We start from the raw sequence: 57,136 nt of genomic DNA, 5'->3' as shown, positions 1-57,136 counted from the left end.
ACCGAATACGTCCCGACCAGGAACTTGCCCATGGCGTCGCCGAACGAGAACATGAAGATCGACAGCACCATGAGGGCGATGCCGGCCAGCCGTGCCGAGCGGTCGTCATAAGCGGAGAGATTTTTGAAGAAGGGCATCGAGCGCCGTTTTAATGGAGCAGACGTCCGCGACAAGCCCGCGCAAGCCGAATTGAACGGATTGTCGCACTCTTCGCGCCGCGGTAGCGATAGGCCGCCTACGAACAGCGAGCCAAGAAAGAGCTAAGTCATGACCGACTTCGACCCGGCCCAGCACCGCATGATCCCCACGCAACGCTGGTTTGAGGATTTCGTGGTCGGCGAGCGTTTTGTGCTGCCGAGCCGCACCCAGACCTCGGCGGTGTTCGCGGCATTCCAGACCGCGAGCGGCGACACTCACCCGGTGCACTATGACGTCGAATATTGCCGCAGCCGCGGCATCCCGCACCTGCTGGCGCACGGTTTTCAGACGCTGATTCACACCGCGCCGGGCGCCGGGCTATTTCCGTTCATGGTCGAAGACTCCCTGGTCGGCTTCCTCGAGCAGTCGAGCCGGTTCCTCAAACCGGTGTTCGCCGACGACACGATCTATCCCGCGCTCGAGGTCACCGAGCTCACGCCGGGCCGTACGACCGGTGCGGTGACGCTCAAGAGCACCGTGTTCAACCAGCGCAAGGAGCTGGTGCTGGAGGGAATGCAGAAATTCCTGATCCGGCGCCGTCCGGCTGGTTAAGCACTGGGCCAAATTCGCCGAAATTCGGCCGATTTGCGGGTAAGTCCGGGTTGCCGCGGGGGACCGGCTGGCCTACCTATGGCCCATGAAATTCCTCGACGAAGCAAAGGTCTATATCCGCTCCGGTGACGGCGGAAACGGCTGCGTGGCGTTCCGCCGCGAAAAATTCATTGAATTCGGCGGTCCCTCCGGAGGCAATGGCGGCCGCGGAGGCAACGTCATCCTCGAGGTCGCCGACGGTCTCAACACGCTGATCGACTACCGCTACCAGCAGCATTTCAAGGCCCAGAAGGGCGAGAACGGTTCTGGCTCGGACCGCCATGGTGCCAACGGCAAGAACATCGTGCTGAAGGTGCCCGTGGGCACGCAGATCTTCGACGAAGATCGCGAGACCCTGATCCACGACTTCACCAATGTCGGCGAAAAGTTCGTGCTCGCCGAGGGCGGCAATGGCGGCTTCGGCAACGCGCATTTCAAGACCTCGACCAACCGCGCGCCGCGCAACGCCAATCCCGGCCAGCCCGGCGAAGAGCGCTGGATCTGGCTGCGGCTGAAGCTGATCGCGGACGCCGGTCTCGTCGGCATGCCCAATGCCGGCAAGTCGACCTTCCTCAGCAAGGTCAGCGCAGCGCGGCCCAAGATCGCCGACTATCCCTTCACTACGCTGCATCCGCAGCTCGGTGTCGTGAACGCCGACGGTCGCGAATTCGTGCTCGCCGACATTCCCGGCCTGATCGAAGGCGCGCATGAAGGCACCGGGCTCGGCGACCGCTTCCTCGGCCATGTCGAGCGCTGCCGCGTGCTGCTGCATCTGATCGATGCCACCTGCGAGCACGCCGGCAAGGCTTACAAAACGGTGCGCAAGGAGCTCGACGCCTATGGCGGGTTGCTCACCGACAAGATCGAGATCGTCGCGCTGAACAAGATCGATGCGGTCGAGCCGGACGAGTTGAAGAAGCAGAAGGATCGGCTGAAGCGCGCCGCCAAGAAGACGCCGCTGCTGCTCTCGGGCATCACCGGCGACGGCGTCAAGGAAGCGCTCCGCGCGCTCGTGGATGTGATCGGCGAGGCCCCGGTCTCGGCCAAGGCGAAGAGCGCGGCCGAAGCGGAGCCGTGGTCCGCCTAAGGGCCGCCCGCTTGTCTTGGCGCCCTCGATAGCGCAGCATCCAGCAATCAAGAAGCAGCAGGGATGACGCATGGCGCGCGCAAAAAACGTTCTCTGGATCATGTGCGACCAGCTTCGCTATGATTATCTCGGCTGCACCGGCCATCCCACGCTGAAGACGCCGAACATCGACGCCATGGCCAAGCGTGGCGTGCTGTTCTCGAAGGCCTATGTGCAATCGCCGATCTGCGGCCCGTCGCGGATGTCGTTCTACACCGGACGCTACATGCGCTCGCACGGCTCGCACTGGAACGGCTGGCCGCTGCGCGTTGGCGAGCCCACACTCGGCGATCACCTCAAGAAAATCGGCGTGCGCAACGTGCTGGTCGGCAAGACCCATATGGCACCCGACCTCGAGGGCATGAAGGCGCTCGGCATCCCGCCGGAATCGATGATCGGCGTGCACGTCGCCGAGTGCGGCTTTGAGCCTTATGAGCGCGACGACGGCCTGCATCCGACCGGCCGGCCTCGCCCGAAATACGACGAATATCTGCGCCAGCAGGGCTTTGACGCCGCCAACCCGTGGGAGCACTGGGCCAATTCAGGCGCAGCCGAAGACGGCTCGTTGCAGAACGGCTGGCTGCTGGTGCACGCCGACAAGGCCGCGCGCGTGCCGGACGAGCATTCCGAGACGCCCTACATGACGCGTCGCGCCATGGACTTCATCGGCGAGGCCGAGACCGACGGCCGGCCGTGGTGCCTGCATCTGTCCTACATCAAGCCGCACTGGCCCTACATCGCGCCGGAACCCTATGCGAGCATGTATTCGACATCAGACATGATCCCGCCGATCCGCTCGGAGCGCGAGCGGCAGAATCCGCACCCCGTGTTCGGCGCCTATATGGACATGCGCTACTCCCGCAACATGGCGCGCGACGATGCCCGCGAGAAGGTGATCCCGACCTATATGGGCCTGATCACCCAGATCGACGACCAGATGGGCGTGCTGATGAAATTCCTGGAGGAACGCGGCCTCACGGAAACCACCATGATCGTGTTCACCTCCGATCATGGCGATTATCTCGGCGATCACTGGATGGGCGAGAAGGATCTGTTCCACGAGCAATCGGCAAAGATCCCGCTGATCATCATCGATCCTTCGAAGGAGGCCGACGCCACACGCGGCACCCGCAGCGACGCGCTGGTGGAAGGCATCGATCTCGCCCCGACCTTCGTCGATTATTTTGGCGGCAAGGTGCCGGGCCACATCCTCGAAGGACGTTCGCTGCTGCCGCTGCTGCGCGGCCCGACCCCGGGCGATTGGCGCAAGGTGGCGTTCTCCGAATACGACTATTCCATGCAGGATGTGCGGCTGAAGCTGAACCAGCCGATCGAGCGCTGCCGCCTGTTCATGGTGTTCGATGGCCGCTGGAAATACATCCACGCCTCCGGCTTCCGCCCGATGCTGTACGATCTCGAAACCGATCCGGACGAATTTCTGGATCGCGGCGACGATCCCGAATGCGCCGGCATCATCGCCCGGCTCCAGGCCGAGCTGTTCGACTGGGCGCTGCATCCCAACGACCACATCACCACGCCGCGCGAGAAGATCGCGAACTACGCTGACAACCAGCTGCAGGTGAAGGGCGGGATCTTGATCGGCGTCTGGGATGAAGCCGAACTCGCGGCGATCAAGGACGGCATCGCACAGCGCGCGAAGATGTGAGTCGCGCTTCGTCGAGACAATCGAAAGTCCATCCACGCCGTCATTGTTGTGAGCGCAGCGAAGCAATCCAGAATCCGTCTGCGGAGAAACGCTGGATTGCTTCGTCGCATCAGCGCAAAATTGCTTCGCAATTTTGTCGCGAGCTCCTCGCAATGACGGGAGGAGAGACTCAATTCTCGATCTTATACCCCGTCGCCTTCACGATCGGTTGCCAGAACGCCGTATTTGCAGCGAGCTCCTTGCTCAGTCCATCCGCGCTGCTGCCGACCGGGATCAGTCCGATCGCCGTCAGCTTCTCCTTCACCTCGGGCTTGGCGAGCGCGGCTCTTGCGGCCGCACCGAGCTTGCTGGCGAATTCCGGCGGACTGCCGGCGGGCAGCCACATGCCGTACCAGGCGTCCGCAACGAGATCGATGCCGCTCTCCTTCAGCGTCGGAACGTCGGCTGCGAACGGCGAACGCTCCGCGCTCGACACCGCAATGATCTTCACGCCTTTGGCGCGATGCTGCGGCAGTGCATCCGCCAGTGTCACGATGCCGAACGAGATATGGCCGCCGATGATGTCGTTGAGGATCGGCGCGCTGCCGCGATAGGGCACGCGGGTCAGGGGAATGCCAAGATCCTTCTCGAGCTTGGAGCCCGTGAAGTGCGGAATGGTGCCGTTGCTCGGCACCCCGAACGAGGCCTTGTCCGGATGTGCTCTCAGCCATGCCACGAATCCCTTGAGATCGGAGGCATCGATCTCCGGGCCGACCACGACGGCGAATTCGAACCGCGCCAGCAGCGACACCGGCATGAAATCCTTCGCGGTATCGAAGCTTGGCGTCGTCTCCACCATCGGCAGCAGGTACATGGTCGGCCCCGTCGTCACCAGCACCATGCCGCCGTCGGGGCTTGCACCCTTCACGGATTTGATGCCGATCAGGCCGTCACCGCCGGTGCGGTTCTCGACCACGATGGTCCGTTGCAGCACCGGCGCCATTTCCTGCGCGATCAGCCGGCACAGCGTGTCGCCGCCGGCCCCCGCCGCGAACGGGAAGATGACTTTCGTCAGCCCGGCCTGCGCATGCACCTCACCCATCTGCGCCAGCAGCGGCAAGCCGAGACATCCGGCCATGAATTTACGGCGATCCATTCGTTTCCTCTTCCAGCCCGTTATTGGTTGGCGGCATTAGAACCGGGCTGGCGTGCAAGACAAGACCGACCTTCGCCATTTACCATCCCGCCCGCCTTGCGCCGGCCATCGTCCTGCTGCAAAAGCAGGCCTTAACCGGCGCCGCTCTCCGGTCCGCCATTTCCAGAGCGATTCGTCACACGCGCCAACACATACGCACATGGCCAGCCCCGAACTCAGTCAATTCCGCCGCATCGTCGTCAAGGTCGGCTCCGCACTGCTGGTCGATTCCGACAGAGGCGAGGTGCGGGCGTCGTGGCTGGCCGCGCTCGCCGACGACATGGCCAAGCTGCATCGCGAGGGCCGCGACGTCCTCGTGGTCTCCTCAGGCTCGATCGCGCTCGGCCGCAGCCGGCTTAAGCTGCCGCGCGGGCCGCTGAAGCTGGAGGAGAGCCAGGCTGCCGCCGCCGTCGGCCAGATCGAACTCGCCCGGATCTGGTCCGAGGTGCTCGGCGCGCACGGCATCGGCGCCGGCCAGATTTTGGTGACGCTCCAGGACACCGAGGAGCGCCGCCGCTATCTCAATGCCCGCTCCACCATCGGCAAGCTGCTGGAATGGCGCGCGATCCCCGTGATCAACGAGAACGACACGGTCGCGACCAACGAGATTCGCTACGGCGACAATGACCGCCTCGCCGCACGTGTCGCCACCATGGCGAGCGCCGATCTGCTGGTGCTGCTGTCCGACATCGACGGACTTTACGACGCGCCGCCGAAGAACAATCCGAACGCCAAGCTCATTCCTGTCGTCGAAAGCATCTCCTCCGAGATCGAGGCGGTGGCGGGCGACGCCGAGTCCGAGCTGTCGCGCGGCGGCATGCGCACCAAGGTCGAGGCGGCAAAGATCGCCACCACCGGCGGCACGCATATGCTGATCGCGTCCGGCAAGATCGAACATCCCCTGCACGCGATCGCCAATGGCGGCCGCTGCACCTGGTTCCTGACGCCGGCGAATCCCATCACCTCGCGAAAACGCTGGATCGCGGGCACGCTGGAGCCGAAGGGCACGCTGACCATCGACGCCGGCGCCGTGACGGCGCTGCGTGCCGGCGCCAGCCTGCTGCCGGCCGGCGTGATCAAGGTGGAGGGCCAGTTCGCCCGAGGCGACGCCGTGATTGTCCGCGGCCCCGACACCAGCGAGGTCGGCCGCGGCCTGATCGCCTATGACGCCGAGGTCGCCGAGCGGATCAAGGGCCGCTCCTCCCCGGACGTAATGACGATCCTCGGCATCAGTGGCCGCTCGGAGATGATCCACCGTGACGATCTGGTGGTGGGCGGGTAAGGCCCGTCGCGGCCCTTTTGCTAGGCCACTGACCTAGCCCGCCCGCCGCCAGGAGACCTGCCATACCCGCCCCGCCCTTCGCAGACGCAGGATTTCCGTGCTAGGACACTGCCTTAGCAGAAGGTTCGACTTCCATGGCCGCCCCCCTCAAAGCCGTTGACGGCAATGCCGATCTTCAGGCGCTGATGTCCGATCTCGCCACCCGTGCGCGCGCCGCCGCGCGCGTGCTGGCGCTGGCCCCGCCGGAGCAGAAGAACCGGGCGCTGGAGGCCATGGAGCGGGCGATCCGCAGCAATGTTGCAACGATCCTCGCCGCCAATGCCGAGGACGTCGCAGAGGCGCGCGCGTCCGGCAATGCCACCTCCTCCTTCATCGACCGCCTGACGCTGACGCCGGCGCGTGTCGAAGGCATGGCCGAAGGCATCGCCGTCGTGCGCGGCATCGCCGATCCCGTCGGCATCGTCACCGAGAGCTGGCGGCGGCCGAACGGCATGACCATCGAGCGCGTGCGTGTGCCGCTCGGCGTCGTCGGCGTGATTTTTGAGAGCAGGCCCAATGTCGCGGCGGATGCCGGCGTGCTCTGTTTGAAGTCCGGCAATGCCGTGATCCTGCGCGGCGGCTCCGACAGTTTCCGCTCCTGCCGCGCGATCCATGAGTGCCTGGTGCAAGGCCTGCGCGAAGCCGGATTGCCCGAAGCCGCGATCACGCTGGTGCCGACGCGCGACCGCGCGGCGGTCGGCATGATGCTGTCGGGCCTCAACGGCGCGGTCGACGTGATCGTGCCGCGCGGCGGCAAGAGCCTCGTCGCGCGCGTCGAGCAGGAAGCGCGCGTGCCCGTGTTTGCGCATCTCGAAGGCGTCAATCACGTTTACATCGATGGCAGTGCCGATCTCGCCATGGCGAAGTCGATCGTGCTCAATGCCAAGATGCGCCGCACCGGCGTCTGCGGCGCGGCCGAAACGCTGCTGATCGATCGCGCAGCGGCTGGGAAGACCCTGAAGCCGCTGGTCGAGATGTTGATCGAGGCCGGCTGTGAGGTGCGCGGTGACGACGTCGTGCAGAAGACCGATTCGCGCGTAAAGTCTGCCAGCGAAGACGATTGGGACACCGAATATCTCGACGCGATCATTGCGGCGAAGGTGGTCGATGGCGTCGACGGCGCGATCGCGCACATCCATGACCACGGATCGCATCACACCGACGCGATCGTGAGCGAGAACGATGCTGTAGCGAAGAAATTCCTCAGCGAGGTCGATTCCGCGATCGTGCTGCACAACGCCTCGACGCAGTTCGCCGATGGCGGCGAGTTCGGCTTCGGCGCCGAGATCGGCATCGCCACCGGCCGCTTCCATGCTCGCGGTCCGGTTGGTGCCGAGCAGCTGACCAGCTTCAAATATCGCGTTCACGGCACAGGGCAGACGCGGCCGTAAGGCATGGCGCGAGGCGCGGGGCATTGAGTAACAATTTCGTCGCGCCACGTTTCTTCGCGCAGGCAATCCCGCCCTACACCGAAGGCATGCGGATCGGCCTGCTCGGCGGCTCGTTCAATCCACCGCACCAGGCCCATCGCGCGATCAGCCAATTCGCACTGAAACGCCTTCAGCTCGATCGCGTGTGGTGGCTGGTGACGCCGGGCAATCCGCTGAAGGAGAACGGCAATCTGCATGAGCTCGGCGAGCGCATGCAGGCGGCGCGCGACGTCGCCAACGATTCCCGGATCGAGGTGAGCTGTCTCGAATCCGTCATTCGTACCCGCTATACTATCGACACGATCAACACCTTGCGCCGCCGTCTCAGTGGCTTGCGCTTTGTCTGGATTATGGGCGCCGACAACCTCGCTCAATTCCATCGTTGGCAGCACTGGCGGCGCATCGCCGACCATGTGCCGATGGCGGTCATCGATCGCCCGCCGCAGAGTTTTCGCGCCCTAGCCTCGCCCGCTGCCCAGGCGCTTGCGCGCTATCGCCTGCCCGAGAATAAGGCAGCATTACTAGCGGATCAGCCGGCGCCGGCCTGGGTCTTTCTGACCGGATTGAAGCTCAACCTCTCCTCGACCCGGTTACGGAACCCGGACGGGAGCTGGAAAGGTACGAAGTGAGACAGAATGTGCCGTTTGAGAGGCTCTCTGGCATATTGAAACCCTTAACCCCACATGATGTAGTGTAACCCGTGAGGGGTGGATTCGGCCCTCGCGATACAGTGAAAGGAATGGTCCCTGGCCACGTCTGTATTGTCCAAGTCAGCTTCAACGAAGTCTGTTTTACCCAAGGCTACGAAACCGGCGCGTAAAACATCGACCAAAGCTGCGGCCTTGAAGGCGCAACCCGACGCCGACAAGACGCTGAGCCTGATCCTCTCCCGCCTCGAGGACATGAAGGCGGAAGAGACGGTCACCATCGACCTTCGCGGCAAATCGGCATACTCCGACTACATGATCGTCACCACCGGCCGGGTGAACCGGCATGTTGGCGCGATCGCGGAGAACGTCAGCAAGAGCCTCAAGGAAAACGGCATCAAGAACATCCACGTCGAGGGCTTGCCCAATTGCGACTGGGTGCTGATCGATTCCGGCGATGTGATCGTGCACGTGTTCAGACCCGAGGTCCGTGAGTTCTACAATCTCGAGAGATTGTACACGCAGGGCCCAGGGGCGGCGAAGGCGATCTAAACGCGATCTTGGAGGGCTGGCCGATTTCGAATCGGCCGACGCGCATGCTAGCGTCGTGCGCGCGCGGAATGCGCGCGGTCTGGAAACGCGACCCTAAAACCTCATGCGTGTTGCTGTCATTGCCGTGGGCCGGCTGAAGCAGGGCCCCGAACGGGAGCTTGCCGACCGCTATTTCGAGCGGTTCGACGAGGCCGGCCGCAAGCTCGGATTCCGCGAGCTCACCATCCACGAAATCCCCGAAAGCCGCGCGCGCGACACCGCGACGCGAATGACCGAGGAGGCCGCGGCGATCTCGGCGCATATTCCCGAAAAATCGATCCTGGTGGCGATGGACGAGCGCGGGCAAAATCTCGATTCCACCGTATTCGCACGGAATCTCGGGCGCTGGCGCGACGAGGGCGCCGGTCATACTGTCTTCGTGATCGGAGGGGCGGACGGACTTTCGCCCGAATTGCGCCGTAAGGCCAAGCTCGCGATCGCGTTCGGCTCTGCGACCTGGCCGCATCAAATGGTTCGCGTCATGCTTCTGGAGCAGCTGTATCGGGCCGCCACCATTCTGGCCGGCCATCCCTATCATCGCGCGTGATTCGCGCCACAACGAGCACCTTGCCGACAAGATGCGAGCGCCGATCCTCAATTTGCTGCTGATTGCGAGCTGCGCCGGCGCAAGCCTCTTCGCCGACGAAAGCCTCGCGCAAGCTCAGACGGCGGCACCGGCGCCACAGACCGCGGCCATCTCGCCCGACGCCATCAAGCAGCGCGAGCAAGAGCTGGAAGCCGCGCGCGCGAGCAAGAAGAGCGCGGAGGAAGCGCAGGCCAAGTTGAAGGCCGAGATCTCCTCGCTCGGCCAGGACCGCACCCAGCTCAATCAGCAATTGATCGACACCGCCGCCAATGTCCGCACCGTCGAGACCAAGATCGACGAGGCCGAAGCGCGGCTGAAGACGCTGAACGGCCGCGAGCAGCAGGCGCGCGCCTCGCTGGATTCGCGCCGCGCCGACATCATCGAGGTGCTGGCGGCCCTGCAGCGCGCCGGACGACGCACCCCGCCTGCGCTGCTGGTGCGGCCAGAAGATGCGCTGCAGTCGCTGCGCACAGCGATGCTGCTCGGCGCGGTTGTGCCTGAACTCCGCGGTCGCGCGGAAAAGATCGCGGGCGAGCTCGGCGAGCTCGTGGCCCTGCGCAAGACCATCGCCGCCGAGCGCGACCAGCTCGCCTCCGACCGCGACAAGATCCGCAACGACCAGACCCGGCTCACCGCCTTGGTCGACGAACGGCAGCGCCAGCAGTCCTCGCGTGAAAAGGACCTAGACGCCGAGAATTCGCGCGCCATCACGCTGTCAAAGCAGGTCGGCGATCTCCAGGGGCTGATCGCCAAGATGGAGCAGGACCTGCAAAGCGCGGCCAGGGCGGCTGAGAAGGCGGCCGAGGCCGCAAAGCAGGCCGAGGCCAAGGCCGCGGCGAACGCGGCAGCCAGCGCCAAGCCCGGCCCGGCCACGTTCAAGGACCGCTCCCGGACCACCCCGGCCATCCTGTTCGCCTCAGCCAAGGGGATCCTGCCGTTGCCGGTTAACGGTAACAAGATCAGGGACTTTGGCGGTTCCGACGGAGTCGGCGGGGTCCAGAAGGGCATTTCGCTGGCAACCAAGCCCGGTTCGCAGGTCACAACGCCGTGCGACGGCTGGGTGGTCTATGCCGGCCCGTTCCGCAGCTATGGACAACTCTTGATCCTCAATGCCGGGGGCGGGTATCATGTCCTGATCGCCGGGATGGAGCGCATTTCGGTAAACATCGGACAGTTTGTGCTCACGGGGGAGCCGGTCGCGACCATGGGGTCGACCTCTCAAGTCGCCTCCATTCTCGCCACCAACGCGAGTCAACCTGTGTTGTATGTCGAGTTCCGCAAAGACGGCACTCCAATCGATCCAGGCCCATGGTGGGCCGCAAATGAAGGCGAGAAGGTTCGCGGATGATGCGCAAGACTTCAGTTATCCTCCTCAGCGCGGCCACCGGTGCGGCGCTGACGCTGTTCGTGACCCAGCCGCGCGCAGTGTTCATGGGCTCCAGCGCGCGAGCCGCGACCGCCGACACCTATCGGCAGCTCAATCTGTTCGGCGACGTCTTCGAGCGCGTGCGCTCCGACTATGTCGAGAAGCCCGACGATACCAAGCTGATCGAATCCGCCATCAGCGGCATGCTCACGGGCCTCGATCCGCACTCGAGCTACATGGACGCCAAGAGCTTCCGCGACATGCAGGTGCAGACCCGCGGCGAGTTCGGCGGTCTCGGCATCGAGGTCACCATGGAAGACGGCCTGATCAAGGTGGTCTCGCCGATCGACGATACGCCCGCCTCGCGTGCCGGCGTCATGGCCAACGACATCATCACCAATCTCGACGATGAAGCGGTACAGGGCCTGACCCTGAACCAGGCGGTCGAGAAGATGCGCGGCCCCGTCAACACCAAGATCAAGCTCAAGATCATCCGCAAGGGCCAGGACAATCCGATCGACGTCACGCTGGTGCGCGACAACATCCGCGTCCGTTCGGTGCGCGCGCGCGTCGAGGCCGACGACATCGCCTATATCCGCATCACCACCTTCAACGAGCAGACCACCGAAGGTCTGAAGAAGGAGGTTGCCAACCTCTCGACCCAGATCGGCGACAAGCTTAAGGGCTACGTCATCGACCTCCGCAACAATCCGGGCGGCCTGCTCGAGGAAGCCGTCACCGTCTCCGACTCGTTCCTGGAAAAGGGCGAGATCGTGTCGACCCGCGGCCGCAACGCCGAGGAAACCCAGCGCCGCACCGCGCATGCCGGCGACCTTACCAAGGGCAAGCCGGTCATCGTGCTCGTCAACGGCGGTTCGGCTTCGGCGTCGGAAATCGTCGCCGGCGCGCTGCAGGACCACAAGCGCGCGACCATCGTCGGCACGCGCTCGTTCGGCAAGGGCTCGGTGCAGACCATCATCCCGCTCGGCTCGGGCAACGGCGCGCTGCGCCTGACCACGGCGCGCTACTACACGCCGTCGGGCAAGTCGATCCAGGCCAAGGGTATCGTGCCCGACATCGAAGTGCTGCAGGACGTGCCGGACGAGCTGAAGTCGCGTACCGACACCAAGGGCGAGGCTTCGCTGCGGGGCCATCTCAAGAACGATGGCGACGAGAAGACCGGCTCGCAGTCCTATGTTCCGCCGGATGCCAAGGACGACAAGGCGCTCAAGCTCGCCGACGATTTGCTCCACGGCATCAAGAACAGCGCCTCTGCGGCGCCGACGCCGGGCACCACCGACAAGGCGGCAGCCGACAAGCCCAAGGCAGCCAACTAGGCGCAACCTCGGGGCAACGTATTGAAAAGGGCGGCTCCAGGAGCCGCCCTTTTTGCTTGGCACTCCGCCACCCCGGCCTATCCCGGCCTGCCGTCGCTTGACCCCGGCGTGGTATCGTCGGTGGAGTGATTCGGGATCTCGCATGACTGAAACGGTCGATGATCTGAGCGCCCCGCTCGGACAGGACAAGCCGCGCCGAGAACGGCGGCTGCGGCTGCCGTTCACGGCCATGCAGGCGCTGGCCGTGATGCTCGGCCTGTTCCTGGTCGCCTTTGCCGGCTTCGCCGTCTTCAACAAGGACCCGCTCGGCGGCGAACCGATGGCACGGCTCGCGATCCGCGATCCCAATGCCTCTGGCGAGAAGCCCGCGGCCGAGGCGGCTGCGGCCGGCCATGGTCAGGAGAGCAAGCAAGCAACCAGGGATGCGCCGAAAGAGGCCGCCTCCAGCGAGCACAAGACCGTCACCATGATCGACGGCTCGACCGGCGCGCGCCACGATGTGGTGATCGGCGCGAGCGACGCCGCCGACAAAGGCGAGGCGGCGTCCGCTGCACCGGCCGTCATGGCCGGGATCGATCCAAAGCTGCTGGAGAAATCCCGCTACGGCATGATCCCCGCGGTCTCAGGCGATCTCAAGCCGTTCAACGTCTACGCAGCCGAAGCCGACCGCGCCAAGGCCGCGAAAATGCCGGTGGTGGCGATCGTGATCGGCGGCCTCGGCGTCGGCGCCGCCAAGACCACCGATGCGATCATGAAGCTGCCGGGCGCGGTCACCCTGGCCTTCACGCCCTATGGATCTGATCCCGGAAAGCTTGCCGAGCGCGCCCGCGCCCAGCGCCACGAGATCTTCCTCCAGATCCCGATGGAGCCCTACGACTTCCCGGACAACGATCCCGGCCCGCAGACGCTGCTGACCTCGCTGACCGCCGACCAGAACACCGACCGCCTGTATTGGCACCTGAGCCGGATGCAGGGCTATGCCGGCATCACCAATTTCATGGGCGCCCGCTTCGTGGCGACCGAGCCGGCGATGCAGCCGATCATCCGCGAGGCCTCCAGGCGCGGGCTGGGCTTCTTCGACGATGGTTCCTCGCCGCGCAGCATCGCGCCGCAGGCTGCAGGAAGCCTCGCCGTGCCGTTCGGCAAGGGCGACATCGCGCTCGACGCAGTGCCGACCTCGACCGAGATCGACCGCGCCCTGAACAAGCTGGAATCGATGGCGAGGGAACGCGGCGTTGCCGTCGGCACCGCCTCTGCGCTGCCCGTCTCGATCGAGCGGGTCGGCGCCTGGATCAAGACATTGAGCGACCGGGGTATCCTTTTGGTGCCATTGACAACCGCGATGCTGAAATCAAAATCCAGCTAAATCAAAGAATTGGTACGGCACGGGCCCGACAGCCCTGCCGGCAGCACGCGAGGGGTTTGGCGGAATGGCGCGTTATGAGGATCTGCCCTACCGAACCTGCGTCGGTGTGATGCTGATCAATGCCAAGGGCCTGGTGTTCATCGGTCGTCGTGCCGGCGGTATTGAGGACGTCGAGGACAGCCATGTCTGGCAGATGCCGCAGGGCGGGGTCGATCCCGGCGAGGACAATTGGGACGCCGCGAAACGCGAGCTCTATGAAGAGACCAGCGTGCGCTCGATCGAGCGACTCGGCGAAGTTCCGGACTGGCTGATCTACGACATCCCGCGCACGGTGGCGGGGCGCGCCTGGAAGGGCCGCTACCGCGGCCAGCGCCAGAAATGGTTCGCGGTCCGCTTCACCGGCAAGGACAGCGAGATCAACGTCGAGAAACCCGGCGGCGGCGGCCACAAGGCCGAATTCGTCAGCTGGCGCTGGGAACCGATGAAGAACCTGACCGGGCTGATCATCCCGTTCAAGCGCCCGGTCTATGAGCGCGTGGTGAAGGAATTTTCTGCGCTCGCGGATGACTAAATCAAATTGTCACCCCGGCTTTGATGCTAAGGCACGGCCCGGACTGACAACGAGAGATCCACGCGTGGCGAACGAAAAACCCTACCGTCCCAATGTCGGGATCGCGCTGTTCAACGCCGACGGCCGTGTGCTGATCGGCCACCGCTTCAAGGGCGACGGCCCCGAGATCATTTTGCCGGGGCTCGACTGGCAGATGCCGCAGGGCGGCGTCGACGAGGGCGAAATCTTGCGTGATGCCGCGATGCGCGAGCTCTGGGAGGAGACCAGCGTCAAAAGCGCCGACTATCTCGGCGAGACCGACTGGCTCACCTACGAATTCCCGCCCTATGACGGCCCGCAGACGCATCGGCTGGCAAAATTTCGCGGCCAGCGCCAAAAATGGTTCGCGCTGCGCTTCACCGGCAACGAAGACGAGATCGATCCGCTGACGCCGCGCAACGATCAGCCTGCGGAGTTCGACGCATGGCGCTGGGAGCGGCTCGACCGCGTCGCCGACGTCGTGGTGCCGTTCCGCCGCGAGGTCTATCGCGCGGTGGCGCGAGAGTTTGCGCCCTTCGCCAACTGAAATCGCGAAAACAACCCCATGCACAGTAAAATGGGGATTGAAATCATGAGGGGATTTTCGCCGAAAGAGGCGGACCTCAGCACACCTCGCTAATTCGTCGGCCCGACCGTAAACGGGCCGATCGCGATCACGTGGCAGTCGCTGTCATGCTTGACGCAATCGGCGAGCGCGCCGTTGACGGCGTTTTGCTCGTCCGCGGCCTTCAGGCCGAGGCCGGGACGGCCCGCGGTGCCGACGGCGACCGCGTTCCAGCCCATGCCATCGCCGAGCTTGCGCACCACGTCGTCGCGCGCATCGGCCACGATCGAGGAATTGGTCGCGGCGTGGAAGAAGCCGTTGGGCTTCAGTAAGGTCGGGATCGGCACGACGAAAACGTCGTCAGCCGCCACGATCATGCAGGCTGTGCCCGCGATCGCGCCGCAGGATTCCAGCGAACGCCGCGCGGCCTCGTCGACCGACGACGCGCCCAGCACCATGAAATATTGCCCGCCCGGTCCGAGCGCGACCGAGCGCGATTTCGCCGCCGGCGCGTAAATGTTTTCGACGCGCGTCCTGGCCTGATCGCGCAGCATCGGAAAGTCCTTCGACACGAACGGGCGCTCGGTCATGGCGTCGTGCCGCACCCAGGGCTGCGGCGGCATCGGCGGACTGCCGTGGCTGTAGACGACCTTGTTGCCGACCGCATAGAGCTCGCAGCGCCGCGGCGATTGCGCGGCGTCCGCGCGCTTCTGGCACTGGTCGAGCGCGGTATTGCGCGCGGCCTCCTCGTTGGGCTGATTGAGCGCGGAGCCGTTGAAGCCGCCGATGTTCAAGGCGAAGGCCTTGTAATCGCCGGCGGCGGCATATTCGTTGCTGAGAAAGGCACGCTGGCGCTCGCCGAGGAACGGCACCGCGTCCACGGCAATCTTGCCACCCGACGCGGCCGGCGGCGCGGGAACGGGTACCAGTGGCGGCGTCACCGCAGCCGTTTGTGTCGGCGTCGACGTCGGCACGGGCGAAGGCGCCACCGCGGTCGATGACAGCTGCGTGGTCTCGAGCTTGGTGAAATAGAGGAAGCCGCCGACGCCGATGGCGACGACGGAGACCACGCCGACCACCAGCGGCCACATCCAGTTCGGCCCGGGCTCAGCCTTGGCGACCTTCTTCACCTGGGGCGTCGCATAAGTCCCGTCCTCGCGCCGCATCGCCACCATATAGGCGTGCACCGGCGTCGGGATGTTCTTCACTTCCTGCGCGCCGATATCGGCGAACTGCACCGACAGCTTGTTGGCGACCTGCTCATGCACGGCACGCGAGACGCAGATGCCGCCGACCTCGGCCAGCCCCTCGAGCCGTGCTGCGATGTTGACGCCGTCACCGAGAAGATCGCCGTCGCGCTCGACCACGTCGCCGATGGTGATGCCGATGCGGAACGACATCTGCCGGCTTGGCGGATAGGCCATGTTGCGGGTTCGCAAGGATTCCTGGATGTCGATCGCGCAGCGCACCGCGTCGACCGCGCTCGGAAATTCCGCGAGCACGGCATCGCCGGCGGTGTTGAAGATGCGACCGTTCGCTTTCGCGATGAAATCGTCGATGACTTCGCGGTAGGACGCCAGGCGCCGCAGCGTCTCTTCCTCGTCTTCCGCGACCAGCCTCGAGTAACCGGCAATATCGGCTGCAAAGATCGCTGCGATCTTGCGTTTCATCTGCAATAGCCCCGGAACAAAACCCGCGAGCGCAGAATGCCGCTATCGGCGGCGCGGTGCAACAAAGTTTCAGCGCCCGCCACAACCGTGACGCGCGCTGAACTTATTCAGGAATTTCGTGTGAGCCCCGAAGCCGCGCCCCGGGGCTTAGTGCATGGCCGTCGAATTGAGCTGCTGCTGGATGCTCTTGTAGTGATCGAGCCGCTCGATGGCCTGATCGAGCTCGTTGCCTTCGTGCTCCTTCAGCCCTTCTTCCATCTCCGAGATGGTCTCGGCGAACTGGGCGCGGTCGAGCTCGGCCAGCGACGTCGCGACGTCGGCGAGCACGGTGAGGCCCTTCTCCGAGACTTCGGCAAGACCGCCGAGCACGATGATCTTCTCGTGCTTGCCACCGGTGGTGACGGTGAGGATGCCGGGGCGGATTGCAGCCACGACCGGTGCATGACCTGCCAGCACGCCGAAATCACCCTCGACGCCGGGAATGTCGACCTGGTCGACCTCGCCCGAGAACGCGAGCTTTTCCGGAGAGACGAGATCGAAGTGGAAGGTGGCCATGGGAAACCTGCGAGTAGCGAGTGGCGAATAGCGAGTGGCGGTCGGGAGCAGCGGACTATTCGCTACTCGCCATTCGCCATTCGCCTCTTAGGCCGCTTCAGCGGCGAGCTTCTTGCCCTTCTCGACCGCCTCTTCGATGGTGCCGACCATGTAGAAAGCGGCTTCCGGCAGGTGGTCATACTTGCCTTCCACCAGGCCCTTGAAGCCCTTGATGGTGTCGGCGAGGTCGACGAACTTGCCCGGCGAACCCGTGAAGATTTCGGCGACGTGGAACGGCTGCGACATGAAGCGCTCGACCTTGCGGGCGCGGGCCACGGTCAGCTTGTCCTCTTCCGAAAGCTCGTCCATGCCGAGAATGGCGATGATGTCCTGGAGCGCCTTGTAGCGCTGCAGCACCTGCTGGACCTGACGGGCGACCGCGTAGTGCTCCTCGCCGACGACCAGCGGAGAGAGCATGCGCGAGGTCGAGTCGAGCGGGTCCACCGCCGGATAGATGCCCTTTTCGGCGATCGAGCGCGACAGCGTGGTGGTCGCGTCCAAGTGCGCGAACGAGGTCGCGGGCGCCGGGTCGGTCAAGTCGTCGGCCGGAACGTAGATGGCCTGCACCGAGGTGATCGAGCCCTTCTGGGTGGTGGTGATGCGCTCCTGCAGCGCGCCCATGTCGGTCGCGAGCGTCGGCTGATAACCCACGGCGCTCGGAATACGACCGAGCAGCGCCGACACTTCCGAGCCGGCCTGGGTGAAGCGGAAGATGTTGTCGACGAAGAACAGCACGTCCTGGCCCTTGTCGCGGAAGTCTTCCGCGATGGTCAGGCCGGTGAGCGCGACGCGGGCGCGGGCGCCCGGGGGCTCGTTCATCTGGCCGAACACCAGCGCGCACTTCGACTTCACGCTCGGATCCGGATTGTGCGGATCGGCGTTGACCTTGGACTCGATGAACTCGTGATAGAGGTCGTTGCCCTCGCGGGTACGCTCGCCGACGCCGGCGAACACGGAATAACCACCGTGCGCCTTCGCGACGTTGTTGATCAGCTCCTGAATCAGCACGGTCTTGCCGACGCCGGCGCCGCCGAACAGGCCGATCTTGCCGCCCTTGGCGTAGGGCGCGAGGAGGTCGACGACCTTGATGCCGGTGACGAGAATTTCGGCTTCGGTCGACTGGTCGGTGTAGGTCGGCGCTTCCTGATGGATCGCGCGGAGGCCTTCGGTCTTGACCGGGCCGGCTTCGTCGATCGGCTCACCGATGACGTTGATGATGCGGCCGAGCGTGCCTTCACCGACGGGAACGCGGATCGGCGAACCGGTGTCCGTCACTTCCTGGCCGCGGACCAGACCTTCGGTGGTGTCCATCGAGATGGTGCGGACGGTCGACTCACCGAGATGCTGGGCGACTTCGAGCACCAGGCGATTGCCGCCGTTCTTGGTCTCGAGCGCGTTGAGAATGGCGGGGAGGTGGCCTTCGAACTGCACGTCGACGACGGCGCCGATGACCTGGGTGACGCGACCGGTGGCTGCAGCCATTGAGTGTCTCCTTCGATCCGAATTTGTAAACCGCGGTCAGCGTGACCGGGATGTTGCGTTTGACGGGTACTGAAGCGCCTTGGTCAGACGGCCTCGGCACCCGAGATGATTTCGATCAGTTCCTTGGTGATCTGCGCCTGACGCGTGCGGTTGTAGACCAGCGTCTGCTTGCGGATCATTTCGCCGGCGTTGCGCGTCGCGTTGTCCATCGCGCTCATCTGAGCGCCGTAGAACGAGGCGTTGTTCTCGAGCAGCGCGCGGAAGATCTGGACCGCGAGGTTGCGCGGCAGAAGACGCGTGAGAATCTCGTCCTCTTCCGGCTCGTATTCGTAAGACGTCGTGTTGGCGGCTGCCCCTTCCTCGACGACCAGCGGGATGATCTGCTGGGCGGTCGGGATCTGCGCGATCACCGAGCGGAAGCGCGAATAGAACAGCGTGCAAACGTCGAACTCGCCGTTGTCGAACCGCGCCAGAATCTTCTTGGCGATGTCCTCGGCATTGACGAAGCCGATCTGCCGCACGCTGCGCAAATCGAGGTGCTCGACGATCTGCCTGTCGAACAGGCGACGGAGCTGCTCGTATCCCTTGCGGCCGACGCAGAAGAATTTCACTTCCTTGCCCTGCGCCATCAGCGCCTGGGCGCGCTCGCGGGCGAGACGCACGATCGACGAGTTGAATGCACCGGACAGACCGCGCTCGCCGGTGCAGACCAGCAGCAGGTGAACCTGATCCCGGCCGGTGCCGGCCAGCAGCGTCGGCGCGCCGGGAGAACCCGCAGCCGCACTGGCGATGTTGGAGATCACCGCGCTCATCTTGTCGGCATAGGGACGCGCAGCTTCCGCGGCAGTCTGCGCGCGGCGTAGCTTCGAGGCCGCGACCATCTGCATGGCCTTGGTGATCTTTTGCGTCGCCTTGGTGGAGGCGATGCGGACGCGCATGTCTTTAAGTGACGCCATTCTTCGTTCACCCCGGCGGTTCGACGCTTATGATCGAGCCGCTAGCCTATCCCAGTCGTCATGCCCGGGCTCGTCCCGGGCATCCACGTGTTAGTCACTCACGCCGCGAGGCGTGGACGGCCGGGACATCAAATGCGAAGACGCGCTTCGCGATTTAACCCGGCCGTGACGGTTGTTTCCTACGCGAAGCTCTTCGCAAAACCCTCGACGACCGACTTCAGCTTGGCGGCGGTGTCGTCGGTGAGGTCGCGGGTGTCGCGGATCGAGTTGAGGATCTCGGCGTTCTTGCCGCGCAGCAGCGACAACAGACCGTCCTCGAACGCGCGCACCTTGTTGACCGGGAGCGGATCGAGATAGCCGTTGGTGCCGGCCCAGATCACGCAAACCTGCTCTTCCATCTTCAGCGGCGAGAACTGCGGCTGCTTCAGGAGCTCGGTCAGGCGCGAGCCGCGGTTCAGCAGGCGCTGGGTCGAGGCGTCGAGGTCGGAGCCGAACTGCGCGAACGCGGCCATTTCGCGGTACTGCGCGAGCTCGCCCTTGATCTTGCCGGCGACCTTCTTGGTGGCCTTGGTCTGCGCCGAAGAACCGACGCGCGAGACCGACAGACCGACGTTCACCGCGGGACGGATGCCCTGGAAGAACAGGTCGGTTTCCAGGAAGATCTGACCGTCGGTGATCGAGATGACGTTGGTCGGGATGTAGGCCGACACGTCGTTGGCCTGGGTTTCGATGACCGGCAGCGCCGTCAGCGAGCCGGAGCCCTGGTCCTTGTTCAGCTTCGCCGCGCGCTCGAGCAGGCGGGAGTGCAGATAGAACACGTCGCCGGGATAAGCTTCGCGGCCCGGCGGGCGGCGCAGCAGCAGCGACATCTGGCGGTAGGCGACGGCCTGCTTGGACAGATCGTCATAGATGATGACCGCGTGCATGCCGTTGTCGCGGAAGTACTCGCCCATGGTGCAGCCGGTGAAGGGCGCGATGTACTGCATCGGCGCCGGATCCGACGCGGTGGCGGCGACGATGATCGAGTATTCGAGCGCGCCCTGCTCTTCCAGCACCTTCACGAACTGGGCAACCGTGGAGCGCTTCTGACCGACTGCGACGTAGACGCAGTACAGCTTGATGTTCTCGTCGGGCTGCGCGTTGAGCGGCTTCTGGTTCAGAATGGTGTCGAGCGCAATCGCGGTCTTGCCGGTCTGACGGTCACCGATGATCAGCTCGCGCTGGCCGCGGCCGATCGGGATCAGGGCGTCGATCGCCTTGAGGCCGGTCGCCATCGGCTCGTTCACCGACTTGCGCGGAATGATGCCGGGCGCCTTGACGTCGACGCGCATGCGCTTGTCGGCCTGAATCGGACCCTTGCCGTCGATCGGGTTGCCGAGTCCGTCGACAACGCGGCCGAGCAGGCCCTTGCCGACCGGCGCGTCCACGATGGCGCGGGTGCGCTTGACGGTCTGGCCTTCCTTGATCTCGCGGTCGGCACCGAAAATAACGACGCCGACGTTGTCGGTTTCGAGGTTCAGCGCCATGCCGCGGGTGCCGTTCTCGAACTCGACCATTTCACCGGCCTGGACGTTGTCCAGACCGTAGACGCGGGCGATGCCGTCGCCGACGGACAGCACCTGTCCGACTTCGGAGACTTCAGCTTCCTGGCCGAAATTCTTGATCTGGTCCTTGAGGATCGCGGAAATTTCCGCGGCGCGGATGTCCATCAGCCTGCCTCTTTCATCGCGTGCTTAATCGAATTGAGTTTGGTGCGAAGCGAACTATCGATCATGCGGCTGCCAAGCTTCACGACGAGGCCACCGATGATCGAGGGATCAATCTTCACGTTGAGCGCGACGTCCTTGCCGGTCACCGACTTCAGGGCAACCTTGAGGGCGTCGAGATTCTTGTCCGAGAGCGTTTCCGCGACCGTGACATCCGCGGTCGCCTCGCCTTTGAACCTGGCGACGAGGGCGCGGTAGGCGCGGATGACGTCAGCCACCGCGAACAGGCGGCGGTTGGCGGTCAGCACTTTCAGGAAATTGGCGGAGATGCCGGCAATGCCCGCCTTGTCCAGCACGGCCGCGAGGGCCTTGGACTGGGCGTCAGCCGCGAAAACCGGACTGCGGACGAGGCGCTTGAGATCCGCGCTTTCGTTCAGCAGACCCTCGAACCTGTCGAGATCGGCTTTGACCTCATCGACCACCTTCTGGTCGCGGGCCAGTTCAAACAAGGCCGTTGCATAACGGCCCGACACACCTGAAACGGACGTATCTTCTGCAGCCACAGACGCGCTCTTTTAGCTGTCAAATTCGCAAGGGAAAAACCGTCGCCACAACGCGGCGCCTAGCGATCCAAGCCCTTGGAATTCAAGCGGGACTTTGATTCTCGGCCGGCACGGGACGTGCCGGGTCCGTTAAAATCGCGGCTTTGCTAACATAGCAGGCGCGCACGTGCAACATGACGGCAACTTAAAGGCTCGGCTGTTTCTCGCCAGTTCGTCGCACGCCGTGATCAGAGATCGCCGACCCGCCTGGAGCCTGCCGCGAACCTGCCATGCCGCGGAATTGCCACGACCGTTGCGTCGACAACTGGCTCATTGGTTCCTGCCCTCAGCGCATAGCGGCCATGAACACAGCTCGCTGAGGCGTGACCGAAGCCGCGCTGCCCTCGGCCACCGAATACTTACCCAATTCTAAACGCAAAGAATAACAACTTCGCTTTACAGTATTCGATAGTAATCGATTAATTAACAAATCGTTAAAGCGAAAGATTCCGGAACTTCCGCTGAATATCGATTCAGATCACAAGATATTTCAGCATGACACCGAATGGATTTACTGCCCAATTCACGCCTCATTAGGAATCGAAACGCCAACCCGCTCACAAATTGATGGGGGCTCCACTAGCCACATATGTGGCAATACTAGCGTAGGGACCACTAAATGCTGTCTTTGACCCGGCCGCGCACGGCGATCGCTTTTGTCGCCGCAACTCTCCTCGTTGGGGGAACTGCCACCGAAGCTTCCGCCAAATCCAGACATCACCACCGCTATTCTCACCATCACCACCACCCCGCCCAGGACGTCTCCAACGCGACCTCTGATTGGCGCAACGCCAATGCGTCGATGACGCCGTCGTCGGGCACGGGCCGCAGCTTCTCCGGCATGGCCTCCTATTACGGCAACGAGTCCGGCAGCCGCACCGCGTCGGGCCAGCGCTTCAACCAGAACGCCATGACCGCGGCGCACCGTTCGCTACCGTTCGGCACTAAGCTGCGCGTCACCCATGGCGGCTCGAGCGTCATCGTCACCATCAATGACCGTGGCCCGTTCGTGCGCGGCCGCGTGCTCGACCTCTCCACGGGCGCTGCCCGCGCCATCGGCCTCACCGGCGCCGGCGTCGGCCGCGTCACCGCGGAAGTCGTCTCCTAACGGCGCGGTCAGCGCCTCACCTACAAGCGCAGTTCTCGTCATTGTCCGCCGACATGTGAGCGGCGGGAACAGCGCGGGCGAAACAAGCCCGCCGTCTTGGGGGACGGCGGGTTTTTTGTTGGCTTTTCGTAGCCCTCTCCCGTCATTGCGAGCGAAGCGAAGCAATCCAGAGTTCTTCCGCGGAGGGATTCTGGATTGCTTCGTCGCTGCGCTCCTCGCAATGACGGGGAGAGAGCGGTGGGCCCTACAAAAAGCTCTGCGGATCGACATCCACTTCGAGCTTTTGGTTTCCCTTCGGCTTCGGGCACACCGCGAGCCAATTCCGCAGATAATCAGAGAGATCAAAACCGCGCGCCGACTTCACCAGGATGCGAAAGCGGTAGCGGCCCTTGATGACGGCGAGCGGGGCTTCGGCCGGGCCGAGCACCACCACGCGCTCGTCACGCGGCGCGAGCGCAACGAGACGGCGGCCCAGGCCTTCCGCGCTCGGACGGTCGCCAGCCGAAATGATCAGGCTCGCGAGCCGGCCGAACGGTGGATAGAGCGTGCGCTCGCGCAGATCGATCTCGCTGTCGTAGAAAGCCTCGCGGTCGCAGGCGATCAGCGCCTTCATCACGGGATGATCGGGTTGATGGGTCTGGAGATAGCCGACGCCGCGGCCCTGCTCGCGCCCGGCGCGGCCGATCACCTGGTTGAGCAATTGCCAGGTCCGTTCCGCCGCGCGCGGATCGCCGTTGCTTAAGCCCAGATCCGCATCGACCACGCCGACCAGATTGAGCCGCGGAAAATTGTGGCCCTTGGCGACGAGCTGCGTGCCGATGATGATGTCGACCCGGCCCTCCGCGATCTCGGCAAGCTCGCTGCGCATGGTCTCGATCGAGGTGATGAGGTCGCTCGACAGCACCATGGTCCGCGCGTTCGGAAACAGCGCGGCCGCCTCCTCCTGCAAGCGCTCGACGCCGGGCCCGACCGCGACCAGCGATTCCTCCGCCGCGCAATGCGGGCAGGCGTGCGGACGCGGCATCGAGAAGCCGCAATGGTGACAAACCAGGCGCTGGCGAAAGCGGTGATCGACCAGCCAGGCATCGCAGATGGTGCAGGCGAAGCGATGGCCGCAGGCCCGGCAGAGAGTCAGCGGCGCATAGCCGCGGCGATTGAGGAACAGCAGCGCCTGCTCGTGCTTTTCGATCGCTTTTCTGATCTCGCCCGCGAGCCGCGGCGAGATGAAGCGGCCGCGCGCGGGCGGCTCGCGGCGCATGTCGATCGCCTCGATATGCGGCATATGCTGGCCGCCGAAGCGCGACGGCAGCGCGACGCGCTGATAGCGGTTCTTGCGCGCATTGACCTCGGACTCGACCGACGGCGTCGCGGACGCCAGCACGATCGGGATCTTGGCGATATGCGCGCGCACCACCGCCATGTCGCGGGCGTGGTAATGCACGCCCTCGTCCTGCTTGTAGGCCTGGTCGTGCTCTTCATCGACGACGATCAGGCCGAGATTGGCGTAAGGCAGAAACAGCGCCGAGCGCGCGCCGACCACAACCGGCGCGGTCCCGTCCGAAATCGCGGCCCAGTTGCGCGCGCGGGTGCGCGGCGTCAGCTCGGAGTGCCACTCGATCGGCCGCACGCCGAAACGTTGCGCGAAACGGTCGAGGAACTGGCCGGTGAGCGCGATCTCCGGCATCAGGATCAGCGTCTGCTTGCCGCGGCGGATCGATTCCGCGATCGCCTCGAAATAGACCTCGGTCTTGCCCGAGCCGGTGACGCCGTCGAGCAGCGCGACGTGGAAGGTGCCATTGGCCGCAAGCGCCCGCATCGCATCCACGCCGGCACGCTGCAGCGGCGAAAAATCCGGCCGCCCGAACTCCGGATCGGGCGCCGGCGGCGGAGGCGGCGGCGGCATCGGCTCGACCGTGAGCGTGCCTTCGTCGACGAGGCCGTCGATCACGCCGGCCGACACGCCGGCTTCCTTGGCGGCCTCGGATTTGCCGTGCAGCAGCCGGTCCGACAGCACCTGCATCACGCGCTGCCGTGCCGGCGTCAGCCGCTTCGGGGGATCGCCGACCAGGCGCACGCCGGCGCGTACGCGCTCGGGGCCGAGGTTCTCGCCCATGCGCAGGCACATGCGCAACACCATGCCGCGCGGGCTCAGCGTGTAATTGGCGACCCAGTCGACGACGGAACGCAGCTCCGGCTTCAGTGGGGGCAGATCGAGCTTCTCGTTGACCTCCTTGAGGCGGTTGTGCAGGCGCGGATCGGGATTGGCGTTTTCCGCCCAGACCACGGCGAGCACTTCGCGCGGTCCGAGCGGCACGCCGACGAGATCGCCCGCCTTCAGCTCCATGCCGCGCGGCACCTTGTAGGAATAGGTCTGGTCGAGCGCGACCGGCACCAGCACGTCGACCATGCGGGTCGCGCTGGCGGGGGCGGTTTGGCTGCGCGACGAATGATCCATGGCGGGAGAATCGGAACCTGGGGGCCTTGAAGCTAGCGCCCCGTGGCGGCCTTAGCGAACAGTAAACGGGTGTGATGCGATATACTGTGCGGAATCATTCCGTCCAGAGCGCATGAGCAAAGCCGCCGCCCCACCTATCGAGCTCGCCAGCGCCGATCCCTCGATCGCGCAGGAGATGGCGCGCTGGCTCGCGCATCTCGGCGCCGAGCGGCGGCTGTCGCCGAAGACGCTGGAGGCCTATGGCCGCGACCTGCGGCAGTGCCTGGATTTCCTGTGCAGCCATTGGGGCGAACGCGTGACGCTGGCGCGTTTTGCGTCGCTGGAAGCCACCGATATCCGAGCCTTCATGGCGATGCGGCGTGCCGACGATATTGCGGGACGTTCATTGATGCGCGCGCTCGCGGGCCTGCGCTCGTTCGGCCGCTTCCTCGAGCGCGAGGGCAAGGGCAAGGTCGGCGCACTCTCCGCCATCCGCGCACCGAAGGTCGCAAAAACCTTGCCGAAGCCGCTGCCGATGGCATCGGCAAAGCGCCTGGCCGACGCCGACGAGCGCGCCGGCGAGGATCGCGAGACCTGGATCCTGGCGCGCGACGCCGCCGTAATGGCGCTGCTCTATGGATCGGGCCTGCGCATTTCCGAAGCGCTCGGCCTGAAGCGCCGCGAGGTGCCGAAGCCAGGCGAGGGCGACGTGCTTATCGTCACCGGCAAGGGCAACAAGACCCGCATGGTGCCGGTGCTGCAAAACGTGCTCGCGCTGGTGCAGGACTATGTCGCGATGTGCCCGCATACGCTACCGCAGGACGGGCCGATCTTCGTCGGCGCGCGTGGCGGTCCGCTGAGCCCGCGCATCATCCAGCTCGCGATGGAGCGGCTGCGCGGTGCGCTTGGGCTACCCGACAGCGCTACGCCGCACGCGCTGCGGCATTCTTTCGCCACGCATTTGCTGTCGCGCGGCGGCGACCTGCGCGCGATCCAGGAATTGCTCGGCCACTCCTCGCTCTCGACCACGCAGATCTATACCGGCATCGATTCTGAACGGCTGCTGGAAGTCTATGCGAGCGCGCATCCGCGCCGGTGATTCCTGACATCAAGCTGTCATCGCTAGCATGCCTCTTGCGCGACGCCCGCGGTTCGGTCAATCGTTGGGAACCGACACAGGAGGGGACTCATGAGCGCACATGAAAGCATGGAGCACGCCGAGCATGCCGAGCACGCATCGGGCGAGAACAAGAAGATCGCGCTTCTGATCGCGGTGCTGGCGTTGTTCCTGGCGATCTCGGAAACGCTCGGCAAGGGCGCCCAGACCGAGTCCATTGCCAAGAACGTCGAGGCCTCCAATCTCTGGGCGTTCTTCCAGGCCAAGAGCATCCGCCGCACCGTCGTCCAGACCGCTGCCGACCAGGGCAAGCTGACGCTGGGCGCCGCCACCGATGACGCCATGAAGGCCGCCGTGCAGAAGCAGATCGACGACTGGCAGAAGACCGCGGCGCGCTACCGCTCGGAGCCCGAGACCGGCGAAGGCACCGAGCAGCTCGCCGAGAAGGCCAAGGAAGCCGAGCATCAACGCGACGAGGCGACCGCGAAGTATCACCACTTCGAGCTGGCGTCCGCCGCCTTCCAGATCGGCATCGTGCTGGCGTCGGCCACCATCATCACCGGCATGCTGCCGCTCGCCTGGATCGCCGGCCTGCTGACGCTCGCCGGGCTCGGCATGACCGTACTCGGCGCGTGGGCACCGCATTTGTTGCATCTGCACGGGTGAGGGGCTGCGGCCAGCGCTCTCACCGCGTCATTGCGAGGCGCGAAGCGACGAAGCAATCCAGACCGTCACCGCGGAAAGATTCTGGATTGCTTCCCTGCGCTCGCAATGACGAAGGATAAAGGCGAGCCCGCCGCCCTCAGCGCGCCTCGTGCACGCTCTTGCGAAAGCGCTGGATCAGACGGAGCGTGCGCGAGGACCAGCCTTCGCCGTTGCCCTTGATCAGCTCGCGGATGCGGCGCTTGACCGGTTCGACCAGCTCGGTCGCCTTGGCGCGCACTTTCAACACGAGCTCATAGAGCCGCTCGAACCAGTGCATCTCCAGAAGCTTGTCGCGCGTGACGTCAAACACGAAAGCGGTCACACCGACGCCGAGCATCTTTGCGAACAGGATCGTGAAGACCGCGCTGGTCCAGTATTCATGCGTGAGCAGCCACAGGCCGACCAGCTTGAGCGGAAACAGCGGGATGATCGGGACGGCGAAGACGATCAACGTCATCGCAGGCGATAGTGCGTCAACGCGCTCCGACAACCACTCCTTGAACCGGGCGAGCGGGATCAACGCGACAACACGCGCGACGATCGGCTCGCAATGGTCCCAAAGCCAGGCCTCGATCAAAAAGATGATCGCCAGCAGGACCCAGACCGGTTGAAGTAGGCGGCGCAGCATGTGTTTCCCGCCCGATTCAGCGCTGGGCGCGATGCTACATATGGATGGCCCGCTTGCCGACTGCAAGCGCGGCTTCCTTGACTGCCTCGGAGCGGGTCGGATGCGCGTGGCAGGTGCGGGCGAGATCTTCCGCACTGCCACCAAACTCCATGAGAACGCAGGCCTCATGGATCATTTCGCCGGCCTCGATGCCGATGATGTGCACGCCGAGCACACGATCCGTCTTCGCATCTGCGAGAATCTTCACAAAACCGTCGGTGGTCTGATTGACCTTGGAGCGGCCGTTGGCGGTAAAGGGAAACTTCCCGACGGTATAAGCCACGCCCGCCTGCTTGAGCTCGTCCTCGGTCTTGCCGACAGAGGACACTTCCGGGGTGGTATACACGACGCCTGGGATAACGTCGTAATTCACGTGGCCGGCCTGGCCCGCAATGATCTCCGCAACCGCCACGCCTTCATCCTCGGCCTTGTGCGCGAGCATGGGGCCGGCGACGACATCGCCGATGGCATAGACGCTCTTGAGGCTGGTGGCGAAATGCGGATCGATCTGCACCCGGCCGCGGGGATCGAGCGCAACGCCGGCTTCCTTCAGACCCAGGCCATCCGTGTACGGCACGCGGCCGATGCAGACGAGCACGACGTCGGCCTCGAGCGTCTCGGCGGCGCCGCCGGCGGCGGGCTCGATCGTCGCCTTCAGCGTCTTGCCTGAGGAGTCGACCGCGGTGACCTTGGCGCCGAGCTTGAACGCAAAACCCTGCTTCTCGAGAATGCGCTGGAACTGCTTGGCGATCTCGCCGTCCATGCCGGGCAGGATGCGATCCAAAAATTCGACGACGACGACTTCGGCACCGAGCCGCTTCCACACCGAGCCGAGCTCGAGGCCGATCACGCCGGCGCCGACGATGAGAAGCTTGCCGGGGACCTTGTCCAGCGACAGCGCGCCGGTCGACGACACAATGCGCTTCTCGTCGATCTCGATGCCCTTGAGGCGCGCGATGTCGGAGCCGGTCGCAATCACGATGTTCCTGGTCTCGATCACCTGCGACTTGCCGTCGGCGGAGACTTCGACCTTGCCGGTGCCCAATATCTTGCCGGTACCCTTGAGCACGTCGACCTTGTTCTTCTTCATCAGGAACTCGACGCCCTTGACGTTGCCGTCGATGCCCTGCTGCTTGAAGTTCATCATCGTCGGCAGATCGAGCTTCGGCGCGGAGACGCTGACGCCCATCTTGGCGAAGGAGTGGCCCGCTTCCTCGAACATCTCGGACGCGTGCAGCAGCGCCTTTGACGGCATGCAGCCGACATTGAGACAGGTGCCGCCGAGTGTGGCGTTCTTTTCGACCACGGCGACTTTCATGCCGAGCTGGCTTGCGCGCACCGCGCAGACATAACCGCCAGGTCCGGTGCCGATGACGACGAGATCGTAGGTAGCCATGAGAGAAAGTCCCGTAAGTTTAGCGTTGTGAGGATGTGTCAGCGTCCGCCGGACACATCGAGAGTAGCTGCGGTAACGTAAGAGGCCTCGTCCGACATCAGCCAGACGATGGCGTTGGCGATTTCATCGGCGGTGCCGACGCGCTTCATCGGCACCATATGGGCCAGACGATGGTGCCGATCGGGCTCACCGCCGGAGGCGTGAATATCGGTGTCGATCAGGCCGGGACGAATACCGGCGACGCGAATACCTTCGCTTGCGACCTCATAACCGAGGCCGGTGGTGAAGGAATCGATCGCGCCCTTCGACGCCGCGTAGTCGACATAGGTGTTGGGCGCGCCGAGCTTGGCAGCAACCGATGACAGATTGACGATGACGCCGCCCTTGCCGCCATGCCTGGTCGACATCCGTTTCACCGCCTCGCGCGCGCAGAGGATCGAGCCGGTGACGTTGACCGCCAGCACGCGCTGGATACGCTCGGCCGACATCTCGTCGACGCGCACGCCGCTCTTGCCGACGATGCCGCCATTGTTGACGAGCGCGGCAAGCGTGCCGAACTTGTCGGCGGCCTTGAACAGGTCGAGGATGTCGCTTTCCTCGGCGACATCGCATTTCACTGCGATCGCCTTGCCGTTGCCGGCCTCGATCTCGGCGACCACCTCGTCGGCGGCCTTCTTGTTGCTGGCATAGCCGACCACGACGCGGTAGCCGCGCGCGGCCGTCGCAAGCGCGGTCGCCCGCCCGATGCCGCGGCTGCCGCCGGTGATGACAACGACCTTATCCGTCACGCGCGCCTCCATGGTTCGACATACGCCGTCGCGCATCATGGCGACGGCGCTTGCAGAGCATCAGGGATCAGAGGTCCAGCACCAGCCGCGCCGGATCTTCCAGGCTCTCCTTGACGCGAACCAGGAAGGTGACGGCTTCCTTGCCGTCGATGACACGGTGATCGTAGGACAGCGCCAGATACATCATCGGGCGGACCTCGACCTTGCCGCCGACGACCATCGGGCGATCCTGGATCTTGTGCATGCCGAGGATGCCGGACTGCGGCGCGTTCAGGATCGGGGTCGACATCAGCGAGCCGTAAATGCCGCCATTGGTGATGGTGAAGGTGCCGCCCTGCATCTCGTCGATCTTGAGCTGGCCGTCACGGGCGCGGCGGCCGAAATCGGCGATGCCCTTCTCGATGTCGGCGATCGACTTGTTGTCGCAATCGCGCACGACCGGCACGACGAGGCCCTTGTCGGTGCCGACGGCGACGCCGATGTGGTAGTAATTCTTGTAGATCAAATCGGTGCCGTCGATCTCGGCGTTGACCGCCGGGATGTCCTTCAGTGCCTGCACGACGGCCTTGGTGAAGAAGCCCATGAAGCCGAGCTTCGAGCCATGCTTCTTCTCGAACGCATCCTTGTAGTGCGCGCGCAGCGCCATCACGTTGGTCATGTCGACCTCGTTGAAGGTCGTCAGCATGGCCGCGGTGTTCTGCACGTCCTTGAGGCGGCGCGCGATGGTCTGGCGCAGCCGGGTCATCTTGACGCGCTCTTCGCGGGCGGCGTCATCGGCAGGCGAGGCGCTGCGCACCTGCACGGCGGCGGCAGGCTGGTTGACCGGGGTCGGCGCAGAGGCCGCACGCTCGATCGCGGCGAGCATGTCGCCCTTGGTGACGCGGCCGTCCTTGCCGGAGCCCGGAACGGTCGAGGCATCGACGCCGGTCTCGGCGGAGAGTTTTCGCACGGACGGGGCGAGCGGCGCATCGGCAGGCGGCGCCTTCGGCGCGGCGGGAGCAGCAGCCGGAGCCGCAGCGGCGGGCGCCGGAGCCGCAGCGGGCTTGGCGGGCGCGGCGGCGGGCTTTGCACCGGCAGCACCATCGGTGATCTGGCCGAGCAGCGCGCCGACCGCAACGGTCGTCCCGTCAGCAGCGACGATCTCGCTCAGCGTGCCTGCGGACGGCGCCGGGACTTCGATGGTGACCTTGTCGGTCTCGAGCTCCACCAAGGGCTCGTCGACGGCGACGGCATCGCCGGCCTTCTTGAACCAGCGGCCGATGGTGGCCTCGGTGACGGATTCGCCGAGCGTCGGCACACGAATTTCAGTCATGGTCTTTTCCTTAAGGAGATCGCGAGTGGCGGTCATGAATTCCGGATGTCACGGCCGACGAAAAGCAGGCCATCCAGCAAAGCGGGACGCATCGCATTCACGAGAACGTCGCGACTTACTGGATGCCCCGCTTTTTTGAGCGGGGCATGACGCAGTTTGAAAGAGTTCAGCTCAGTGCTTCGTCCAGGAACGCCTTCAGCTGCGCCTGATGCTTGGACATCAGACCAGTGGCGGTCGCGGCGGAAGCGGCGCGGCCGACATAACGCGGACGCCGGCTCACACCGTGCACCTGGTTCAGCACCCATTCCAGATAGGGCTCGATGAAGTGCCAGGCGCCCATGTTGCGCGGCTCTTCCTGGCACCAGATCACTTCGGCCTTCTTGAAGCGCGACAGCTCGGCCACCAGCGCCTTCAGCGGCACCGGATAGAGCTGCTCGACGCGCATCAGATAGATGTCGTCGATGCCGCGCTTCTCGCGCTCCTCGTAGAGGTCGTAATAGACCTTACCCGAGCACAGTACGACACGGCGGATCTTCTCGTCCGGAACGAGCTTGATCGGCTCGTTCGGCAGCATCTGGGCGTCATCATACAGGATGCGGTGGAACGTCGTTCCCTTGGCGAGCTCCTCGAGACGCGAGACCGCCCGCTTGTGACGCAGCAGCGACTTCGGCGTCATCAGGATCAGCGGCTTGCGGATCTCGCGATGAAGCTGACGGCGCAGCACGTGGAAGTAGTTCGCCGGCGTGGTCGGGTAGACCACCTGCATGTTGTCTTCCGCGCACATCTGCAGATAGCGCTCCAGACGCGCCGAGGAGTGCTCCGGTCCCTGGCCCTCATAGCCGTGCGGCAGCAGGCAGACGAGACCGGACATGCGCAGCCATTTGCGTTCGCCCGAGGAGATGAACTGGTCGAACACGACCTGCGCGCCGTTGGCGAAGTCGCCGAACTGGGCTTCCCACAGCGTCAGCGTGTTCGGCTCTGCGAGCGAATAGCCGTATTCGAAGCCGAGCACGGCTTCTTCCGACAGCAGCGAGTTGATGACCTCGTAATGGCCCTGCTCATGGCCGAGATGATTGAACGGCGTGTAGCGGCTCTCGTCCTCCTGGTCGATCAGGACCGAATGACGCTGCGAGAAGGTGCCGCGCTCCGAATCCTGGCCTGACAGGCGCACGTGATGGTTCTCGTTGAGCAGCGTGCAGAACGCCAGCGCCTCGCCGGTCGCCCAGTCGATGCCGGCGCCGGTATCGATCGCCTTGGCGCGGTTCTCGAGGAACCGCTGGATGGTGCGGTGGACGCGGAAGCCGTCCGGCACTTTGGTGATCTTGCGGCCGATATCCTTCAGCTCGGCAACATCGACGCCGGTGACGCCCCGCCGCGCATCTTCCTCCTGGTCGGCGATCTTGAAGCCGGCCCATTTGCCGTCGAGCCAGTCGGCCTTGTTCGGCTTGTAGCCGGAGCCGGCTTCGAGCTCGGCATCGAGCCGCGCGCGCCAGTCCGCCTTGGCCTTGTCGACTTCGCCCTCGGTCAGCACGCCTTCACTGATCAGGCGGCGGGCGTAGAGCTCCAGCGTCGTCGGATGCGCCGCGATCTTCTTGTACATCACCGGCTGGGTGAAAGCCGGCTCGTCGCCCTCGTTGTGGCCATGCCTGCGGTAGCAGAACATGTCGATGACGACGGGCTTGTGGAATTTCTGCCGGAACTCGGTCGCGACCTTCGCGGCGAACACCACGGCTTCCGGATCGTCGCCGTTCACGTGGAAGATCGGCGCATCGATCATCTTCGCCACATCCGACGGATAGGGCGAGGAGCGCGAGTAACGCGGATACGTGGTGAAGCCGATCTGGTTGTTGACGATGAAGTGCACGGAGCCACCGGTGCGGTAGCCCTTCAGGTCCGACAGGCCGAAACATTCGGCGACCACGCCCTGGCCGGCGAACGCCGCGTCGCCATGCATCAAGAGCGGCATCACCGAGATGCGCTGATCCGGCGGATCACCGTGCTGGTCCTGCTTCGCGCGAACCTTGCCGAGCACGACGGGATCGACGATCTCAAGATGCGAGGGATTTGCGGTCAGCGACAGATGGATGCGGTTGCCGTCGAACTCGCGGTCCGAGGACGCACCGAGGTGGTACTTGACGTCGCCCGAACCTTCTACCGCGTCCGGGTTCGCCGAACCGCCCTTGAATTCGTGGAACAGCGCGCGATGGGCCTTGCCCATCACCTGGGTCAGCACGTTGAGGCGGCCGCGATGCGGCATGCCGAGCACGACTTCCTTCACGCCGAGATTGCCGCCGCGCTTGATGATCTGCTCGAGCGCGGGGATCAGCGATTCAGCGCCATCGAGGCCGAAACGCTTGGTGCCGGTGAACTTGGTGTCGCAGAACTTCTCGAAGCCTTCGGCTTCGACCAGCTTCATCAGAATGGCGCGGCGACCTTCGCGGGTGAACGAGATCTCCTTGTCCGGACCCTCGATGCGTTCCTGGATCCAGGCCTTCTGCGCAGCATTGCTGATGTGCATGAATTCGACGCCGAGCGTCTGGCAATAGGTGCGCTCGCAGATCGCGGTGATTTCACGCAAATTGGCGTATTCGAGGCCGAGCACGTGATCGAGGAAGATCTTGCGGTCGAAATCGGCTTCGCTGAAGCCGTAGGTGCGCGGGTCGAGCTCTTCGCGGTTGCGCGGGGCTTCGATGCCGAGCGGATCGAGCTTGGCGTGGAAGTGACCACGCATCCGGTAGGAGCGGATCAGCATCAGCGCGCGGACGGAGTCGCGCGTGGCCTGGAGCACGTCAGCGGAAGAGGCGTCCGCTCCCTTGGCCTGCGCCTTGGCGGCGATCTTGGCGCCGACCGCCTTCTCGACCTCGGCCCAGTTACCGTCCAGCGCGGAGGTCAGATCATCCTTCGGCGTCAATGGCCAGTTGGCGCGCTCCCAGGACGGGCCCTCGGCATTCTTCCGGACGTCGGTGGGCTGGTCGTTGAGGCTCTTGAAGAACTCCTGCCACTCGGCGTCGACCGAGGATGGGTCCTTCTCGTAGCGGGCGTAGATTTCGTCGATGTAGGTGGCGTTGGTGCCCTGCAAAAAGGATGAGAGGGCAAAGGCTGCGTTCGCGTCCTGGCGAGACATACTTGAGTTCCTGGCGATTTCGGTTCGCGCATAACAAACGGCGCTCGCGCTGAGCTCCCCGGCAGAGGCTCAGCGCGACAGGCACCATTTATCCTATTTGCTGCGAAACTTCGCCCGGAAAAGTACGAAGGAGTGAATTAGCCTTTCAATTTTTCGGCAAGCGTGTGGCCGAGGCGGGCGGGAGACGGCGACACTGTAATCCCTGCAGATTTCATCGCGTCGGTCTTAGAACCCGCGTCACCCTTGCCGCCCGAGATGATCGCACCGGCATGGCCCATGCGGCGGCCGGGAGGTGCGGTCACGCCGGCGATAAAACCGACCATCGGCTTCTTGCGTCCACGCTTCGCCTCGTCCTTGAGGAACTGGGCCGCGTCCTCCTCGGCGGAACCGCCGATCTCGCCGATCATGATGATCGATTCGGTCTTGGGGTCGGCCAGCAGCATTTCGAGGACGTCGATGAACTCGGTGCCCTTGACCGGGTCGCCGCCAATACCGACCGCCGTGGTCTGGCCGAGCCCTTCCTGCGAGGTCTGGAACACGGCCTCGTAGGTCAGCGTGCCAGAGCGGGAGACGATGCCGACGGAACCGGTCTTGAAGATGTTGGCCGGCATGATGCCGATCTTGCACTCGCCGGCGGTCATGACGCCCGGGCAGTTCGGCCCGATCAGGCGCGACTTGGAACCGGCCAGCGAGCGCTTCACGCGCACCATGTCGATGACCGGGATGCCTTCGGTGATGCAGACGATCAGCGGGATCTCGGCGTCGATGGCTTCGCAGATCGCGTCGGCCGCACCCGGCGGCGGAACGTAGATGACCGATGCATCCGCGCCGGTCTTCTCACGCGCCTCGCGCACGGTGTCGAACACCGGCAGGTTCAGATGGGTCGAGCCGCCTTTGCCCGGCGACGTGCCGCCGACCATCTTGGTGCCGTAGACCATCGCGGCTTCGGAATGGAAGGTGCCGTTCTTGCCGGTGAAGCCCTGGCAAATGACCTTGGTGTTCTTGTCGATCAGGATGGACATGAGGACTGCTTTCGCGAAACTAACAGAGTGAGAGGTCAGTGGATGCGGCGGTAGACGCCAGTGAGCACGTCAGCCCAGCCTTCCGCGTCCGGCGAGAACTGGATCTTCAACGAGTAGGAATTGTCGTCGATGATCTCGTAGACGTGGCGCGCATTGCCGCGGAGCGAGCCGCGCACCAGCGTCAGGGTCTTGCCGACCCACCCGCCGGAGGCGGGCGAGGGCGGCGTGTAGCCGAGTGAATCGTACCAGAACAGTTTGTAGGTCCGATCGTCGCGGTCCCAGGTGAAGATGCCGTGGGTGGCGAAGATCTGCTTGCCGTCACGCATCTGCACCGAGTCCTGGATCAGATAGAAGCCGTTGAGATCCATGCGCGCCACGGTGTGCGAGGTGGCCGGCCCCCCTGCCGTCCAGCGCGACGGAAAGACCACCTCTTCACCATTCCATTCGCCGGCGAACGCGGCGAGACGCGTATGCTCTGCAAGCGGGGCTGATGCGGAGAGATGGTCTTGGGTCATGGCGTTAGCCTCCCTTGACGGCCTTCACGATCTTCTGCGCGGCGTCGTCGAGATTGTCGGCCGGTACCACGTTCAGGCCGGATTCACGGATGATCTTCTTTCCGAGCTCGACGTTCGTACCTTCGAGGCGAACCACCAGCGGCACGCTGAGACCGACCTCGCGCACGGCGGCGGTGACGCCCTCGGCGATCACGTCGCACTTCATGATACCACCGAAGATGTTGACCAGGATGCCCTTCACGTTGGGATCGGCGGTGATGATCTTGAACGCAGCCGCGACTTTCTCCTTGCTGGCGCTGCCGCCGACGTCGAGGAAGTTCGCCGGTGCCATGCCGTAGAGCTTGATGATGTCCATCGTCGCCATGGCGAGACCGGCGCCGTTGACCATGCAGCCAATGTTGCCGTCGAGGGTGACGTAGTTGAGGTCGTACTTAGACGCCTCGATTTCCTTGGCGTCTTCCTCGGTCTCGTCGCGCAGCGCGAGCACTTCGGGATGACGGAACAGCGCGTTGTCGTCGAACGACACCTTGGCGTCGAGCACGCGGAGCTGGCCCTGCTTGGTCACGACCAGCGGGTTGATCTCCAGCATCGACATGTCCTTGGCGACGAAGGCCGCGTAGAGCTGCGCGGTGAGCTTTTCCGCCTGCTTGGCGAGATCACCGGAGAGCTTCAACGCGTTGGCGACGGTGCGGCCGTGATGGCCCATGATGCCGGTCGCGGGATCGACCGAGAAGGTCACGATCTTCTCGGGGGTGTTGTGCGCGACGTCCTCGATGTTGACGCCGCCCTCGGTCGAGACCACGAACGAGACGCGCGAGGTCTCGCGGTCGACCAGGATCGAGAGGTAGAATTCCTTGTCGATGTCGGAGCCGTCCTCGATGTAGAGGCGGTTGACCTGCTTGCCGGCGGGGCCGGTCTGGATCGTCACGAGGGTGGCGCCGAGCATCTGCTTGGCGAATTCGGTGACCTCAGCGGCCGACTTGGCGATGCGGACGCCGCCCTTGTCGCCGGCCGAGGCTTCCTTGAACTTGCCCTTGCCGCGGCCGCCGGCATGGATCTGACTCTTCACCACCCAGACCGGGCCTGGGAGGGCCTTGGCGGCAGCTTCCGCGTCAGCGGCCTTCAGGACCGGAACGCCCTTCGAGATCGCTACGCCGAACTCGTTCAGCAGCGCTTTGGCCTGATATTCATGGATATTCATATGGTCGCTCCCTGAACCCGCGGGCGGAGACCCCTAGGGGCCCACCTCAGTCTTGTGGCTGGCATACCATATACCACAGGAACTGCAACCCGGATTCTTTGACATCGAAATCGCGGAACCGGAACCCGCCCAGTCTTCAGCAAGTGTTGCAGCCGGGGTCCGGAAATGAAACCGCCGAAGACCGGGTTTCGATCTTCGGCGGGATTGTTTGCCCTTAGCGGCCGAGAAGATCGGGTGCGATCTTTTTGCAGGCATCGACGAGGCCCTGCACCGCGCCCACCGACTTGTCGAAGGCTTCGCGGTCCTTGCCGGCGAGCTCGATCTCGACGACGCGCTCGACGCCCTTGGAGCCGATCACGACGGGGACACCGACATACATGTCCTTCACGCCGTATTCGCCGTTCAGGTACGCGGCCGAGGGCAGCACGCGCTTCTTGTCACGCAGATAGCTCTCGGCCATCGCGATCGCAGAGGCCGCGGGCGCATAGAAGGCCGAGCCGGTCTTGAGCAGATTGACAATCTCGGCGCCGCCGTTGCGGGTGCGGTCGACGATCTCGTCGAGGCGCGCCTGCGAGGTCCAGCCCATCTTGACGAGGTCGGGCAGCGGGATGCCGGCAACGGTGGAGTACTTCACCAGCGGCACCATGGTGTCGCCATGACCGCCGAGCACGAAGGCGGTGACGTCCTCAACGGAGACGTTGAACTCGTCGGCCAGGAAGTAGCGGAAGCGCGAGGAATCCAGCACGCCGGCCATGCCGACGACCTTCTTGTGCGGCAGGCCCGAGGCCTTCTGCAGCGCCCAGACCATCGCGTCGAGCGGATTGGTGATGCAGATGACGAACGCGTCGGGGGCGTACTTCTTGATGCCGGCACCGACCTGCTCCATGACCTTGAGGTTGATGGAGAGGAGGTCGTCGCGGCTCATGCCGGGCTTGCGCGGCACGCCGGCGGTGACGATGCAGACCTTGGCGTTATCAAGCGCTTCATAGGAATTCGCGCCGGTGTAGTGCGCGTCAAAACCGTCAACCGGCGAGGACTGCGCGATGTCGAGCGCCTTACCCTGCGGCACGCCCTCGGCGATGTCGAACATCACGACGTCGCCCAGTTCTTTCAGGCCGATGAGGTGAGCCAGCGTTCCGCCGATCTGACCGGAGCCAATCAAAGCAATCTTGTCGCGCGCCATGTGAACCTGTCCTTTAGACACGTGAGGAGGGAAAAACTGAATGGGTGGTTATCCCTTTCGCTTCCGCCGTTCAAGTCGGCGGATGCCCAATTGTCGGGCTTGCCGCGTATACAAGCGCAACCCTGTCATTCCCGCCCGCGCGCGGACGTTAACCCGAAAGTCACGCACCGGATTTCGAGCTTGCCGGCGAAGGCGGACGCCCCGGAATGACAGCGCTGGCAAATAGGACTTAAGTCTCCACCAGGCCCTTGGTGGAGCCGCTGGCGGTGGAATCCTTGCGGCCGTGAGGCAGCGCCAGATAGGATTCCGAACTCATCTCGATCAGGCGCGACGAGGTCCGCTTGAACTCGTTGGCCTCGTTGCCCTCATCGGCGAGATAGAGCGAGATCGGGTTGGCATCGGCCGAAGCCATCAGCTTCACGGCATTGTCATAGAGTGTGTCGATCAGCGTGATGAAGCGCTTGGCGGCGTTGCGCTGAGAGATATCCATCACTGGAATATGGTCGACCAGGATGGTGTGATAGTCGTGCGCCAGCCTGAGATAGTCGGATGCGCCGAGCGGCTTCTCGCAGAGATCGGCGAACGGAAACCGCGCCACGCCATCGGCCGAGCACGGCACGTGCAGCGTGCGGCCCTTGATCGCAATATCACGCGACTTGCATTTGGCATTGCCGGTCATTTTCGACCAGGCACGGTCGAGCGCGGCGGCAGCGTCGCCGTCCGCCGGCGTCAGCCACATCGGCACGCCCTGAAGTTTCTCCAGCCGGAAGTCGGTGCGCGCATCGAGCCGCGAGACGTCCATGTGGTCGGTGATCTGCTTGATGAAGGGCAGGAACAGCGCGCGGTTCAGGCCACCCTTGTAGAGATCGTCGGGCGCGACGTTGGATGTCGCGACCACGACGGTGCCGAGCTCGAACAGCTTTGCGAAGAGACGGCCGAGGATCATCGCATCCGCGATGTCGGTGACGTGGAATTCGTCGAAGCAGAGCAGCCAGCTCTCCTCGAAGATCGCATGCGCGGTCAGCGCAATGACGTCGCCGTCGGCGAGCTCGCCGCGCGCGATGCTCTGGCGATAATCGTAGATGCGCTCGTGCACGTCGGCCATGAATTCGTGGAAATGCGCGCGGCGCTTGTGCTCGACCGTCGAGTGCTGGAAGAACAGATCCATCAGCATGGTCTTGCCGCGGCCGACCTCGCCGTGGATGTACAGCCCACGCGGCACGTCATCCTTGTCATTGCTGCTGAACAAGCGGGCGAGCAGCCCCTGCTTGCGCTGCGGCTTGTAGTTCGCGAGCCGCAGGTCGAGCGCCGCATAGGCCTCGGCCACCTCGGCTTGCGCGGCATCCGGCTCGATCGCGCCGGACGCCACCTGGGCCTGATACGCTTCGCTGAAGGAGGAATTTTGGGTGGAGAGCATGGCTCTTTACCGCCAGAGACCGGCGGAAATTGCAAGCCGTCAATTGGTGCGGGGCGCTATGCGTTCCGGGCCCCGGACGCGCTGCGGCGTGCCAAGAGCGCGTTCACGCGCGTCTACGTCGCGCTATGGCTGCTGCGCAGAGCCGGGATCCACTATTTCGTTCATCGATCGCTGAAAGATGGGTCCCGGCTCAGCAGTGCACCGCTTCGTGGCGCACTGCGTCCGGGGCACGAGAGCGTCTCTACTCACAAAGCTCGTACGCATCCTCGACCACATACGGTCCGCCACCGGTCGATGCGCGCGACGAGAACAAGACAAAACGCTCGGCCATGAACACCTTGCTCGGAAAGTAGCCGCGGATCGAGAGATAGTCGGCGACGTCACGGTCGGTGGCGTCGTGCAGCCGGGCCAGCGTGACATGCGGAATGAACTTGCGCCCTTCCGGATTGAGACCCATCCGCTGCATCATACGTTCGAGCTCGGCCTGCAAATCCATCAGCGGCTTACTCGGCGCGATGGTGGCGACCACCGCACGCGGCTTGCGGCCGCCGAAGCTCGTCAGCCCCTGCACCTTCACCTCGAACGGTTTGCGGTCGACGCGAAACAGCATCGCTGCGATCTCGTTGGCGGACATGCCGTCGATGTCGCCGATGAAGCGCAGAGTGACGTGATAATTTTCGGGATCGATCCACCGGGCGCCGGGAAGGCCGCCTCTCAGATTGGAAAGCGACTGGCCGATCTCGGCCGGAATTTCCAGACCGGTGAACAAACGCGGCATCGTTTCGTACTCCCGATGCTTGGGCACGATCCCTGGGAAGGAGCATGTCCAAATTTTAGAGCCGGTGACGAATCACCGGTACCCTGATTCCTATCGCAGTTGTGTGACTCTGCGAAGAGTGCCCAAGGCTACACCGGGAAAACCCTGGGTATTAGGGTTAGCGTTGCCTGCTTTTCAACGGCGTTGCTCGCCGATCGTGCGCAGGAATGCCTCTACGGTGGGCAGCATGTTGTTGACGATGATGTCGACGCCTTCAGCAGTCGGGTGAATGCCGTCGGACTGGTTGAGCCTGGCGTCGGCCGCGACACCGTCGAGGAAGAACGGATAGAGCGGCAGGCCGAACTGTTTCGACAGATCCGGATAAATCGAATTGAAGCGCGCGCCATAGTCCGCGCCGAAATTCGGCGGCGCCAGCATGCCACACAGCATCACGGCGATCTTGCGCGCCCTGAGACGTTGAACGATGTCTGTCAGCGCCGCGCGCGTCAAGTCGGGATCGATGCCGCGCATGGCGTCATTGGCACCGAGCTCGACGATGACGCCTTCGGTTCCGTCAGGCACCGACCAGTCGAGCCGGTCGCGGCCGCCGGACGAGGTGTCACCCGACACGCCGGCGTTGGTCATGTCAACGGCTATACCTTTGGTCTGCAAGGCTTTTTGCAGCTTGGCCGGAAACGCGTCCTGGGCCGGAAGGCCGAGACCGGCGCTCAGGGAATCGCCTAAAACGACAAGCTTGATCGGCTTTGTCGTCTCCGCCCGAGCCGGGTTCACGACCGTCATCAAAGCGAGCATCAACACGGCTATGTGCATGAAGAATCCGTAACGCCTCTCGACCGCGCGTGCGGAGTTGCCATATGACCGGACCATGGACAGTCGCATCGAATCCTCTTCGCTCGCCGGCACCGCGCCGGACACCATCGCCATCTCCAACGTCAATCTCTCATTGGGTTCGGGGGCGGCACGCGTTCACATCCTCAAGGATATCAGCTTGCGCGTCGGCTCGGGGGAGACGATCGGCCTGATCGGCCCGTCAGGCTCGGGCAAATCCACGCTGCTGATGGTGATGGCGGGGCTGGAGCGTCCTGATAGCGGAGAGGTGGTGGTGTCAGGCACGCCTTTCAATGCCCTCGACGAGGACGCGCTGGCCCGCTTCCGCGGCCGCCAGGTCGGCATCGTCTTCCAATCGTTCCATCTGATTCCGACCATGACGGCGCTGGAGAACGTCGCCGTGCCGCTTGAGCTCGCCGGCAATCCCGACGCCAACAAGCGCGCAGCCGAGGAGCTGCAATCCGTGGGGCTCGGTGATCGCCTGCATCATTATCCGACACAGCTCTCCGGCGGCGAGCAGCAGCGCGTGGCGCTTGCGCGCGCGCTGGCGCCCGATCCCGCCATCCTCGTCGCCGACGAACCGACCGGCAATCTCGACGAGACCACCGGCAAGCAGATCGTCGACCTGCTGTTCAACAAGCACGCCGAGCGCGGCATGACGCTGGTGCTGGTCACGCACGATTCCTCGCTCGCGCATCGCTGCGATCGCGTGATCCGCCTGCGCTCGGGCCGCATCGACACGCAGACGACCAGCGCATGAGCATAGCTGTCGCACCGTTTGCGAAGCCGAACGGCGTCGCGCTGTCGCTGCGCTATGCGCTCCGCGAATTGCGCGGAGGCCTGCGCGGCTTTTACGTCTTCATCGCCTGCATCGCGCTCGGCGTGATGGCGATCGCCGGCGTCGGCTCGGTGTCGGCAAGCCTGAGCGACGGCCTCGCGCGCGAGGGGCGCACGCTGCTCGGCGGCGACGTCTCGTTCGTGCTGTTCCAGCGCGAGGCCAAGCCGGAGGAAGTTGCCTTCCTGCGCTCGCGCGGCACCGTCTCGGTTGCGTCCACCCTGCGCGGCATGGCGCGCTCGGCCGAGGGCAAGCTGGCGCTGGTCGAGATGAAGGCGGTCGACGATAGCTATCCGATGCTCGGACAGCTCACGCTGGCGCCGCAACTCCCGCTGACCGATCTGCTCGCGGAGCGCGACGGCGCATTCGGCGCCGCCGCCGATCCGACGCTTCTTGCGCGTCTCTCCCTCAAGATCGGCGACCGCGTCACCATCGGCTCGGCAACTTTCCAGATTCGCAGCAGCGTCGAGGCCGAGCCCGACAAGCTCGCCGGTGGCATCGGTTTTGGTCCGCGCTTCCTGATCAGCGAGGCGGCCTTGCGCGCCACCGGGCTGATCCAGCCCGGCAGCCTGGTGCGCTGGGTCTATCGCGTCAAACTGCCTGATGCCGCCAACAGCGACCGTGCTACCGACGCGTTCATCGCGGACGCCCGCAATGCCGCACCTCAAGCCGGCTGGGAAGTCCGCAGCCGCTCCAATGCCTCGCCGCAGCTCGAACGCAATATCGGCCGCTTCACGCAGTTCCTGACCCTGGTCGGCCTCGCAGCACTGCTGGTCGGCGGCGTCGGCGTCGCCAACGCCGTGAAGAGCCATATCGACCGCCGGCTCGAGGTGATCGCGGCCCTCAAGGCCGTCGGCGCCACGGGGCGCGACGTGTTCGGCATCTATCTCGCGCAGGTCGTCCTGCTGGCTGCGATCGGCTCGATCATAGGGCTGGCGCTCGGCGCAGCGATGCCGTTCGCCATCGTCGGCCTGTTCGGAAAGCTGTTGCCGCTGCCGGTGGTGCCGGCCGTGCACGCCGACGAGCTCGCGCTGTCGTTCGTCTATGGCCTCCTGACCGCGCTCGCCTTCGGCCTGTGGCCGCTCGGACGCGTGCACGACGTGCCGGTCGCCGCGCTGTTCCGCGACACCATCGCTGCCGAATGGCACCGGCCGCGCTGGAGCTATCTCGTATTCATGGGCGTCGTCGTCGCCCTGCTGGTCGCGGTCGTGATCGGCCTGTCCTTCGACAAGCGCATCGCCGCGGTGTTCGTGGCTTCCTCCGTCGTCGTGTTCGCCGTGCTGCGCGGTGTCGCCGCCGTGCTGATGGCGATCGCGCGCCGGCTGCCGCGCACGCGCTTCACCATGCTGCGGCTTGCCATCGCCAACATTCACCGGCCGGGCGCGCTGACGCCCTCGGTCGTGCTCTCGCTCGGGCTCGGCCTCGCCGTGCTCGTCACCATCACCCAGATCGACGGCAATCTGCGCCGGCAGTTCCTGGCCGCGCTGCCCGAGCACGCGCCGGCGTTCTATTTCATCGACATTCCGAGCACCCAGGCCGCCCCCTTCGACGACTATCTGCGGCAGATCGCACCGGGCGCGAAGGTCGAGGACGTGCCTATGCTGCGCGGGCGCATCGTCGCCGCCCGCGGCGTCCGGGCCGAGGACCTCAAGCCCACCACCGATTCGGAATGGGTGCTGCAGAGCGACCGTGGCCTGACCTACACCGGCGAGTTGCCGAAAGGCTCCAAGGTGGTCGAGGGCGAATGGTGGGGCACCGATTATTCCGGCCCGCCGCTGGTCTCGATGGAGAAGAAGATCGCCGACGGGCTCGGCCTCAAGCTCGGCGACGAGGTCGTGGTCAACGTGCTCGGCCGCGACATCCCGGCGAAAATCGGCAATCTGCGCACCATCGACTGGCAGGGGCTCGGTATCAATTTCGTGCTGGTGTTCTCGCCGAACGCGTTCAAGGGCGCGCCGCACACCCACATCGCGACGCTGACGGAAGCCGGCGGCGATGCGACCGGCGACGGCAAAATCATCAAGCAGGTCGCCGACACCTATCCGATGGTGACGAGCGTGCGCGTGCGCGAGGTGATGGAGACGGTCGGCGCGGTCGTGACCAACCTCGCGCTCGCGATCCGCGGCGCCAGCGCCGTGACCCTGATCTCGGCGATCCTGGTGCTGGGCGGGGCGCTCGCCGCCGGCCATCGCCACCGGGTCTATGACGCGGTGATCCTGAAGACGCTGGGTGCCACGCGGCTGCGGCTGCTCGGCGCCTATGCGCTCGAATATCTCCTGATCGGCCTCGCGACCGCCGTGTTCGGCGTGATCGCCGGCAGCATCGCGGCCTGGATGATCGTGACGCGGCTGATGACGCTGACCTTCGTCTGGCAGGCCGGCAGCGCGGCCGGCGTGGTGGCCGCCGCCCTGGTCGTCACCGTCGGGCTGGGGCTCGCCGGCACGCTGCTGGCGTTGAACAAAAAGCCTGCCACGGTGTTGCGCAATTTGTGACAAAAGGTAGCGGGCGACTGCGCCGGACCGGAATCGCGCGATTCCCGCGATTAACCACGCCTTCTCGTCAGGATTGCGCGCCAAGGGCGACATTCAGCCGCGCGTGGACGGTTGCAGCGAATGTGTTAGTTTCCCACATATCGGATGGGTTCGGAGACCCGATTGTTAGCCAAAATTAATGTCGGCAGACATCGGTATCCGAGATAGAATTAGACGACCCGGCGGCATGGCAACCCTCGTGCCGGACCGGGCAACCAACGGGAATTCGACCATGTCGGACCTAGACCGCAATTACGCTTCTCCTTTCGGCCGGGCCGCCGGGCGTGTTGACGCCGCGACGGTCGACGCCGGTCTGCGCGCCTACATGCTGCGCATCTACAATTACATGAGCATTGGCCTCGCCATCACCGGCCTGGCCGCGCTCGGCGTTTACATGGCTGCCGTGACTGACGTTCCGACCCCGGAAGCCGTCCGCGTCGGCAAGCTGTTCCTGACCCCGTTTGGCTACGCGATGTTCGTGAGCCCGCTGAAATATCTGTTCATGCTGGCGCCGCTCGCGATGGTGTTCGTGATCTCGGCCGGCATCAACCGTCTCGCCCCCTCGACCGCCCAGATCCTGTTCTGGGTGTTCTCGGCGCTGATGGGCATCTCGCTGTCCTCGATCTTCCTGGTGTACACGCACACCTCGATCGTGCGGGTGTTCTTCATCACCGCGGCGACCTTCGGCGCGCTGAGCCTCTACGGCTACACCACCAAGCGTGACATGAGCGGCATGGGCTCGTTCCTGTTCATGGGCCTGATCGGCATCATCATCGCGAGCCTGGTGAACCTGTTCCTGGCCAGCACGGCGCTGCAGTTCATCGTCTCGGTGGTCGGCGTGCTGGTGTTCGCGGGCCTCACCGCCTGGGATACGCAGCGGCTGAAGAACGACTACATCTACGGCTACGCCTCCGCCGGCGGTGACATCGCCGAACGTGCGGCGATCTCCGGTGCGCTGTCGCTGTACCTGAACTTCATCAACCTGTTCACGCTGCTGCTGCAGCTCCTCGGCCAGCGCGACTAAGCTCCAGACCCGAGAGAACGGACACGAACCCCGGCCGCGAGGCCGGGGTTTTTGTTTGTCGGCCGAGGTGGTAGCCACAAACACCGTCATTGCGAGCGCAGCGAAGCAATCCAGAGTCCCGCCGCGGATGCATTTCTGGATTGCTTCGCTGCGCTCGCAAGGACGCCGTAGAGACGGCTCTACCCCTTCCAGTGCCCGCGGGAAGTCTCTAATCTTCCCCCATGTCCGCACCCGAAATCAGGCCCACCATCGAGGCCGACCTCCCCGCCATCACCGCCATCTATCAACAGGCCGTCCGCGAGGGCACGGCGACGTTCGAACTGGAGCCGCCTGACCTCGCCGAGATGACGCGCCGCTATCGCGCGCTGGTCGACGGCGGCTATCCCTATTTCGTCGCCATCCTCGACGGCCGCGTCGCCGGCTACGCCTATGCCGGCGCCTACCGGCCTCGCCCCGCCTATCGCTTCACGGTCGAGAACTCGATCTATCTCGATCCCGGCTTCCACCGTCGCGGCATCGGCTCGCTGCTGCTGGAGCGGCTGGTCACCGAATGCGAGGCGCGCGGCTTCCGCCAGATGATCGCGGTGATCGGCGATTCCGCCAATGCCGGCTCGATCGGCGTGCACACCAGAGGCGGCTTCAAGATGATCGGCACGCATCCGAATGTCGGCCTGAAATTCGGCCGCTGGCTGGATACGGTGATGATGCAGCGCGATCTGGGCGAGGGCGCGAGCACGGTACCGGGGAAGTAGGGCCCACCCTACGGCACCGTCCGTGCCGCTACACCACCGCCAGTTTCCGGTCGATCACCAGCAGCACGCGGTCGAGTTCGTGGCCGCGGCGCAGGATCAGGCCGGTCGCCGAGATCACGCTGTACATGCCTTGCTTGCGTGCCAGCCGAGGATCCTTCTCGATGCGGTAGATCGGCACTTCGGAGGCGCGGCGATAGACCGAGAACACCGCGCGGTCCTTCAGGAAGTCGATGGCATAGTCGCGCCACTCGCCGTCGGCGACCATGCGGCCATAGAGATTGAGAATCCGGTTCAGCTCGAGCCGGTTGAACGTCACCCGACTCAGTTGGGCATTCGCAGCGGTCGGATGCGCCACTGCGCGCTGCCCGCTCGGATCGGCATCCTCCGGCGTCAGACTCATCGAGCGCCTCCTGTCGCACAACATGATCCTCGTCCGCGAAGACCGTCCCCGGATCCGCGGATCATGACAATTGCATGATTGCGCCAACCGTTCGCGACCGCAAGAGGCACTTCAAGAGGCACTTCAAGAGGCACTTCAAGAGGCACTTCAAGAGGCTCTTGGAGGCCTCCCGAAGGACTGGGACTCGCCTCGCCGCCCGGTTGCGAATCATGACACACGCAACGGTGGAACTTCTCAGCGGCAAACCGTCACGGGATCGTTAGTAAGAATCACAGGATCGCCGCTTTTCCGCCCATCGCCCGCCGCCCTGCATTGCGAAAAGAGTCGTGTGCGTTGACCCGGTCCTTTCGGTTCCGGATTCCTCAGCCCCCAGCCCCCCGGGGTCGGACAGGATCGGGTCTGTACGCGCGACAAGGAGGGCCAACGCAAGTTGGTCCTTTTTTGTTTGCATCGGGGTGTGTCTGTCGCGACGAACTTCTCTCCGAACACCCGCGCGGAATACTCCCTCTCCTCATCCTGAGGAGCCGCGAAGCGGCGTCTCGAAGGATCGAGGGCCCCGACGTAGCAGTGCTGGCCTGCATGGTTCGAGACGCGCGCAAAGGCGCGCTCCTCACCATGAGGAGATAGAGCGGGTTTGCTGCTGTCAGAGAATCAGTGCAGCGACGTGTACGCCGCGCCCAGCATCGGGCCGGGCTTCTCGCGGCTGCCGTCCTGGACATAGACCACCGCGCCGTCGACGCCATCGCGCGACGTCAGATTCTCGAGCGGCACCGTCCAGCTTTCCGGATGTCCGTTCCAGTCGCCGACCTTGAGCAGGTTGCGCACCACGTTGTGGTAGGTGATCTGCTGTCCGCGATTTTCGCCGCGGCTGATTTCGATCGGCACTGACTTCGCGATCGAGCAAATCCAGACCTCGCCATGCGAGATCGCAGGCTCGTTGCTCGCGGCCACCGACACGTTGATCTGCTTGCCCGCGAGCGACATCGTCACCGGCACGCTCATCACGCCCGTGCCCTTGTCGGTCTTGCCGATCGCGCTTTCGATTCCGGCGCGATCGCTGCCGATGACGTGGGTGGCGCCGTTGACCACGACCTGCGGCGTGTAGACCTCGCGGTCACCGCGCATGCGTGAATAGGCGCGCTGCCGCGCCGAAAAACGTGAATCCGCCAGCGTGTCCTTCCAGCCGAGATAATCCCAATAGTCGATCGGCATGCTGAGCGCGATGATCGAAGGATCCTTGGCGAGGTCGCCGATGACCTTGTCGGCGGGCGGGCAGGAGGAGCAGCCCTGCGAGGTGAAGAGCTCGACCACGGCGCGGGGATCGGCCTGGGCGGGACGGATGATGGCGACGATTGCGCAGATGCCGAGTGCTCCCGACCAGAGTGCGCCGGACCATCGCGAAACCAAATGAGAAGCCATCATTCCTGTCATGTCGAACGTCACATCTCGTCTTCGGGGTGGGATATCCTATCGCCTGATGGTCACCGTAGTCTTACGGGCACGGCACTTTCAGCGCCAGCCGATGCGCAGTGTCCGCCGGGCGGGCCCATCCGAAGCATCCCGTAACGCACGAAGGCGGCCTTGTGATAGGCCGCCTTTGTTTAACCTTCTACTCACGTCGCGGTGAGCCACCGTTCACAAATTCGCGCTTAGGCCGCGAGCTTGCGCAGCACATAGTGCAGAATGCCGCCGTTCCGATAGTAATCGAGCTCGTCCAGCGTATCGATGCGGCAAAGCAGCGAAACGCGCTGCAACGAACCGTCGCCGGAGACGATCTCCGCGGTCAGCTTCTGGCGCGGCTTCAGGTCGCCGACGAGGCCACGCAGCGTGACCTTCTCGTCGCCCTTCAGGCCGAGCGACGACCAGGAGGTGCCGTCCTCGAAGGTCAGCGGCAGCACGCCCATGCCGACCAGGTTGGAGCGATGGATGCGCTCGAAGCTCTGGCAGATCACGGCGCGAACGCCGAGCAGACGCGTGCCCTTCGCAGCCCAGTCGCGCGACGAGCCGTTGCCGTATTCGGCGCCGGCGAACACCACCAGTGGCACCTGCTCCTGCTGGTACTTCATCGCGGCGTCGTAGATCGACATCTGCTCGCCGTCGGGCCAGTGCTTGGTGAGACCGCCTTCCGGAATGTTGCCGTCGGCGCCCTTCAGCATGAAGTTCTTGATGCGGATGTTGGCGAAGGTGCCGCGCATCATCACTTCATGGTTGCCGCGACGCGTGCCGTACTGGTTGAAGTCGGCGGGACGCACCTGGTGCTCGCTGAGATATTTGCCCGCGGGCGAGGTGAGCTTGATCGAACCGGCCGGCGAGATGTGGTCCGTGGTGATCTTGTCGCCGAACATGGCGAGGATGCGCGCCTCGACGATATCGGTGACCGGCTCCGGCTCCTTCTTCATGCCGTCGAAGTAGGGCGGGTTCTGCACATAGGTCGACGACATGTTCCAGCGATAGGTCTCGCTCTCGACCGTCTTGATCTTGCGCCAGTTGGTGTCGCCCTTGAACACGTCGGCATACTTCTTCTTGAAGATCGACGCGGTCACGAACTTCTTCATGAAGGCGTTGATCTCCTTCGTCGTCGGCCAGATGTCCTTGAGGTACACCGGCTTGCCGTCCTTGCCTTCGCCGAGCGGCTCGACGGCGAGGTTCTTGGTCACGCTGCCGGCGAGCGCGTGCGCGACGACCAGCGGCGGCGACGCCAGATAGTTCGCCTGCACGTCCGGCGAGACGCGGCCCTCGAAGTTGCGGTTACCGGAGAGCACGGCGGCGGCGACGATGCCGTTGTCGTTGATCGACTTCGAGATCTCCTCCGGCAGCGGGCCGGAATTGCCGATGCAGGTGGTGCAGCCGAAGCCGACCAGGTTGAAGCCGACCTTGTCGAGATCCGCCTGCAGACCGGAATCGGCGAGATAGCCCGCGACCACCTGGCTGCCCGGAGCGAGCGAGGTCTTCACCCACGGCTTGGCCTTGAGGCCCTTCGCGGCAGCGTTACGGGCAAGCAGACCAGCGCCGATCAGCACGCTCGGGTTCGAGGTGTTGGTGCAGGAGGTGATGGCCGCGATGACCACGTCGCCATGGCCGATCTCGAAATTCTTGCCTTCGACGGCGAAGCGCTTCGAGGGCTCGTCGGCTTTCTTGTACTCGGTACCGAGCGCGAGCGAAAAGCCTTCGGCGACCGACGGCAGCGCGACGCGGCCTTCGGGACGCTTCGGGCCGGCCATCGAGGGAACGACGTCGGCGAGGTCGAGCGTCAGCGTTTCCGTGAACACGGGATCGGCCGACTTGGCGGTGCGGAAGAGCCCTTGCGCCTTCGCATAGGCCTGCACCAGCGCGACGCGCGCGGGCGCGCGACCGGACGTCTTGAGGTAGTCGATCGCGGCGGCGTCAACGGGGAAGAAGCCGCAGGTCGCGCCATATTCAGGCGCCATGTTGGCGATGGTCGCCTTGTCGGCGACGGAGAGATTGTCGAGGCCGGGGCCGAAGAACTCGACGAACTTGCCGACCACACCGAGCTTGCGCAACATCTGCGTGACGGTCAGCACGAGGTCGGTCGCGGTGACGCCTTCCTTCATCGCGCCCTTCAGCTTGAAGCCGACGACCGTCGGCAGCAGCATCGACAGCGGCTGGCCGAGCATGCAGGCTTCCGCCTCGATGCCGCCGACGCCCCAGCCGAGCACGGCGAGACCGTTGACCATGGTGGTGTGGGAATCAGTACCGACAAGAGAATCCGGATAGGCGACCTCGAAGGTGCCGGTCTTCTTGCCGACCGTCATCTTCTCCTTCTTGGTCCAGACCGTCTGGGAGAGATATTCGAGGTTGACCTGATGGCAGATACCGGTGCCGGGCGGCACGACGGAGAAATTCGAGAACGCCTTCTGGCCCCACTTCAGAAACTCGTAGCGCTCCTGGTTCTGCTTGTATTCCTCGACGACGTTCTTGCCGAAGGCCTTGTTGTCACCGAAGAAGTTGACGATCACGGAGTGGTCGATGACGAGGTCAACGGGGACCAGCGGGTTGATCTTCTCGGCATCGCCGCCGAGCCTCTGCATCGCGTTGCGCATCGCGGCGAGATCGACCACCGCCGGCACGCCGGTGAAATCCTGCATCAGCACGCGGGCCGGGCGGAACGCGATCTCATGCTCCAGCGACTTCTTGCGCAGCCACTTCGAGACCGCAGTGATGTCTTCCTTCTTGACCGTGCGGCCGTCCTCGTTGCGGAGGAGATTTTCAAGCAGCACCTTCATCGAATAGGGAAGTTTCGAAATTCCCTTCAGACCATTCTTCTCGGCCGTGGGCAGGCTGTAATAGACATAGGTCTTGGCGCCGACCTTGAGGGTCTTTTTGCATTTGAAGCTGTCGAGCGAGGTCATGGTAGGAAATCCCAATTGTTAGTTATACCCGGCAAGGGGTACTTTAACACCGTCAGCGTAACAGGCTGGGTCGCTTGCAGGGGCAGGTTGAGTTGCTGCATCAAGTAGTTCCGGGCTTATAGAAGCTTTCTAACCGCACCGCCACAGCCACAATCGAACCGAGCAAGTCGCGAGCCAAAAATTCTGATGCGCTACCCCCAGTTTTCCTGAGGCCCGGCTTTGAACGGGTTGAAACCAGGCCAGATGCAGCTGTCCGGACGCGGCGTGATTTGCGTGCGGGGCGGCCGCGAGGTGTTTTCGGGACTCGATTTCGAGGCGGTCTCCGGCGAAGCCGTGGCGGTGACGGGGCCCAACGGATCGGGCAAGACCTCGCTGCTGCGGCTGATTGCCGGCCTGCTCATTCCGGCTGGCGGCACGATCGTACTGGACGGGGGCGACGCCGACATGACGCTGCCCGAGCAATGCCACTATCTCGGCCATCGCGATGCCCTCAAGCCCGCGCTGAGCGTGGCTGAAAACCTGGCATTCTGGGCTGATTTTCTCGGCGGCGAGCGGTGCGGCGCGGCTGAAAGCCTCGCCACCGTCGGCCTCGACCACGCCACCCATCTGCCCGCGGCCTTCCTGTCGGCCGGCCAGCGCCGCCGGCTGTCGCTGGCCCGGCTCTTGACGGTCCGCCGCCCGGTCTGGCTGCTCGACGAGCCGACCAACGCGCTGGATGTCGCCGGCCAGGACATGTTCGGCGAGCTGATGCGAGACCATCTGGCGCGCGGCGGCCTGATCATCGCGGCGACCCATGCCCCGCTCGGGATCGACTCGCGCGAGCTGCGGATCGGGGGCGGGGCATGAGATTCACAGACCCTCAGCTTTCCAAGCGGCCGGGCCCAGCTCTCTCCGTTCTCTCCCCCCTTGTGGGGGAGGGTCAGGGAGAGGGGTGCCACACGGCGCGGCCTCTCGGTTCTGGCGTTGCGGAGGCAGTTGCTCTGTTGTTGGCGATCCGCGTCCAACGAGCATCTCGCCCGGGGCTACCCCTCTCCCCAACCCTCCCCCACAAGGGGGGAGGGAGCGCAGTGTGCACGCAGCACGAGCCGGGCCCTCATGACCGCCTCGGCGCCGGAGCCACCCCATGACCGCCCTCGCCGCCCTGATCCGCCGGGACATCCGGATCGCGCTCCGCGTTGGCGGCGGGGCCCTGATTGGCGTGCTGTTTTTCCTGACCGTCGTGGTGCTGATGCCGTTCGCGGTGGGACCGGACCTGGCGCTGTTGTCGCGGCTCGGGCCGGCGATCCTGTGGCTCGGCGCCCTGCTGGCGAGCCTGCTGACGCTGGACCGGCTGTTCATGGCCGACCACGAGGACGGCTCGCTCGATTTGATCACGATGAGCCGGACGCCGCTGGAACTGGCGTGCGCGGCCAAGGCGCTGGCGCATTGGCTGGCCGCGGGCCTGCCGCTGATTGTCGCAACCCCCGTGCTCGGGCTGCTGCTCAACCTCGACATGGTCGCGACCGGTGCGGTGGCGCTGACCTTGCTCGCCGGCACCCCGGCGCTGACCTTTACCGGCATGATCGGTGCGGCGCTGGCGGTAACGCTGCATCGTGGAGGCCTCTTGATGGCCGTGCTGGTGCTGCCGCTGTCGATTCCCGTGCTGATCTTCGGAGTGGCGGCCTCGCAGGCCGCGATTACCGGGCCATTGTCATTCGGCGCGCCGTTCTCGATCCTCTGCGCGCTGTCGCTGGTCAGCCTCGTGATCGGCCCGTTTGCGGCGGCAGCGAGCCTGAAACATGGACTGGATTGACCTTGACCCCGATCAACTTTCGCTGCGCACTTTCATGCTGATTGCGTGAGCGCCGACCTGTGATTATCAGAATACCATGACGCTGACCGACCTCGCCAACCCCACAAGGTTCCTCGCGCTCTCGGCGCGGGTGCTGCCGTGGCTCGCGGCTGCGACCGTCATCCTGCTCACGATCGGCCTTTATCAATCCGCGACCGCGCCCGACGACTATCAGCAGGGCGCGACCGTGAAGATCATGTTCATCCACGTACCGAATGCGTGGCTGTCGATGTTCGTTTGGGGCGTAATGAGCGTCGCCTCGCTCGGCACGCTGGTGTGGCGGCATCCGCTCGCCGACGTCGCGGCGAAAGCCGCCGCGCCGATCGGTGCCAGCTTCACCTTCCTGGCGCTGCTCACGGGCTCGCTATGGGGCCGGCCGATGTGGGGCACCTATTGGGAATGGGATGCGCGGCTGACCTCGGTGCTGATTCTATTCCTGATGTATCTTGGCCTGATGGCGCTGTGGCGCGCGGTGGAAGATCCCTCGCGCGCGGCACGCGCCGCCGCCGTGCTGACGCTGGTCGGCGCGATCAACCTGCCGATCATCAAATTCTCGGTCGACTGGTGGAACACGCTGCACCAGCCGGCTTCGGTGATGCGCATGGGCGCCTCGACGCTCGACAAATCGTTCCTGATTCCGCTGCTGGTGATGGCGGTCGCGTTCACCCTGCTGTTCGTCACGCTCCACATGGCTGCGATGCGCAACGAGATTTTGCGCCGGCGCGTGCGCTCGCTGCAGATGATGCAAGCCAGTCGCGTCGCGTTTTCAAGCGAAGTGGGCACCGGTTCGCGTGAAGAAAACGCGTCAAAAGGGGTCGCATGATGCTGTCGCTCGGTCCCTACGCGTCTTTCATCGTGACTTCCTACGCCGCCGCCGCCATCGTGGTAGCGATCCTGATCGGCTGGGTCATCATCGACTATCGCAGCCAGAGGGAGCGTCTGCGCGAGCTCGAGCGCAGCGGCGTCACGCGCCGTTCGGGCCGCAGTGCTGTGGATACGCCATGAGCGAGCAATCGACTTCCGCACCGCCGCAGCGCCGCACCTTCCTGATGGTGCTGCCGCTGCTCGCCTTCATCGCCCTTGCCGTGCTGTTCTGGTTCCGGCTCGGCAGCGGCGATCCTTCGCGGATTCCGTCCGCGCTGATCGGCCGGCCCGCGCCGCAGACCATGCTGCCGGCGCTCGAGGGATTGCAGACCGACGGCACGCAGGTGCCCGGGCTCGATCCCGCCGCGTTCAAGGGCAAGGTCAGCCTCGTCAATGTCTGGGCCTCCTGGTGCGTGCCCTGCCACGACGAGGCGCCGCTGCTGACGGAGCTTGCCAAGGACAAGCGCTTCCAGCTCGTCGGCATCAACTACAAGGATGCGCCCGACAACGCGCGGCGCTTCCTCGGCCGCTACGGCAACCCGTTCGGCCGCGTCGGTACCGACGCCAACGGCCGCGCCTCGATCGAATGGGGCGTCTATGGCGTGCCGGAGACCTTCGTCGTCGGCCCTGAAGGCACCATCGTCTACAAGCTGGTCGGCCCGATCACGCCGGACAACTATCGGAGCGTGTTGCTGCCGCAGATGGAGAAGGCGTTGAAGTAACCGCCGTCGTCATTGCGAGGAGCCCTTGCGACGAAGCAATCCAGAGTCCCTCCGCAGAGACATTCTGGATTGCTTCGCTTCGCTCGCAATGACGGGCGGGGAGACCCTACCCCTTCCTAACATCCCCCGCCTCGGCCTCGCTGGTCTCCAGCGAGACCGGCTCGACGCCGTAGCGCTTGGTCAGCGGCATCTGGGCGATGGCGAAGATCATGGTCAGAGGCGTGACGCCGAACACCTTGAAGTTCACCCAGAAGTCCGTGCTCTGGGTGCGCCAGACGATCTCGTTCAGCACTGCCATGCCGGCGAAGAACAGCGCCCAGCGCAGCGTCAGGATGCGCCAGCCCTGCGGGGTCAAATTGAACATCTGGTCGAACATCACGGCGATGAAGGAACGGCCGAACAGCAGGCCGCCGCCGAGGATCGCGGCGAACAGGCCGTAGATGATGGTCGGCTTGACCTTGATGAAGGTCTCGTCGTGGAGCACCAGGGTCAGCGTGCCGAACACCAGCACGATCACACCTGTGACGATCGCCATGATCGGGATGTGGCGCGTCACCACATAGGAGGCGATCATCGCCGCGACGATCGCGACCATGAAGGCGCCGGTCGCGGCGAACAGATTGAACTTCGCATTCACGAAGAAGAACACGAGCAGCGGACCGAGCTCGGTCGCAAGCTTGAACAGCGGATGCGGCTGGGTCTTGTCCATTCTCTAGCTTTCGATTCCGGCGATCGCACGGGCAAAATCGCGTGCGGTGAACGGCGCGAGATCATCGACGCCTTCGCCGACGCCGATGAAATGCACCGGCAGTTTGAATTTTTCCGCTAGCGCCACCAGAATGCCGCCGCGGGCGGTGCCGTCGAGCTTCGTCATCACGAGGCCGGTGACGCCGGCAGTGCGATGGAAGGCCTCGACCTGCGACAACGCGTTCTGACCGACGGTGGCATCGAGCACAAGCAGCACCGCATGCGGCGCAGTGTCGTCCACCTTGCGGATGACGCGCACGACCTTCTCGAGCTCGTTCATCAGCTCGGCCTTGTTCTGCAAGCGGCCGGCGGTGTCGATCAGGAGCACATCGATGGCCTGCTCCTTCGCTGCCGTCAGCGCATTGAAAGCGAGGCTCGCCGAGTCCGAGCCCTGCGTTCCCGCAATGACGGGCGTCCTGGTGCGCTCGCCCCAGATCTTGAGCTGCTCAATGGCTGCTGCGCGAAAAGTGTCGCCGGCGGCCAGCATCACCTTGCGGCCTTCGGACGCGAATTTCTGCGAGAGTTTTCCGATGGTCGTGGTCTTGCCGGAGCCGTTGACGCCGACCACGAGGATTACGAACGGCTTCCTGGCCTGATCGATCTCAAGCGGCTTCGCCACCGGCGCCAGCACCTTCTCGACCTCGGTCGCGACCACGTCCTTGACCTCGTCGGCCGAGATCGCCTTGTCATAGCGCCCGGTGCCGACCGCGTCAGCGATCCGCACCGCGACCGCGGTGCCGAGGTCGGCGCGCAGCAGCACGTCCTCGATGTCGTCGAGCATGGCGCGGTCGAGCTTGCGCTTGGTGACGAGGTCGGCGACCGCGGTCCCGAGCGAGGACGAGGTGCGCTTCAGCCCGTTGGACAGGCGGCGCCACCAGCTCAGCTTGGGGGTCTCGGGGGTGGTATCGTTCATGGTGGCGGTGTGTTAGCCGTTCCCGCTGTTAAACGAAAGTCTTGACCGAAAGTCCTGCAATTGCTCGATGTTCCCGAATTGACCGCCGAGGAGATCCAGTCGCGCGTGCTCCATCGCGACGGGCTGATGCTGGTCATCGACAAGCCCTCGGGCCTGCCGGTGCATCGCGGCCCCAAGGGCGGCGCCAATCTGGAAGCCTCCTTCAACGCGCTCTGTTTCGGCCTGCCGCGGCCGCCGGTGCTCGCCCACCGGCTGGACAAGGATACCTCCGGCTGCCTCGTGCTCGGCCGCCATCGGAAAGCGACGGCGTCGCTCGGCCTGCTGTTCAAGCACGGCAAGATCGGCAAGACCTACTGGACCATAGTCGAGGGCGGGCCTGCCGAGGACGAAGGCACCATCGACATGCCCCTCGGCCGGCTCAATGCCGAGCGCGGCTGGTGGCAGAAGCCTGATCCGGAGGGGCAGAAGGCGATCACCAACTGGAAGGTGATGGGCCGAGGCGAGGGTTTTGCATGGCTCGCCATGGAACCGGTCACCGGGCGGACCCATCAATTGCGGGTGCATTCGTCGGCAACCGGCTGGCCGATCTTTGGCGACAACATTTACGGCAACGGCCCGCGTTTCGGTGAGCCGAAGCTGCACCTGCATTCCCGCGAGATCGTGGTGCCGATCTCCCGGAACAAGGAGCCGATCCGCGTCGTCGCGCCGGCCCCGCCCCACATGCACGAGAAGCTCCGCGCCTGCGGCTGGAACGGGGAATAGGCCTGTCAGTCCCTCATGGTGAGGAGCGCGGAACGCGCGTCTCCGGACGATGCTTTGCATCGCCGGGCGAACCATGAAGGCCCGCATCTCGCCCGCGGCCATCCTTCGAGACGCCCGCTTCGCGGGCTCCTCAGGATGAGGAGAAGCGAGCCATGGTTTACGAAACGTTCAGTGCTCGTCTCTAATGATAGCGGTTGCTTAGAACAAGCTTCCGTCATCCGCTCAGG

The 57,136-nt window shown here is 64.6% G+C and carries 52 protein-coding genes (1 of these 52 running past the window's edge); 26 read left to right on the top strand and 26 right to left on the bottom strand.

The features are described from left to right. Positions 1 to 137, bottom strand: the beginning of a protein-coding gene (locus K3F49_RS29220; protein WP_234684350.1) for a DMT family transporter. The gene continues 778 nt to the left of window position 1, outside the view; only the first 137 of its 915 coding nucleotides appear in the window; its start codon is at positions 135 to 137; its stop codon lies off the left edge, out of view. 130 nt (positions 138 to 267) lie between these two features. Between K3F49_RS29220 and K3F49_RS29215 the strand changes: the two genes are divergently transcribed. From K3F49_RS29215 to K3F49_RS29205, 3 genes are all read left to right on the top strand, one after another. Next, entirely contained in the window at positions 268 to 750 is a 483-nt protein-coding gene (locus tag K3F49_RS29215; RefSeq protein ID WP_234684349.1) for a MaoC family dehydratase, read from the top strand. An 85-nt stretch (positions 751 to 835) separates the two neighbouring features. Beyond that, positions 836 to 1,876 (top strand): GTPase ObgE, encoded by a 1,041-nt coding sequence (obgE, locus tag K3F49_RS29210; protein ID WP_234684348.1) that lies wholly within the window; start codon positions 836 to 838, stop codon positions 1,874 to 1,876. 70 nt (positions 1,877 to 1,946) lie between these two features. Further along, positions 1,947 to 3,581, top strand: a complete 1,635-nt coding sequence (locus K3F49_RS29205; RefSeq protein ID WP_234684347.1) for an alkaline phosphatase family protein — start codon at positions 1,947 to 1,949, stop codon at positions 3,579 to 3,581. Between the two features lie 169 nt (positions 3,582 to 3,750). On the opposite strand, the gene K3F49_RS29200 is transcribed toward K3F49_RS29205, so the two are convergent. Next, complete coding sequence (locus K3F49_RS29200) at positions 3,751 to 4,716, bottom strand: Bug family tripartite tricarboxylate transporter substrate binding protein (RefSeq protein WP_234684346.1); 966 nt, start codon at positions 4,714 to 4,716, stop codon at positions 3,751 to 3,753. 199 nt (positions 4,717 to 4,915) lie between these two features. On the opposite strand from K3F49_RS29200, the gene proB reads away from it, so the two are divergent. The 10 genes from proB (at position 4,916) to K3F49_RS29150 (ending at position 14,535) form a co-directional block, all read left to right on the top strand. Next, positions 4,916 to 6,037, top strand: a complete 1,122-nt coding sequence (gene proB / locus K3F49_RS29195) for a glutamate 5-kinase (RefSeq protein ID WP_234684345.1) — start codon at positions 4,916 to 4,918, stop codon at positions 6,035 to 6,037. 134 nt (positions 6,038 to 6,171) lie between these two features. Then, entirely contained in the window at positions 6,172 to 7,467 is a 1,296-nt protein-coding gene (locus tag K3F49_RS29190; RefSeq protein ID WP_234684344.1) for a glutamate-5-semialdehyde dehydrogenase, read from the top strand. A 23-nt stretch (positions 7,468 to 7,490) separates the two neighbouring features. Further along, positions 7,491 to 8,135 carry a nicotinate-nucleotide adenylyltransferase gene (locus K3F49_RS29185; protein WP_234684343.1) on the top strand — a complete coding sequence of 215 codons (645 nt, stop codon included), beginning with the start codon at positions 7,491 to 7,493 and terminating at the stop codon, positions 8,133 to 8,135. 213 nt (positions 8,136 to 8,348) lie between these two features. Continuing rightward, complete coding sequence (gene rsfS / locus K3F49_RS29180; RefSeq protein WP_234684342.1) at positions 8,349 to 8,705, top strand: ribosome silencing factor; 357 nt, start codon at positions 8,349 to 8,351, stop codon at positions 8,703 to 8,705. Positions 8,706 to 8,808: 103 nt separating this feature from the next. Continuing rightward, on the top strand, positions 8,809 to 9,291 hold the full coding sequence (gene rlmH, locus K3F49_RS29175) for a 23S rRNA (pseudouridine(1915)-N(3))-methyltransferase RlmH (RefSeq protein WP_234684341.1): 483 nt from the start codon (positions 8,809 to 8,811) through the stop codon (positions 9,289 to 9,291). 31 nt (positions 9,292 to 9,322) lie between these two features. Continuing rightward, on the top strand, positions 9,323 to 10,678 hold the full coding sequence (locus K3F49_RS29170; RefSeq protein WP_234684340.1) for a murein hydrolase activator EnvC family protein: 1,356 nt from the start codon (positions 9,323 to 9,325) through the stop codon (positions 10,676 to 10,678). Then, positions 10,675 to 12,033 (top strand): S41 family peptidase, encoded by a 1,359-nt coding sequence (locus tag K3F49_RS29165; RefSeq protein WP_234684339.1) that lies wholly within the window; start codon positions 10,675 to 10,677, stop codon positions 12,031 to 12,033. Before K3F49_RS29170 ends, K3F49_RS29165 begins: the two co-directional genes overlap by 4 nt. 142 nt (positions 12,034 to 12,175) lie before the next feature. Then, positions 12,176 to 13,399, top strand: coding sequence for a divergent polysaccharide deacetylase family protein (locus K3F49_RS29160; protein WP_234684338.1), 1,224 nt, complete (start codon positions 12,176 to 12,178; stop codon positions 13,397 to 13,399). A gap of 64 nt (positions 13,400 to 13,463) precedes the next feature. Next, positions 13,464 to 13,970 (top strand): RNA pyrophosphohydrolase, encoded by a 507-nt coding sequence (locus tag K3F49_RS29155; protein ID WP_234684337.1) that lies wholly within the window; start codon positions 13,464 to 13,466, stop codon positions 13,968 to 13,970. 64 nt (positions 13,971 to 14,034) lie between these two features. Further along, positions 14,035 to 14,535, top strand: coding sequence for an RNA pyrophosphohydrolase (locus tag K3F49_RS29150; protein WP_234684336.1), 501 nt, complete (start codon positions 14,035 to 14,037; stop codon positions 14,533 to 14,535). Positions 14,536 to 14,624: 89 nt separating this feature from the next. Here the strand turns inward: K3F49_RS29150 and K3F49_RS29145 are convergent, their stop codons facing one another. The 6 genes from K3F49_RS29145 to K3F49_RS29120 form a co-directional block, all read right to left on the bottom strand. Beyond that, positions 14,625 to 16,223: an adenylate/guanylate cyclase domain-containing protein gene (locus K3F49_RS29145; RefSeq protein WP_234684335.1), complete on the bottom strand. Its 1,599-nt coding sequence runs from the start codon at positions 16,221 to 16,223 to the stop codon at positions 14,625 to 14,627. A 147-nt stretch (positions 16,224 to 16,370) separates the two neighbouring features. After that, the gene (locus tag K3F49_RS29140; RefSeq protein ID WP_234684334.1) at positions 16,371 to 16,778 is read right to left on the bottom strand and encodes a F0F1 ATP synthase subunit epsilon; all 408 of its coding nucleotides are present in this window, start codon (positions 16,776 to 16,778) and stop codon (positions 16,371 to 16,373) included. An 87-nt stretch (positions 16,779 to 16,865) separates the two neighbouring features. Next, on the bottom strand, positions 16,866 to 18,299 hold the full coding sequence (gene atpD / locus K3F49_RS29135) for a F0F1 ATP synthase subunit beta (RefSeq protein ID WP_234684333.1): 1,434 nt from the start codon (positions 18,297 to 18,299) through the stop codon (positions 16,866 to 16,868). 83 nt (positions 18,300 to 18,382) lie between these two features. Continuing rightward, a complete protein-coding gene (locus K3F49_RS29130; RefSeq protein WP_234684332.1) occupies positions 18,383 to 19,255 on the bottom strand; it encodes a F0F1 ATP synthase subunit gamma in 873 nt (290 codons plus the stop codon). Positions 19,256 to 19,434: 179 nt separating this feature from the next. Next, positions 19,435 to 20,964, bottom strand: coding sequence for a F0F1 ATP synthase subunit alpha (atpA, locus tag K3F49_RS29125; protein ID WP_234684331.1), 1,530 nt, complete (start codon positions 20,962 to 20,964; stop codon positions 19,435 to 19,437). Next, complete coding sequence (locus K3F49_RS29120; protein ID WP_234684330.1) at positions 20,964 to 21,524, bottom strand: F0F1 ATP synthase subunit delta; 561 nt, start codon at positions 21,522 to 21,524, stop codon at positions 20,964 to 20,966. The genes atpA and K3F49_RS29120 overlap by 1 nt, the downstream gene beginning before the upstream one ends. A 658-nt stretch (positions 21,525 to 22,182) precedes the next feature. Between K3F49_RS29120 and K3F49_RS29115 the strand changes: the two genes are divergently transcribed. Next, positions 22,183 to 22,671 (top strand): septal ring lytic transglycosylase RlpA family protein, encoded by a 489-nt coding sequence (locus K3F49_RS29115; RefSeq protein ID WP_234684329.1) that lies wholly within the window; start codon positions 22,183 to 22,185, stop codon positions 22,669 to 22,671. A 244-nt stretch (positions 22,672 to 22,915) separates the two neighbouring features. On the opposite strand, the gene K3F49_RS29110 is transcribed toward K3F49_RS29115, so the two are convergent. Further along, positions 22,916 to 25,126, bottom strand: a complete 2,211-nt coding sequence (locus K3F49_RS29110) for a primosomal protein N' (protein WP_234684328.1) — start codon at positions 25,124 to 25,126, stop codon at positions 22,916 to 22,918. 112 nt (positions 25,127 to 25,238) lie between these two features. Here K3F49_RS29110 and K3F49_RS29105 point away from each other — a divergent pair, with 112 nt between their 5' ends. Continuing rightward, the gene (locus K3F49_RS29105; RefSeq protein WP_234684327.1) at positions 25,239 to 26,204 is read left to right on the top strand and encodes a tyrosine recombinase XerC; all 966 of its coding nucleotides are present in this window, start codon (positions 25,239 to 25,241) and stop codon (positions 26,202 to 26,204) included. Positions 26,205 to 26,294: 90 nt separating this feature from the next. After that, entirely contained in the window at positions 26,295 to 26,888 is a 594-nt protein-coding gene (locus tag K3F49_RS29100) for a DUF4337 domain-containing protein (protein ID WP_234684326.1), read from the top strand. A gap of 136 nt (positions 26,889 to 27,024) precedes the next feature. On the opposite strand, the gene K3F49_RS29095 is transcribed toward K3F49_RS29100, so the two are convergent. From K3F49_RS29095 to K3F49_RS29040, 12 genes are all read right to left on the bottom strand, one after another. Beyond that, positions 27,025 to 27,555 carry a hypothetical protein gene (locus K3F49_RS29095; RefSeq protein ID WP_234684382.1) on the bottom strand — a complete coding sequence of 177 codons (531 nt, stop codon included), beginning with the start codon at positions 27,553 to 27,555 and terminating at the stop codon, positions 27,025 to 27,027. Between the two features lie 34 nt (positions 27,556 to 27,589). Further along, positions 27,590 to 28,990 carry a dihydrolipoyl dehydrogenase gene (gene lpdA / locus K3F49_RS29090; RefSeq protein WP_234684325.1) on the bottom strand — a complete coding sequence of 467 codons (1,401 nt, stop codon included), beginning with the start codon at positions 28,988 to 28,990 and terminating at the stop codon, positions 27,590 to 27,592. Between the two features lie 38 nt (positions 28,991 to 29,028). Continuing rightward, complete coding sequence (locus K3F49_RS29085) at positions 29,029 to 29,790, bottom strand: SDR family oxidoreductase (RefSeq protein ID WP_234684381.1); 762 nt, start codon at positions 29,788 to 29,790, stop codon at positions 29,029 to 29,031. Positions 29,791 to 29,845: 55 nt separating this feature from the next. Continuing rightward, a complete protein-coding gene (gene odhB, locus K3F49_RS29080) occupies positions 29,846 to 31,090 on the bottom strand; it encodes a 2-oxoglutarate dehydrogenase complex dihydrolipoyllysine-residue succinyltransferase (RefSeq protein WP_234684324.1) in 1,245 nt (414 codons plus the stop codon). Positions 31,091 to 31,256: 166 nt separating this feature from the next. After that, positions 31,257 to 34,214, bottom strand: a complete 2,958-nt coding sequence (locus K3F49_RS29075) for a 2-oxoglutarate dehydrogenase E1 component (protein ID WP_234684323.1) — start codon at positions 34,212 to 34,214, stop codon at positions 31,257 to 31,259. Positions 34,215 to 34,351: 137 nt separating this feature from the next. Continuing rightward, positions 34,352 to 35,236 (bottom strand): succinate--CoA ligase subunit alpha, encoded by an 885-nt coding sequence (gene sucD / locus K3F49_RS29070; RefSeq protein WP_234684322.1) that lies wholly within the window; start codon positions 35,234 to 35,236, stop codon positions 34,352 to 34,354. Positions 35,237 to 35,271: 35 nt separating this feature from the next. Then, on the bottom strand, positions 35,272 to 35,751 hold the full coding sequence (locus tag K3F49_RS29065; protein WP_234684321.1) for a DUF1579 family protein: 480 nt from the start codon (positions 35,749 to 35,751) through the stop codon (positions 35,272 to 35,274). A gap of 4 nt (positions 35,752 to 35,755) precedes the next feature. Further along, a complete protein-coding gene (gene sucC / locus K3F49_RS29060) occupies positions 35,756 to 36,952 on the bottom strand; it encodes an ADP-forming succinate--CoA ligase subunit beta (RefSeq protein WP_234684320.1) in 1,197 nt (398 codons plus the stop codon). A gap of 214 nt (positions 36,953 to 37,166) precedes the next feature. Further along, positions 37,167 to 38,135, bottom strand: coding sequence for a malate dehydrogenase (mdh, locus tag K3F49_RS29055; RefSeq protein ID WP_094972741.1), 969 nt, complete (start codon positions 38,133 to 38,135; stop codon positions 37,167 to 37,169). A 229-nt stretch (positions 38,136 to 38,364) separates the two neighbouring features. After that, complete coding sequence (gene zapE / locus K3F49_RS29050; RefSeq protein WP_234684319.1) at positions 38,365 to 39,552, bottom strand: cell division protein ZapE; 1,188 nt, start codon at positions 39,550 to 39,552, stop codon at positions 38,365 to 38,367. Positions 39,553 to 39,793: 241 nt separating this feature from the next. After that, positions 39,794 to 40,330: an RNA 2',3'-cyclic phosphodiesterase gene (gene thpR / locus K3F49_RS29045; RefSeq protein WP_234684318.1), complete on the bottom strand. Its 537-nt coding sequence runs from the start codon at positions 40,328 to 40,330 to the stop codon at positions 39,794 to 39,796. A 174-nt stretch (positions 40,331 to 40,504) separates the two neighbouring features. After that, positions 40,505 to 41,140 carry an arylesterase gene (locus tag K3F49_RS29040; protein ID WP_234684317.1) on the bottom strand — a complete coding sequence of 212 codons (636 nt, stop codon included), beginning with the start codon at positions 41,138 to 41,140 and terminating at the stop codon, positions 40,505 to 40,507. Positions 41,141 to 41,195: 55 nt separating this feature from the next. On the opposite strand from K3F49_RS29040, the gene K3F49_RS29035 reads away from it, so the two are divergent. The 4 genes from K3F49_RS29035 (at position 41,196) to K3F49_RS29020 (ending at position 46,300) form a co-directional block, all read left to right on the top strand. Then, positions 41,196 to 41,918, top strand: a complete 723-nt coding sequence (locus K3F49_RS29035; protein WP_234684316.1) for an ABC transporter ATP-binding protein — start codon at positions 41,196 to 41,198, stop codon at positions 41,916 to 41,918. Continuing rightward, on the top strand, positions 41,915 to 44,485 hold the full coding sequence (locus tag K3F49_RS29030) for an ABC transporter permease (RefSeq protein WP_234684315.1): 2,571 nt from the start codon (positions 41,915 to 41,917) through the stop codon (positions 44,483 to 44,485). The genes K3F49_RS29035 and K3F49_RS29030 overlap by 4 nt, the downstream gene beginning before the upstream one ends. 271 nt (positions 44,486 to 44,756) lie before the next feature. Beyond that, on the top strand, positions 44,757 to 45,548 hold the full coding sequence (locus K3F49_RS29025) for a Bax inhibitor-1/YccA family protein (RefSeq protein ID WP_234684314.1): 792 nt from the start codon (positions 44,757 to 44,759) through the stop codon (positions 45,546 to 45,548). Between the two features lie 221 nt (positions 45,549 to 45,769). Continuing rightward, positions 45,770 to 46,300 carry a GNAT family N-acetyltransferase gene (locus K3F49_RS29020; RefSeq protein ID WP_234684313.1) on the top strand — a complete coding sequence of 177 codons (531 nt, stop codon included), beginning with the start codon at positions 45,770 to 45,772 and terminating at the stop codon, positions 46,298 to 46,300. A gap of 28 nt (positions 46,301 to 46,328) precedes the next feature. On the opposite strand, the gene K3F49_RS29015 is transcribed toward K3F49_RS29020, so the two are convergent. The 3 genes from K3F49_RS29015 to acnA all read right to left on the bottom strand — a co-directional run bounded on the left by K3F49_RS29015 (position 46,329) and on the right by acnA (position 51,070). Further along, entirely contained in the window at positions 46,329 to 46,700 is a 372-nt protein-coding gene (locus tag K3F49_RS29015; RefSeq protein ID WP_234684312.1) for a DUF2794 domain-containing protein, read from the bottom strand. Between the two features lie 651 nt (positions 46,701 to 47,351). After that, positions 47,352 to 48,131 (bottom strand): DUF1223 domain-containing protein, encoded by a 780-nt coding sequence (locus tag K3F49_RS29010; RefSeq protein WP_234684311.1) that lies wholly within the window; start codon positions 48,129 to 48,131, stop codon positions 47,352 to 47,354. A gap of 218 nt (positions 48,132 to 48,349) precedes the next feature. Continuing rightward, entirely contained in the window at positions 48,350 to 51,070 is a 2,721-nt protein-coding gene (acnA, locus tag K3F49_RS29005; protein WP_234684310.1) for an aconitate hydratase AcnA, read from the bottom strand. Between the two features lie 243 nt (positions 51,071 to 51,313). Here acnA and ccmA point away from each other — a divergent pair, with 243 nt between their 5' ends. The 5 genes from ccmA to K3F49_RS28980 all read left to right on the top strand — a co-directional run bounded on the left by ccmA (position 51,314) and on the right by K3F49_RS28980 (position 54,487). After that, positions 51,314 to 51,916 (top strand): heme ABC exporter ATP-binding protein CcmA, encoded by a 603-nt coding sequence (gene ccmA / locus K3F49_RS29000; RefSeq protein WP_234684309.1) that lies wholly within the window; start codon positions 51,314 to 51,316, stop codon positions 51,914 to 51,916. 277 nt (positions 51,917 to 52,193) lie between these two features. Further along, positions 52,194 to 52,862 (top strand): heme exporter protein CcmB, encoded by a 669-nt coding sequence (gene ccmB, locus K3F49_RS28995; protein WP_234684308.1) that lies wholly within the window; start codon positions 52,194 to 52,196, stop codon positions 52,860 to 52,862. Positions 52,863 to 52,938: 76 nt separating this feature from the next. Next, positions 52,939 to 53,724, top strand: coding sequence for a heme ABC transporter permease (locus tag K3F49_RS28990; RefSeq protein ID WP_234684307.1), 786 nt, complete (start codon positions 52,939 to 52,941; stop codon positions 53,722 to 53,724). Then, positions 53,721 to 53,906 (top strand): heme exporter protein CcmD, encoded by a 186-nt coding sequence (gene ccmD, locus K3F49_RS28985; protein ID WP_234684306.1) that lies wholly within the window; start codon positions 53,721 to 53,723, stop codon positions 53,904 to 53,906. Before K3F49_RS28990 ends, ccmD begins: the two co-directional genes overlap by 4 nt. Further along, the gene (locus tag K3F49_RS28980) at positions 53,903 to 54,487 is read left to right on the top strand and encodes a DsbE family thiol:disulfide interchange protein (RefSeq protein ID WP_234684305.1); all 585 of its coding nucleotides are present in this window, start codon (positions 53,903 to 53,905) and stop codon (positions 54,485 to 54,487) included. Before ccmD ends, K3F49_RS28980 begins: the two co-directional genes overlap by 4 nt. A 106-nt stretch (positions 54,488 to 54,593) precedes the next feature. On the opposite strand, the gene K3F49_RS28975 is transcribed toward K3F49_RS28980, so the two are convergent. Both K3F49_RS28975 and ftsY read right to left on the bottom strand, forming a co-directional pair. Continuing rightward, positions 54,594 to 55,196 (bottom strand): septation protein A, encoded by a 603-nt coding sequence (locus K3F49_RS28975; protein WP_148778471.1) that lies wholly within the window; start codon positions 55,194 to 55,196, stop codon positions 54,594 to 54,596. A 3-nt stretch (positions 55,197 to 55,199) separates the two neighbouring features. After that, positions 55,200 to 56,147 (bottom strand): signal recognition particle-docking protein FtsY, encoded by a 948-nt coding sequence (gene ftsY, locus K3F49_RS28970; RefSeq protein WP_234684304.1) that lies wholly within the window; start codon positions 56,145 to 56,147, stop codon positions 55,200 to 55,202. Between the two features lie 60 nt (positions 56,148 to 56,207). Here ftsY and K3F49_RS28965 point away from each other — a divergent pair, with 60 nt between their 5' ends. Continuing rightward, entirely contained in the window at positions 56,208 to 56,909 is a 702-nt protein-coding gene (locus K3F49_RS28965; RefSeq protein ID WP_234684303.1) for an RluA family pseudouridine synthase, read from the top strand. Positions 56,910 to 57,136 lie beyond the last annotated feature (227 nt).

Origin of the sequence: Bradyrhizobium monzae, from assembly GCF_021458635.1 — a bacterium.
In the GTDB taxonomy this organism is placed as follows: domain Bacteria; phylum Pseudomonadota; class Alphaproteobacteria; order Rhizobiales; family Xanthobacteraceae; genus Bradyrhizobium.
This window is presented reverse-complemented; position numbering and strand designations above follow the sequence as displayed.

Coding starts and splice junctions, on each gene's coding strand:
- K3F49_RS29110 (WP_234684328.1), bottom strand. CDS start 25,126: ATGGATCATTCGTCGCGCAGCCAAACCGCCCCCGCCAGCGCGACCCGC.
- ftsY (WP_234684304.1), bottom strand. CDS start 56,147: ATGAACGATACCACCCCCGAGACCCCCAAGCTGAGCTGGTGGCGCCGC.
- ccmB (WP_234684308.1), top strand. CDS start 52,194: ATGACCGCCCTCGCCGCCCTGATCCGCCGGGACATCCGGATCGCGCTC.
- K3F49_RS29160 (WP_234684338.1), top strand. CDS start 12,176: ATGACTGAAACGGTCGATGATCTGAGCGCCCCGCTCGGACAGGACAAG.
- K3F49_RS29115 (WP_234684329.1), top strand. CDS start 22,183: ATGCTGTCTTTGACCCGGCCGCGCACGGCGATCGCTTTTGTCGCCGCA.
- rlmH (WP_234684341.1), top strand. CDS start 8,809: ATGCGTGTTGCTGTCATTGCCGTGGGCCGGCTGAAGCAGGGCCCCGAA.
- sucD (WP_234684322.1), bottom strand. CDS start 35,236: ATGTCCATCCTGATCGACAAGAACACCAAGGTCATTTGCCAGGGCTTC.
- K3F49_RS29200 (WP_234684346.1), bottom strand. CDS start 4,716: ATGGATCGCCGTAAATTCATGGCCGGATGTCTCGGCTTGCCGCTGCTG.
- odhB (WP_234684324.1), bottom strand. CDS start 31,090: ATGACTGAAATTCGTGTGCCGACGCTCGGCGAATCCGTCACCGAGGCC.
- atpA (WP_234684331.1), bottom strand. CDS start 20,964: ATGGACATCCGCGCCGCGGAAATTTCCGCGATCCTCAAGGACCAGATC.
- K3F49_RS29095 (WP_234684382.1), bottom strand. CDS start 27,555: ATGCTGCGCCGCCTACTTCAACCGGTCTGGGTCCTGCTGGCGATCATC.
- K3F49_RS29015 (WP_234684312.1), bottom strand. CDS start 46,700: ATGAGTCTGACGCCGGAGGATGCCGATCCGAGCGGGCAGCGCGCAGTG.
- K3F49_RS29155 (WP_234684337.1), top strand. CDS start 13,464: ATGGCGCGTTATGAGGATCTGCCCTACCGAACCTGCGTCGGTGTGATG.
- K3F49_RS29140 (WP_234684334.1), bottom strand. CDS start 16,778: ATGGCCACCTTCCACTTCGATCTCGTCTCTCCGGAAAAGCTCGCGTTC.
- K3F49_RS29025 (WP_234684314.1), top strand. CDS start 44,757: ATGTCGGACCTAGACCGCAATTACGCTTCTCCTTTCGGCCGGGCCGCC.
- K3F49_RS29215 (WP_234684349.1), top strand. CDS start 268: ATGACCGACTTCGACCCGGCCCAGCACCGCATGATCCCCACGCAACGC.
- K3F49_RS29075 (WP_234684323.1), bottom strand. CDS start 34,214: ATGTCTCGCCAGGACGCGAACGCAGCCTTTGCCCTCTCATCCTTTTTG.
- obgE (WP_234684348.1), top strand. CDS start 836: ATGAAATTCCTCGACGAAGCAAAGGTCTATATCCGCTCCGGTGACGGC.
- sucC (WP_234684320.1), bottom strand. CDS start 36,952: ATGAATATCCATGAATATCAGGCCAAAGCGCTGCTGAACGAGTTCGGC.
- K3F49_RS29030 (WP_234684315.1), top strand. CDS start 41,915: ATGAGCATAGCTGTCGCACCGTTTGCGAAGCCGAACGGCGTCGCGCTG.
- proB (WP_234684345.1), top strand. CDS start 4,916: ATGGCCAGCCCCGAACTCAGTCAATTCCGCCGCATCGTCGTCAAGGTC.
- K3F49_RS29190 (WP_234684344.1), top strand. CDS start 6,172: ATGGCCGCCCCCCTCAAAGCCGTTGACGGCAATGCCGATCTTCAGGCG.
- K3F49_RS29020 (WP_234684313.1), top strand. CDS start 45,770: ATGTCCGCACCCGAAATCAGGCCCACCATCGAGGCCGACCTCCCCGCC.
- K3F49_RS29035 (WP_234684316.1), top strand. CDS start 41,196: ATGGACAGTCGCATCGAATCCTCTTCGCTCGCCGGCACCGCGCCGGAC.
- thpR (WP_234684318.1), bottom strand. CDS start 40,330: ATGCCGCGTTTGTTCACCGGTCTGGAAATTCCGGCCGAGATCGGCCAG.
- K3F49_RS28975 (WP_148778471.1), bottom strand. CDS start 55,196: ATGGACAAGACCCAGCCGCATCCGCTGTTCAAGCTTGCGACCGAGCTC.
- K3F49_RS29065 (WP_234684321.1), bottom strand. CDS start 35,751: ATGACCCAAGACCATCTCTCCGCATCAGCCCCGCTTGCAGAGCATACG.
- K3F49_RS28980 (WP_234684305.1), top strand. CDS start 53,903: ATGAGCGAGCAATCGACTTCCGCACCGCCGCAGCGCCGCACCTTCCTG.
- mdh (WP_094972741.1), bottom strand. CDS start 38,135: ATGGCGCGCGACAAGATTGCTTTGATTGGCTCCGGTCAGATCGGCGGA.
- atpD (WP_234684333.1), bottom strand. CDS start 18,299: ATGGCTGCAGCCACCGGTCGCGTCACCCAGGTCATCGGCGCCGTCGTC.
- K3F49_RS29040 (WP_234684317.1), bottom strand. CDS start 41,140: ATGCACATAGCCGTGTTGATGCTCGCTTTGATGACGGTCGTGAACCCG.
- zapE (WP_234684319.1), bottom strand. CDS start 39,552: ATGCTCTCCACCCAAAATTCCTCCTTCAGCGAAGCGTATCAGGCCCAG.
- K3F49_RS29100 (WP_234684326.1), top strand. CDS start 26,295: ATGAGCGCACATGAAAGCATGGAGCACGCCGAGCATGCCGAGCACGCA.
- K3F49_RS29170 (WP_234684340.1), top strand. CDS start 9,323: ATGCGAGCGCCGATCCTCAATTTGCTGCTGATTGCGAGCTGCGCCGGC.
- K3F49_RS29085 (WP_234684381.1), bottom strand. CDS start 29,790: ATGGAGGCGCGCGTGACGGATAAGGTCGTTGTCATCACCGGCGGCAGC.
- lpdA (WP_234684325.1), bottom strand. CDS start 28,990: ATGGCTACCTACGATCTCGTCGTCATCGGCACCGGACCTGGCGGTTAT.
- ccmD (WP_234684306.1), top strand. CDS start 53,721: ATGATGCTGTCGCTCGGTCCCTACGCGTCTTTCATCGTGACTTCCTAC.
- K3F49_RS29105 (WP_234684327.1), top strand. CDS start 25,239: ATGAGCAAAGCCGCCGCCCCACCTATCGAGCTCGCCAGCGCCGATCCC.
- K3F49_RS29130 (WP_234684332.1), bottom strand. CDS start 19,255: ATGGCGTCACTTAAAGACATGCGCGTCCGCATCGCCTCCACCAAGGCG.
- ccmA (WP_234684309.1), top strand. CDS start 51,314: ATGCAGCTGTCCGGACGCGGCGTGATTTGCGTGCGGGGCGGCCGCGAG.
- K3F49_RS29145 (WP_234684335.1), bottom strand. CDS start 16,223: ATGAAACGCAAGATCGCAGCGATCTTTGCAGCCGATATTGCCGGTTAC.
- K3F49_RS29010 (WP_234684311.1), bottom strand. CDS start 48,131: ATGACAGGAATGATGGCTTCTCATTTGGTTTCGCGATGGTCCGGCGCA.
- K3F49_RS29165 (WP_234684339.1), top strand. CDS start 10,675: ATGATGCGCAAGACTTCAGTTATCCTCCTCAGCGCGGCCACCGGTGCG.
- acnA (WP_234684310.1), bottom strand. CDS start 51,070: ATGACCTCGCTCGACAGCTTCAAATGCAAAAAGACCCTCAAGGTCGGC.
- K3F49_RS28990 (WP_234684307.1), top strand. CDS start 52,939: ATGACGCTGACCGACCTCGCCAACCCCACAAGGTTCCTCGCGCTCTCG.
- K3F49_RS29205 (WP_234684347.1), top strand. CDS start 1,947: ATGGCGCGCGCAAAAAACGTTCTCTGGATCATGTGCGACCAGCTTCGC.